Annotated in this window: 34 protein-coding genes and 2 tRNA genes; 32 read left to right on the top strand and 4 right to left on the bottom strand. The window is 46.8% G+C overall.

Going from position 1 to position 49,093, the window contains the following annotated elements; all coding sequences use genetic code 11:
• Window positions 1–88 precede the first annotated feature (88 nt).
• Window positions 89–274 carry a hypothetical protein gene (locus DWV53_RS15500; protein WP_147468721.1) on the bottom strand — a complete coding sequence of 62 codons (186 nt, stop codon included), beginning with the start codon at window positions 272–274 and terminating at the stop codon, window positions 89–91.
• Between the two features lie 143 nt (window positions 275–417).
• Here DWV53_RS15500 and DWV53_RS02005 point away from each other — a divergent pair, with 143 nt between their 5' ends.
• From DWV53_RS02005 to DWV53_RS02015, 4 genes are all read left to right on the top strand, one after another.
• Window positions 418–1,002, top strand: coding sequence for an HU family DNA-binding protein (locus DWV53_RS02005; protein ID WP_118151317.1), 585 nt, complete (start codon window positions 418–420; stop codon window positions 1,000–1,002).
• Between the two features lie 25 nt (window positions 1,003–1,027).
• On the top strand, window positions 1,028–1,132 hold the full coding sequence (locus tag DWV53_RS15595; protein ID WP_022120813.1) for a smalltalk protein: 105 nt from the start codon (window positions 1,028–1,030) through the stop codon (window positions 1,130–1,132).
• Window positions 1,133–1,142: 10 nt separating this feature from the next.
• Window positions 1,143–1,571: an N-acetylmuramoyl-L-alanine amidase gene (locus DWV53_RS02010; RefSeq protein ID WP_118151367.1), complete on the top strand. Its 429-nt coding sequence runs from the start codon at window positions 1,143–1,145 to the stop codon at window positions 1,569–1,571.
• A 237-nt stretch (window positions 1,572–1,808) separates the two neighbouring features.
• Window positions 1,809–2,723, top strand: a complete 915-nt coding sequence (locus DWV53_RS02015; protein ID WP_118151319.1) for an Rpn family recombination-promoting nuclease/putative transposase — start codon at window positions 1,809–1,811, stop codon at window positions 2,721–2,723.
• Between the two features lie 16 nt (window positions 2,724–2,739).
• Here DWV53_RS02015 and DWV53_RS02020 read toward each other — a convergent pair whose 3' ends face one another.
• Complete coding sequence (locus tag DWV53_RS02020) at window positions 2,740–3,804, bottom strand: M20 family metallo-hydrolase (protein ID WP_118151321.1); 1,065 nt, start codon at window positions 3,802–3,804, stop codon at window positions 2,740–2,742.
• A 129-nt stretch (window positions 3,805–3,933) separates the two neighbouring features.
• Here DWV53_RS02020 and DWV53_RS02025 point away from each other — a divergent pair, with 129 nt between their 5' ends.
• From DWV53_RS02025 to DWV53_RS02045, 6 genes are all read left to right on the top strand, one after another.
• Window positions 3,934–5,742: an AMP-dependent synthetase/ligase gene (locus DWV53_RS02025; RefSeq protein ID WP_118151323.1), complete on the top strand. Its 1,809-nt coding sequence runs from the start codon at window positions 3,934–3,936 to the stop codon at window positions 5,740–5,742.
• A 39-nt stretch (window positions 5,743–5,781) separates the two neighbouring features.
• Window positions 5,782–6,909, top strand: a complete 1,128-nt coding sequence (prfB, locus tag DWV53_RS02030) for a peptide chain release factor 2 (RefSeq protein ID WP_118151325.1) — start codon at window positions 5,782–5,784, stop codon at window positions 6,907–6,909.
• 21 nt (window positions 6,910–6,930) lie between these two features.
• Window positions 6,931–7,080, top strand: a complete 150-nt coding sequence (locus DWV53_RS15600; protein WP_181992385.1) for a hypothetical protein — start codon at window positions 6,931–6,933, stop codon at window positions 7,078–7,080.
• Between the two features lie 4 nt (window positions 7,081–7,084).
• Complete coding sequence (locus DWV53_RS02035) at window positions 7,085–7,585, top strand: CYTH domain-containing protein (protein WP_006847608.1); 501 nt, start codon at window positions 7,085–7,087, stop codon at window positions 7,583–7,585.
• A gap of 166 nt (window positions 7,586–7,751) precedes the next feature.
• Window positions 7,752–9,116, top strand: coding sequence for a sodium-dependent transporter (locus DWV53_RS02040; protein WP_022120223.1), 1,365 nt, complete (start codon window positions 7,752–7,754; stop codon window positions 9,114–9,116).
• A 94-nt stretch (window positions 9,117–9,210) separates the two neighbouring features.
• The gene (locus DWV53_RS02045; RefSeq protein ID WP_022120224.1) at window positions 9,211–10,566 is read left to right on the top strand and encodes a sodium-dependent transporter; all 1,356 of its coding nucleotides are present in this window, start codon (window positions 9,211–9,213) and stop codon (window positions 10,564–10,566) included.
• A gap of 36 nt (window positions 10,567–10,602) precedes the next feature.
• Here the strand turns inward: DWV53_RS02045 and DWV53_RS02050 are convergent, their stop codons facing one another.
• Both DWV53_RS02050 and DWV53_RS02055 read right to left on the bottom strand, forming a co-directional pair.
• Window positions 10,603–11,415 (bottom strand): helix-hairpin-helix domain-containing protein, encoded by an 813-nt coding sequence (locus DWV53_RS02050; protein ID WP_254987481.1) that lies wholly within the window; start codon window positions 11,413–11,415, stop codon window positions 10,603–10,605.
• Window positions 11,416–11,637: 222 nt separating this feature from the next.
• Window positions 11,638–11,713: transfer RNA gene (locus tag DWV53_RS02055), tRNA-Pro, on the bottom strand.
• A 155-nt stretch (window positions 11,714–11,868) separates the two neighbouring features.
• Between DWV53_RS02055 and DWV53_RS02060 the strand changes: the two genes are divergently transcribed.
• The 22 genes from DWV53_RS02060 to DWV53_RS02165 all read left to right on the top strand — a co-directional run bounded on the left by DWV53_RS02060 (window position 11,869) and on the right by DWV53_RS02165 (window position 48,977).
• Window positions 11,869–11,941: transfer RNA gene (locus tag DWV53_RS02060), tRNA-Phe, on the top strand.
• Between the two features lie 199 nt (window positions 11,942–12,140).
• Window positions 12,141–12,497 (top strand): subtilase, encoded by a 357-nt coding sequence (locus DWV53_RS16035; RefSeq protein ID WP_254972756.1) that lies wholly within the window; start codon window positions 12,141–12,143, stop codon window positions 12,495–12,497.
• 17 nt (window positions 12,498–12,514) lie between these two features.
• Window positions 12,515–14,476 carry a pectate lyase family protein gene (locus DWV53_RS02070; RefSeq protein WP_259318888.1) on the top strand — a complete coding sequence of 654 codons (1,962 nt, stop codon included), beginning with the start codon at window positions 12,515–12,517 and terminating at the stop codon, window positions 14,474–14,476.
• Between the two features lie 202 nt (window positions 14,477–14,678).
• Window positions 14,679–17,645: a SusC/RagA family TonB-linked outer membrane protein gene (locus DWV53_RS02075; protein WP_118151329.1), complete on the top strand. Its 2,967-nt coding sequence runs from the start codon at window positions 14,679–14,681 to the stop codon at window positions 17,643–17,645.
• 84 nt (window positions 17,646–17,729) lie between these two features.
• Entirely contained in the window at window positions 17,730–19,391 is a 1,662-nt protein-coding gene (locus DWV53_RS02080; protein WP_259318889.1) for a RagB/SusD family nutrient uptake outer membrane protein, read from the top strand.
• A gap of 12 nt (window positions 19,392–19,403) precedes the next feature.
• On the top strand, window positions 19,404–20,792 hold the full coding sequence (locus tag DWV53_RS02085; protein ID WP_118151333.1) for a DUF5114 domain-containing protein: 1,389 nt from the start codon (window positions 19,404–19,406) through the stop codon (window positions 20,790–20,792).
• 124 nt (window positions 20,793–20,916) lie between these two features.
• On the top strand, window positions 20,917–21,993 hold the full coding sequence (locus tag DWV53_RS02090; protein WP_118151335.1) for a glycoside hydrolase family 53 protein: 1,077 nt from the start codon (window positions 20,917–20,919) through the stop codon (window positions 21,991–21,993).
• A 90-nt stretch (window positions 21,994–22,083) separates the two neighbouring features.
• Window positions 22,084–24,534, top strand: a complete 2,451-nt coding sequence (locus DWV53_RS02095; protein WP_181992386.1) for a glycoside hydrolase family 2 TIM barrel-domain containing protein — start codon at window positions 22,084–22,086, stop codon at window positions 24,532–24,534.
• 155 nt (window positions 24,535–24,689) lie between these two features.
• A complete protein-coding gene (locus tag DWV53_RS02100) occupies window positions 24,690–27,569 on the top strand; it encodes a two-component regulator propeller domain-containing protein (protein WP_181992387.1) in 2,880 nt (959 codons plus the stop codon).
• Between the two features lie 632 nt (window positions 27,570–28,201).
• Window positions 28,202–31,138 carry a SusC/RagA family TonB-linked outer membrane protein gene (locus tag DWV53_RS02105; protein ID WP_118151339.1) on the top strand — a complete coding sequence of 979 codons (2,937 nt, stop codon included), beginning with the start codon at window positions 28,202–28,204 and terminating at the stop codon, window positions 31,136–31,138.
• 17 nt (window positions 31,139–31,155) lie between these two features.
• A complete protein-coding gene (locus DWV53_RS02110) occupies window positions 31,156–32,682 on the top strand; it encodes a RagB/SusD family nutrient uptake outer membrane protein (RefSeq protein WP_118151341.1) in 1,527 nt (508 codons plus the stop codon).
• Window positions 32,683–32,697: 15 nt separating this feature from the next.
• Window positions 32,698–33,600, top strand: coding sequence for a DUF4984 domain-containing protein (locus tag DWV53_RS02115; RefSeq protein ID WP_118151343.1), 903 nt, complete (start codon window positions 32,698–32,700; stop codon window positions 33,598–33,600).
• A gap of 18 nt (window positions 33,601–33,618) precedes the next feature.
• Complete coding sequence (locus DWV53_RS02120; RefSeq protein WP_118151345.1) at window positions 33,619–35,199, top strand: DUF5003 domain-containing protein; 1,581 nt, start codon at window positions 33,619–33,621, stop codon at window positions 35,197–35,199.
• Complete coding sequence (locus DWV53_RS02125; RefSeq protein ID WP_118151347.1) at window positions 35,199–37,883, top strand: DUF4458 domain-containing protein; 2,685 nt, start codon at window positions 35,199–35,201, stop codon at window positions 37,881–37,883. Before DWV53_RS02120 ends, DWV53_RS02125 begins: the two co-directional genes overlap by 1 nt.
• Before the next feature lie 21 nt (window positions 37,884–37,904).
• Entirely contained in the window at window positions 37,905–39,953 is a 2,049-nt protein-coding gene (locus tag DWV53_RS02130; protein WP_118151349.1) for a BACON domain-containing protein, read from the top strand.
• A gap of 31 nt (window positions 39,954–39,984) precedes the next feature.
• A complete protein-coding gene (locus DWV53_RS02135) occupies window positions 39,985–42,072 on the top strand; it encodes a subtilase family N-terminal domain-containing protein (RefSeq protein WP_118151351.1) in 2,088 nt (695 codons plus the stop codon).
• Window position 42,073: 1 nt separating this feature from the next.
• Window positions 42,074–42,811: a DUF1573 domain-containing protein gene (locus tag DWV53_RS02140; protein ID WP_118151353.1), complete on the top strand. Its 738-nt coding sequence runs from the start codon at window positions 42,074–42,076 to the stop codon at window positions 42,809–42,811.
• 46 nt (window positions 42,812–42,857) lie between these two features.
• Window positions 42,858–43,340: a lipocalin family protein gene (locus DWV53_RS02145; protein WP_181992389.1), complete on the top strand. Its 483-nt coding sequence runs from the start codon at window positions 42,858–42,860 to the stop codon at window positions 43,338–43,340.
• A 95-nt stretch (window positions 43,341–43,435) separates the two neighbouring features.
• Complete coding sequence (locus DWV53_RS02150; RefSeq protein WP_118151357.1) at window positions 43,436–44,398, top strand: hydroxymethylpyrimidine/phosphomethylpyrimidine kinase; 963 nt, start codon at window positions 43,436–43,438, stop codon at window positions 44,396–44,398.
• 142 nt (window positions 44,399–44,540) lie between these two features.
• A complete protein-coding gene (locus DWV53_RS02155) occupies window positions 44,541–45,812 on the top strand; it encodes an ATP-binding protein (RefSeq protein ID WP_118151359.1) in 1,272 nt (423 codons plus the stop codon).
• 303 nt (window positions 45,813–46,115) lie between these two features.
• Window positions 46,116–46,598, top strand: coding sequence for an SPASM domain-containing protein (locus DWV53_RS02160; protein ID WP_118151361.1), 483 nt, complete (start codon window positions 46,116–46,118; stop codon window positions 46,596–46,598).
• A 54-nt stretch (window positions 46,599–46,652) separates the two neighbouring features.
• Complete coding sequence (locus tag DWV53_RS02165) at window positions 46,653–48,977, top strand: TonB-dependent receptor domain-containing protein (RefSeq protein ID WP_118151363.1); 2,325 nt, start codon at window positions 46,653–46,655, stop codon at window positions 48,975–48,977.
• The last annotated feature ends 116 nt before the right edge of the window (window positions 48,978–49,093 follow it).

Here is a 49,093-nt window from a genome sequence, read left to right on the forward strand (position 1 = left end):
GGTTAATTCGCCCTGGTAGTTATTGAGCACTCAAATGAGGTAAACAAACGATGTTCTTCCGTTTACCAACTGATGTGGCTGAGCTGGGTTAAGGATATGGCTGCACTGGGTTACGCAGACGGCTGGACAAGGTTAAGGATTCGACAACGTAGGCTAACGGAGTCGTATCCGTCGATTTATCGAGACGTCTTGACTCGCTGACAGAACCATTTGGGGTAGCTGACTGAACCATATCAGTATTCTGCTGCATACGCTTGCGTGCAAAAGTATACATAATTGAGCCAAATAGTGCACAACTGGTACTTATCGTACCAAAGTGGACAACTAGGACTCCGCCGATGTTGTATCTTTGTATCAGCATTCGGGAAGAGACCGGTGCACAACATGATTATTCACAATTTTAAAATTTTATGTATTATGGCAATTAATTACAGTTTAGTAAAGCTTGCGTCAAAATTTGGTGACAAAGCAGGAGTTCCTAAGTTCTACGCCCGTGCTCAGATGAACGAGTCTATTTCGCTCAAGAAGTTTGCGAAGTTGATCGCTATGCAGACCACCGTATCCTATGCGGATGTAACAGCCGTTCTGGTCAGTATGCAGGAGAACATGATCATCGAGTTGCAGCGAGGCAACCAGATTGATTTCGGCGAGTTGGGCAAGTTCCGCCTCCAGCTTACCAGTGAGGGTGCGGCAACCGCAGCCGAATTTAAGAGCGACATCAACATCAAGGGTGTGAACATCCAGTTTATCCCAGGCAGCGATCTTGCCAACATCTTCGTAGGTATGGAGTTTGAGCAGGTTGCATCACGTGCCGTACAGAAGGCTGCCCTCAAGGCTGAGAAGGAGGGTGCCAAGACTCTCGACATCGAGGAGGCTAAGAAAAAGCCTGCCAAGGACAATGCTTCTTCAGGCGGCGATACCACGGGTGGCAACACCTCTGGCGAGCAGACCGGCGGAACTGGCAGCACTGGCAGTGGTGACACTGGAGACGGATTAGAATAATTAACCTCTTAAAACAGAATAGATTATGACAGAAAAGAACAAGCAGAAATGGAATGAGATTCTCAAGTTTGCAGTAACCGTACTGACAGCTCTCCTCGGGGCGTTGGGCGTTTCGGCAGGTGGACTTTAGAAGGATGCCTATGAGAGATATTGATATGATAGTGGTGCATTGCAGCGGTAGCCGCTGCGATCACCGTTATACGATGAAGATGCTGCGCTACGACCATGTTCATAACAACGGCTGGACTGACATCGGCTACCATTTCTACATCACGCTGGATGGAGTGGTTCATGCCTGTCGCCCGGTAGAGCGTATGGGCTCTCATGCCCTCGGTTACAATGCGCACAGCATAGGCATCTGTTACGAGGGTGGTCTTTCGCCATCGGGCTGCATCAGCGATACCCGCACTCCTGAGCAGAAGGAGGCGATGAAGCATCTTATCCTGGATCTTCACCACCGTTTTCCGGGCATCCGTACCATCCTGGGGCATCGCGATTTGCCTGGCGTTCAGAAAGCCTGTCCGTGTTTTGATGCCACGAAGCTCCAGTATCTCCTAGATGCTTCCTGATTCTCTTCCATTAAGAGGGTTTTTCAAGAGCAGAATCCCTCTGATTTTATTTAACAAGTTAGGGCGCATCCAATCCGGATGCGCCCTTTTTCTTTGTCGTCATATTTCTTTCATTCAACACTCAACATTCAACATTCAACACTCACCATTCTCTAACTTTTTCAGAAACTTTTCCTAGAAAACTCTTGCAGATATGAAAATAAAACCGTAACTTTGCGCTATAGAATTTTAAAACAGATGGTTATGAAGTATTTAGATCCTAAGGCAGACCTCACGTTCAAGAAGATATTCGGCAATCATCCTAAAAGACTGATCAGCCTTCTGAACGCCCTCCTGCCACTCAGCGAAGAAGAGCAGATACACGAGATAAAGTATCTGCCTACAGAACTTGTGCCTCAGCTCGAAGGGAGCAAGAACACCATAGTGGATGTACTCTGCACCGATGTCAGAGGCAGGAAGTTCTGCGTGGAAATGCAGATGGAATGGTCCGACGCTTTCCAGCAGCGAGTACTGTTCAATGCATCCAAGCTCTATGTGAGTCAGGCAAAAAAGGGAGGAAAATACAGCGAACTGCAACCAGTGTATTCTCTCAACCTGATAAATGATATCTTTGCGCATGATACTCCAGATTTCATCCACAACTACCGCATCGTGCACGATAAGGACAGCAATAAGATCATCGAAGGCTTGCATTTTACCTTCATTGAACTCCCTAAGTTCACTCCACATTCCATTGCCGATAAGCGCATGATGGTCTTGTGGCTCCGTTTCCTCACAGAAATAAATTCCAATACGAAGGATATTCCTGCCGACCTGCTCAATGACCCAGAGATTGGAAAAGCCGTAGAAGATCTTGAAGTTTCCGGTTTTACAGATGCCGAGCTCAGAGCCTATGATAAATTCTGGGATTCGGTAAGTGTTGAAAGAACCCTTCTGGATGACAGATACCAGAAAGGAATGGAAGAAGGTATGGAAAAAGGCATGGAGAAAGGCATGGAGAAAGGTAGAGCTGAAGGCATAGAAGAAGGCATGAACCAGCGAAGCCTTGAAATTGCCAGGAAGATGCTAGCAAAGGGTATGGATGAAGCGTCTATCATGGATATGACGGGGCTGACGGCAGAGGAGATAAAGCTGCTGAAAGTGGAGATGTAGATTACGAATATCTCTTTCAGATGCTGGCTCCATCCAAGAGTTTCCGGTATTTAGCTACTGCATCCGAAATCTCGCTTATTTTGATAAATTCATCGGCAGAATGGGAGCGGGAGGACTCGCCCGGACCCAGTTTGAACGAAGGGAAGTGCATCAGAGCCTGGTCGCTGAGGGTAGGACTGCCGAATGGCTTCATGCCCATGGCTACACATTTCCTGATAAGAGGATGCGCCGGGTCGATGCGGGATGACTTCAGACGGAAACTGTGGGCCTTCACTTCACTCTTCAGGTGCTGGCAGATAAACTTGTAAACCTCCTCGTTGTCATAGAACTCGTTGGTGCGGATATCCACAAGCATCGTACACTTATCCGGAATCACATTGTGCTGGGTTCCGGCATTCACTACGGTAAGCGTCATCTTGGTAGGTCCCAGGAACTCGCTTACCTTCTCAAACTTATAGTCACGAATCCATCGCATATCATCCAATGCCTCGTAGATAGCGTTTACTCCCTCGTTGCGGGCAGCATGACCGCTCTTTCCGTGAGCAATCACATCCAGCACCATCAGTCCCTTTTCGGCAACAGCCGGGTTCATGCCGGTAGGTTCACCTACGATGGCAAGGTCGATATGCGGAAGCAAAGGCAGGGCACGGGTAATGCCATCCTTTCCCGAAACCTCTTCTTCGGCAGATGCCAGATAGATGAGATTATACTGCTGAGGCTTTGCGGTCAGCATTCTGAATATCTGGAGGAGCGAACAGAGTCCACCGCCGCAATCGTTGCTGCCCAAGCCGTAAAGTACACCCTCTTCTACATCCGGTGAAAACGGGTTGCGTGTCCATGAAGCCACAGGCTTCACGGTATCGATGTGAGCGTTGAGCAGCAGGGTAGGTCGGCTCTCATCGTAATGAGGGTCGATAATCCAGATGTTGTTCGCCTCACGATGAGGTTCGAAACCATATTTGCGGATGGTCTGCTCCATGATGTCGGCAGCATCCTTCTCGTTTCTGCTTACAGATGGGGTGGTGATAAGCTTTTTCAGCAAATCCACGGCATCGCTTACATATTCTTCTTGTGTCATCATAATCTCCCTATTCTTTGATTTTTTTGCAAAGATACGAAAAAAAGAGCAGATAAAGTGGAAAAAATATCTTTTTATTTTGTGTTCTTAACAAATTCTATTATCTTTGCATCAGAATATAAATATAAGCTTATGCAGATTAATAGTCATCTTTCGGTACTGGTACATGATCTCGCCAAGAAATGGGGAGAGAAAACTGCTTTAACTTTCAGAAAGTTTGGCAGCGACCAGTGGCAATCGGTTTCATTCAGCCTCTTTTCCTTAAGAGTGAAACAAGTGAGCAATGCCCTCCTGAATCTTGGGGCTAAACCTCTTGACAAAATCGCTGTCTTCTCGCAGAACTGTGTGCATTATCTGTACACCGACTTCGGTGCGTATGGTATCAGGGTTACCTCTGTGCCTTTCTATGCCAACAGCAGCGAGCAGCAGATTCAATATATGATTAATGATGCGCAGATTCGCTTCCTCTTTGTTGGCGAACAGGAGCAGTATGACAAGGCTCACCGTATCTTTGCCCTCTGTCCATCTCTGGAACGTATCATCATCTTTGATTCCAGCGTGCGCATCAGTACACACGATCCTGCAGCCCTCTATTTCAAGGACTTCCTGAAGCTGGGAGAGAATCTTCCTCGTCAGACAGAGGTAGAGGAACTCTACAAGCAGGCAAGTATGGATGATTTGGCTAATATCCTCTATACCAGTGGAACAACCGGAGACAGTAAGGGCGTGATGCTTACCTATAGCCAGTATTATGCTGCTTTGAAGGCAAACAATGAGTGCATTCCTGTTACCGAAAAGGACCGTGTCATTGATTTCCTTCCATTCACCCATATCTTTGAGCGTGGATGGGCATATCTCTGCTTGAGCGAAGGTGCCGAACTCATTATCAATACTTATCCTCATGAAATTCAGGAGAGTATGAGAGAGATGCATCCTACCTGTATGTGTAGTGTGCCACGTTTCTGGGAGAAGGTGTATATCGCCGTAAAGGCAAAGATGGATGATGCAGGTCCTCTTCAGAAGAAACTCTTCTACCATGCCTTGGCAGTAGGAAAGAAGCGGAATATAGAATATCTGGCAAACTGCAAGCGCCCTCCTCTGACATTGGAGTTGGAATATAAGATTATCAACAAGACCATTTTGAGCATGGTTCGCAAGCAGTTGGGCTTGGAAAAACCTAATATCTTCCCTACAGCGGGTGCTTATGTAAGTCCGGAAGTAGAGGCATTTGTACATGCCATCGGTATCAATATGGTGGTGGGTTATGGTTTGACCGAGAGTCTTGCCACCGTATCTTGCGATCATTCTGACAAGAAACGCAGTCTGGGTTCTGTGGGGCGCCCTATCTCTTGCATTCAGGTAAAGATAGGTGAGGATAATGAGGTGCTCCTCAAGGGTCCTACCATCACTCCGGGATATTATCATCGTGATACCACCAATGCGAAGGCATTCGACAAGGATGGATTCTTCCATACCGGTGATGCCGGCTACATGAAGGATGGCGAGCTTTATCTCACCGAGCGTATCAAGGACCTGTTCAAGACATCGAATGGTAAGTATATCGCTCCGCAGCAGGTAGAATCGTTGCTCCTGGTAGATAAGTTTATCGATCAGGTGGCTGTTATTGCCGACCAGCGCAAGTTCGTATCAGCCCTCGTCGTTCCAGAGTTCCGTCTCGTGGAGGACTGGGCACGTGAGCATCATATCGCCTTCACCTGCCGTGAAGATTTGTGTGCTAACGAGAAGGTGCAGAAGATGCTGATGGACCGTATCCAGATTCTCCAGCAGCATCTGGCTTATTATGAGCAGATTAAGCGCATTACCCTCCTGGCTCACCACTTCTCTATGGAGTCGGGTGAGTTGACCAATACCTTGAAGATTCGCCGCCCTATCATCAACAAGAACTACAAGGCGGAGATTGACAAGATGTATGAGGAGTAATCATAAAGTTTAAAGTTAAAAGTTAATAGTTAAGAGTTAATGATTACAGCTGACCAGTTGAAGGATGTGATGGACAGAGCTGACGCTCTGCATCACTATCTCAATATAGACCAGAAGAAAGTAGAATTCGAAGAGGAGCAGCTCCGCACCCAGGCTCCTGACTTTTGGGAAGACCCGAAGTATGCTCAGGAGCAGATGAAGAAGGTGAAAGGTATCCAGAAATGGCTCGACGGTTATAAGGCTGTACGTCTTTATGCCGATGAACTGCAGCTTGCCTTCGATTTCTATAAAGACGAAATGGTGACTGAGGAAGAGGTGGATGCCGATTATGCCAAGGCGATAAAAGCCATAGAAGACCTGGAGTTGAAGAACATGCTTCGCCAGAAGGAAGACCCGATGGACTGCGTGCTCAAGATTAATTCCGGTGCCGGTGGTACAGAAAGCCAGGACTGGGCACAGATGCTGATGCGTATGTATATGCGCTGGGCTGAGGCTCATGGCTACAAGGTAACCATCACCGATATGCAGGAAGGCGATGAGGCTGGTATCAAGAGCGTGACCATGACCATCGAGGGCGGCGAGTACGCTTATGGCTATCTGAAGAGCGAGAACGGTGTGCACCGACTGGTGCGTGTTTCTCCTTTCAATGCCCAGGGCAAGCGAATGACCAGTTTCGCCAGTGTCTTCGTAACTCCGCTGGTAGATGATACCATCGAGGTATATGTTGATCCAGCCAAGCTCTCCTGGGATACCTTCCGTTCGAGTGGTGCCGGTGGTCAGAATGTGAATAAGGTTGAATCCGGTGTCCGTCTGCGTTATTGGTATACCGACCCTGATACCGGCGAGGAAGAAGAAATCCTCATCGAGAACACCGAGACCCGTGACCAGCCAAAGAACCGTGCCAAAGCCCTGTTGCTCTTGAAGAGCCAACTCTACGACCGCGCCATGAAGAAGCGCCTGGAGGCTAAGGCTAAGATTGAGGCTGGTAAGAAGAAGATAGAGTGGGGAAGCCAGATTAGAAGTTATGTCTTCGACGACCGTCGTGTGAAAGACCACCGTACCAACTATCAGACATCGGATGTAGATGGCGTGATGGACGGCAAGATAGATGATTTCATCAAGGCATACCTGATGGAGTTCCCTACGAATGATGACGAACAACAATAATAATCTAAAAAATATACGACTATGAGTGGAAATAAAGACTTAAGAAGAGCCAAACATGAGGCTTATCAGAAGAAACAGGCTGCAAAAGGCGAGAAAGTAATCAAGTGGATATTCGGTGGCTTGATAGTCCTCGGTATTCTTTTTGCCATCTATGCAACAAGATTAGTATAAAACAATGAGTGGATTAGAAATAGAAAGAAAATTCCTCGTTAAGAAGGGCGACGCTTATAAAAGCGCCGCCTTTTCTTCTAGTCATATTCAGCAGGGATATATTCCTGCCGAGGGGGCTACGGTGCGGGTTCGCACACGGGATGAGAAGGCTTACCTTACTATTAAGGGCAAGTCGGTAAATGGCGGCATGACCCGCTATGAGTTTGAAAAGGAGATAACGATGGACGAGGCGCAGCATCTTCTGCAACTTTGTCAGGGTGGCGTCATCGATAAGCGTCGCTATCTTGTGAAAAGTGGCAGTCATACCTTCGAGGTAGATGAGTTCTATGGCGATAACGAAGGTCTGGTCATGGCAGAGGTGGAGTTGGCTAGCGAGACCGAAGCCTATGAGAAACCTGATTTCATCGGCATGGAGGTAACAGGCGATAAGCGGTTCTACAATTCGCATCTCTTGGGCAATCCTTTCTCGAAGTGGCGTGATACCTTGCCGGCTGAATATCGTTAGAAAATGTATCGAAAAGGTCATTTCTTCGTCCTAAAACGGATTAAATTGCATAAATATTACTAAAATTGTATTTTTGCTTTCAAATAATTCATATATTTCAGAATTATTTTATAATTTTGCACGAAGAAAAATTAAAAAATAAGAAATTAGTAATAGAAAGATAGAAATGACTGATTCAAATAGAGGAAGTTTTGGTAGCAAGATTGGATTGATTCTTGCTACAGCAGGTGGCGCCGTAGGTTTGGGTAACGTATGGCGCTTCCCTTATATGGCTGGTCAGGAAGGTGGCGCAGCCTTTATTCTGGTATACATCGGAAGTGTGCTCCTGTTGGGCATTCCATGTATGATTTCTGAGTTTATCATCGGCCGTCATGGTGCCTCTAATACCGCACGTGCCTATACCAAACTCTCTAATGGTACTGCTTGGAAGTGGGTAGGCTATCTTGAAGTGCTTACCGGTTTCCTGATTACGGGCTATTATGCGGTGGTTTCGGGCTGGTGTCTGCAGTATGTCTATGCCAGCATCATGGGCGAACTGCATGGTGACCCAACCTTTGTGGCGAATTACTTCAAGGAGTTTTCTTCTGATCCTGTGCGTCCGGTTATGTGGACGGTAGCGATATTCCTGATTTGTCATTTCGTGATTATTCATGGTGTGCGCGGCGGTATAGAGAGGGCTTCTAAGGTGATGATGCCTCTCCTGTTCATCCTGCTTTTGATCATTGTGGTAGCAGCTTGTCTGTTGCCGGATGCAGGTAAGGGCGTGGAGTTCCTGTTGAAGCCTGATTTCGGAAAGGTAGACAGAAACGTGTTCCTGAATGCCTTGGGTCAGTCGTTCTATTCTATGAGTATCGGTATGGGCTGTATCTGTACCTATGCCTCTTACTTCAGCCGTCAGACCAATCTCTTTAAGAGTGCTTTGCAGATTTCCATCATCGATTTGCTGGTAGCAGTACTGGCTGGTCTGATGATATTCCCTGCAGCCTTCTCAGTAGGAGTATCACCGGATAGTGGTCCTTCGCTCATCTTTATCACTTTGCCGAATGTCTTTAATCAGGCGTTTGCATCGTTACCTGTACTGGGTTGGATTATCTCGCTGCTCTTCTACGTGTTGCTGTCGGTAGCAGCCTTGACCTCGTTGATGTCACTTCATGAGGTGAATACTTCTTTCTTCTATGAGGAGTTGAAGATAGACCGCAAGAAGGGTGCTACCATCGTTACGGTTTCCTGTGCCATCATCGGAGCCTTCTGTTCGCTCTCTTTGGGTGCAACAGATAAGCTTTCGTTCTTCGGAAAGGCGCTGTTCGATTGGTTCGACTTCGTTACGGGTCAGATATTCCTTCCTCTGGCAGGATTCCTTACCTGCCTGTTCCTGGGCTGGTATGTACCTAAGCAGATCGTACAGGATGAGTTTACTAACTGGGGAACCTTGAAGGGCCGTCTCTTCGGTATTTATCTTTTCCTGATTAAGTTCGTTTGTCCTGTCCTCATCTTCCTGGTATTCCTGAACCAGTTTGGTGTCTTCGGATAAAGTATTTGTAATCGGATATAACTATATATAATAAGGTGTAGCAGCTCCCGTTTCGTCGGAAAACAACAAACACTACATATTAAAGATTTAGATAATGGAAACAAGAGGAAATTTTGGTAGTAAGTTGGGCGTTATTCTTGCCACAGCCGGCTCGGCAGTCGGTTTGGGTAATGTGTGGCGTTTCCCTTATATGGCAGGTCAGAATGGTGGCGCCGCCTTCATTCTCATCTATTTGGTATGTATCATCCTACTCGGATTGCCTGGCATGATGAGCGAATTCATCATCGGCCGTCATTCCGCTTCTAATGCAGCCCGTGCTTATACCAATCTGGGTAAGCACAAGGCTTGGGGTGCTTTGGGCTTGATGGGTATCATCACCTCTATGATTATCCTGGGTTTCTATGCCGTAGTGGCTGGCTGGTGCCTGCAGTATCTCTATGCCAGTATCATGGGCGGTGTTCATGGCGATGCAGAGTATGTGAAGACCTATTTCCAGACCTTTTCTGCCGATCCTATCCGTCCTACCTTATGGGCAGTAGGTTTTATCCTGCTTACCCACATGGTGGTAGTACGCGGTGTGCGCAATGGTATAGAGAAAGCATCCAAGATACTGATGCCTATGCTCTTCTTCCTGTTGATTGTGATTGTGATAGCTTCCTGCTCTCTGCCGGGAGCGATGAAGGGAGTGGAGTTCCTGCTGAAGCCGGATTTCTCTAAGGTAGATGAAAACGTGTTGCTCGAAGCGCTGGGACAGGCGTTCTTCTCTTTGAGCATGGGTACGGCTTGTCTGTGTACTTATGCCTCTTACTTCAACAGACAGACCAATCTCTTGAAGTCGGCTACTCAGATTGTGACCATTGATACTGTAATCGCCGTATTGGCAGGTTTGATGATCTTCCCTGCAGCCTTCTCGGTAGGTGTGCAGCCAGACAGCGGTCCTTCGCTCATCTTCATTACCTTGCCAAACGTATTCCAGGAGGCTTTCGGTAACATGCCGGTTGTCGGTTATGTGATTTCGGTGTTGTTCTATGCTTTGCTTGTATTGGCAGCCCTGACTTCTACCATCTCGATGCACGAGATAGGTACCGCCTTTATTTATGAGGAGGGTAAGATAAGCCGTGCCAAGGGAGCCTGGTTCGAGACCGTCGTTTGCTGCATCATAGCTGTATTCTGTTCGCTCTCTCAGGGTGCCGTACCTGATTTGGGCTTCTTCGGCAAGGATTTCTTGAGCAATTGTGACAACTTTACTGCCCAGCTGCTCATGCCGTTGGGGTCGTTCATCACCTGTCTGTTCCTGGGATGGTATGTGCCAAAGAAGATTGTGCGTGATGAGTTTACCAACTGGGGAACCTTGAAGGGAACTCTCTTCCCTGTTTTCCTGTTCACCATCCGTTTTATCTGTCCAATCTGTATTTTCCTTATCTTCCTGCACCAGTTTGGTGTCATTTAGCAAAACCGGCAAACTTGCAGACAGGCTATCTTGCCCCTAGTAGGCAAGATACGGCTTGATTCTTTCTATTTCGGCAGGTGGAAAGTCTTTGAGGAGACGCAGCTCTTCAGCACTTTTCAGCGGACCATGGATTCTGCGGTAGTTTACGATTTCCTTTGCCTGGTAAAAGTTCAGGTAAGGATGTTTGCGCAATTCGGTTAAACTGAGCTGGTTGACATTCATTTTTCTGATATGTTTTGCATCAATATTCATATAGTGGAGGGCTGTCTCGGGCACGCCTTCCACTTCTTGTATCTGGCTCATGGAAACAAAACCGCCTAACCGCTCTCTGTAACGGATGATGCTTCTGGCATAGTAAGAGCCTATGCCGGGAATTTTCTGCAGTTCGGTCGTATCAGCAGAATTGATGTTGATATACTGACCTTCTTTCAGTTTTCGTGGATAACTGTATTGGATAGTGTCTTTCTTCCTTTCTTCTCTAGTTCTTATAGCCGTCTCTTGATAGCCGTAGTTGTATCTTTCTCTTGGGTAAAAGTTGGCAGCCGGCTGGTAGTCTTTACCAATTCTGATAAAGGGCAGCAGTTTTTCGAATTGCTTCTTGGTTAGTCCGTAAACCCGTGCAAAGTCTCTAGGTGTCCTGAAGATACCTCCTTTATTTCGATATTTGATGATGCTTCTGGCTTGCCATGATTCCAGTCCCAGCCGTTGGAAATCAGATTGGCTTGCCGTATTGGGGTCAAAGGCGAATACTTCGCTCGACTGAAGTCCGTCTTCATAATAGCCTGGATGTTGCCGCGTGGCATGCCTGATGATACTATCGTTATGGGCTTGTTGTTTTTCTGAGGGCATAGTTTCTTTAGAACCTACAATGAAAATCATTGTGGTACTGACAACGAGCAGGGTCAGGATTATGAGTAATGCTCGCCGTTCATGGTAATTGATATAAAAAAAATTCTTTAAAAACTTCATAGGCTTACGGATTTTTAAGCTCTTGTGAAACCGAAATTTCGCCGACCATTTTGGCTACGACCAAGGCAAATCCTCAGTGTTTACGGCACATCTGACGGCTTTTGGTCGGGATTACTGGACTCGAACCAGCGACCTCATCGTCCCGAACGACGTGCGCTACCAACTGCGCTAAATCCCGATATCTGCTGCAAAGGTACATTAAATAATGGATAATACCAACAAAAATAGACTTTTTTATCTTTTTTTGAAAGAAATTTCCCGAAAAATTTGCAGGAACCAGAAAAAAGTATTACCTTTGCACCCGCAAATGATAAATCGCGATTTGTGAAAGTTGGTGCCATAGCTCAGTTGGTAGAGCAAAGGACTGAAAATCCTTGTGTCCCCGGTTCGATTCCTGGTGGTACCACTTCTTTATGAGACTGAATCTTCGTAACAGGATTCAGTCTTTTTTTATGCCCTTTTTAAAAAGTTTATTTTATACTTGTGCAAACGTTTGCGTAAGAAAAATGCGCCAGGATTGTTTTATAATAGCTATTTTTTCACTACTTTTGCATTGTAAAATTCAAAAACAAACCAAAAAATTAATCTAACAAACATTCGTTAAAATGAAAAAAGCTTATTTGTTATTGTTGGCTGGAATGTTGTCTACGGCAGTATTTGCCGGCAGCAAACAGACGGTTAAGATTGATGGTCAGGTCATAGAAAAGACTGTCTCAGAGATTACCTTTGATGGAGACAATGTTGTTCTTCAGTATTCAGATAATACATCTGATCAGGCAGACATGTCGCTCGTAACCCTTTCTTTCACTTATCAAACTACCGGCATCAGCCAGATAGAAGATATTAAGAAAGCATTGCAAGGAAAGGTTTATAACCTTCTGGGCCAGTGTGTAGGTTCTTCCCTCCAGGGTTTGTCTAAGGGTGTTTATATTATTAATGGTAAGAAAGTAATTATCAAGTAAAACAGGAGGAACGCAAAATGAAGAAAAACGTATTTACTTTGGCACTCCTCCTGATGAGTTTGAGTGCAGCTTTGGCACAGACATGGACATTTAAGATTACCCATGCCGTGGCTCGTAACAGCAAGGTGAACCAGATGTATGTTACCACCAAGTCGGGTGATGTGAAGTATTATAATACTGCAGACTTGACAAGTGTGAAGTTCGAAGGTGATAAGGCAATCATCGCACCTAAATCAGGTTCAGAGAATGATGAGTACAATGCTTCAGTTCAGAAAATCAGTTTCGCAAAGAAAGTAGATCAGGGCGAAAGTGGTGATATTGACAATCCTGCAGGTGTGATTCAGATTACTGAGGCAAAGGGCTGGCAGGAGTCTGCCTACCTGAAGTGGGCTCCATTCGAGGGCGCTTCTTCTTATAATGTATATGTAGATGACAAGAAGATTGATGCTCAGCTGGTTCGTCAGTATAAATCTTACTATCGTGCTGATGTTCTCGGTTTGAAGGAAGGTACTTATTCTGTAAAGGTTGTTCCTGTAAATGCTGACGGTAAAGAGATTGCTGGTGCCAATACTGCTTCTAACTTGGTAGTAAAGAGCTACAACCGTGAGGGCTTTGCTCATTTCAAGTATGCTGGTGTAGGTGCTTATAATAATGATGGTACTTTGAAGGCTGGTGCTAAGGTTCTGTATATTACAGCCAAGACAGCTAAGACCGTTTCTACAACAGTTAATACTGGTAAGCAAGAGACGATTACAGGTCTTCAGTCTATTATTGATGCATATTCTAAGGGCAAGGATACTACTCCTATCGCATTCCGTATCATCGGTAAGGTAAATCTTTCTGATTTGGATCACATTTCAAGTTCTGCAGAAGGTTTGCAGGTTAAGGGTAAGGGTGCTCACTCTGTAATGAACATGACTTTCGAAGGAGTCGGTGATGATGCTACTGTATATGGATTTGGTTTCTTGCTTCGTAATACCAAGAGTGTAGAGTTCCGTAACTTTGCTATCATGCATTGCCTGGATGATGCCATGTCTCTTGATACCAATAACTCTCATGTATGGATTCACAACATGGATCTCTTCTATGGCAAGAAGGGTGGCGCTGCCGACCAGGCCAAGGGTGATGGTACTGTAGATATCAAGGGTAACTCCCAGTATATAACTGTAGCATACAACCGCTTCTGGGATAATGGTAAGGCTTCTATGTGCGGTATGAAGAGTGAAACTGGTCCTAACTATATTACTTATCATCATAACTGGTTCGACCATTCAGACTCTCGTATGGCTCGTATTCGTACTATGAGTGTTCACATGTACAACAACTACTATCAGCACAATGATGTTTATGGTATTGGTGCGACAATGGGCTCAAGTGTGTTCATGGAGTCTAACTACTTTGATGCAACCAAGCGTCCTATCATGAGTTCTGAGCAGGGTACTGATGCCAAGGGCGATGGTACTTTCTCTGGTGAGAATGGTGGTCTGATTAAGGCATACGGCAATGTATTTACCAACAAGCCAGATAACTTCAGCTATATCCCATACGCAGAAAACAATACAAGCTTTGATGCCTACGAGGTTTCTGATCCAAGTGAGCAGGTTCCTGCAAGCGTAAAGACTTTGGTTGGTGGTACTTCTTACAACAACTTCGATACGGACCCAAGCCTCATGTATGCATACGCTGCAGATAAGGCAGAAGATGTTCCTTCTATCGTAGAAGGCTTCTATGGTGCAGGTCGTTTGAATCATGGTGACATTGATTTCGTTATTCCTGATGAAACAGTCGTAACAAATGGTCACCAGCAGCCATGGCCTGCTTTGGCAAGCATTCTTGACGCTTATACTTCTGGTGTTGTTAAGGTGTTCGGTGAGAGCAATGCAACTGGCGAAGGTGCTTCTACCGGAGGTGGCGAGACTGGAGGTTCTACTGGTGGTACAGAAGGTGGCAGTACTAAACTTGTACCTGTTAAAGACTAAAGGTATAGAACTGATTTAAAGATTCCTGTCTCTTTAATGACAAAACGGACAAAAGCTAGATAAAGATTTGCTTTTGTCCGTTTTTTCTTTATTTTTGTCTTAAATCTATCTGCTGTTTTCTTCTTTTTTCTCTACTTTTGCAACTGAAAACAATTTTAAACGCAAACTCATTTAAACGTAAACGCAACCTAAAAGTAAAACAATGAAAGCAATCCAGAATTTAGCAAAGAGAAGTTTGCTTCTCGTGGCATTGTTCGTCATCGGATGTCTGCAACTCATGGCGCAGACAAGAACCATCAAAGGTGAGGTGACTGATGCGCAGAATGGTGAGGCTCTGATTGGCGCCACTGTCATGGTGGAAGGCGAAAAGGGCGGTACAGTTACTGATTTTGACGGTAACTTCAGTCTTCAGGTATCTTCTTCAGCCAAGAAGATCAAGGTATCTTATATCGGTTATATTGATAAGGTACTTTCTATCTCAGACAATATGAAGGTGAAACTCGAATCCGACAGCAAGGCGCTGGCTGATGTCGTGGTCATCGGATATGGTACGGCAAGAAAGAGTGACCTGACAGGTTCCGTAGCTACCGTGAAATCGAAGGACTTTAATAAAGGTCTCGTTTCTTCTCCAGAACAGTTGATCAACGGTAAGGTTTCGGGTGTACAGATTATGTCCAACAGTGGTTCTGCCTCTGCCGGTAGTACCATCCGTGTGCGTGGTGGTGCATCTCTTAATGCCAGCAACGACCCTCTTATCGTGCTCGATGGTGTGCCATTGGAGCAGGGGGGTATCTCGGGTAATAGCAGCAACTTCCTCAGCATGATCAACCCTTCTGATATCGAGAGCATGACTGTATTGAAGGATGCTTCTTCTACAGCCATCTATGGTTCCCGTGCATCTAACGGTGTCATCATCATTACCACCAAGAAGGGACAGCAGGGTGCTGTAAAGGTGAACTTCAATACCACCAACAGTTTGCAGACCCGTGCGCAGATGGTAGATATGCTGAGCCGTGATGAATTCGTGAATGTCATCAACCAGTTTGGTACAGATAACCAAAAGTCATTGCTCGGTACTGCTAATACCGACTGGAATGATGAGGTTTACCATACAGCCTTCGGTACAGACAATAACCTCAGCGTGAGCGGCAGCATCGACAAGTGGTTGCCATTCCGCGTGTCTGTAGGCTATTACAACCAGAGCGGTCTGGTTCGCAAGGACAATGTAGAGCGCTGGACAGGTAACGTGGTATTGACTCCTAGCTTCTTCCAGGATCACCTGAAGTTGACCATCAATGCCAAGGGAACCCTCAATAACAACTCATTCAATAATGGTGGTGCCGTATGGGCAGCTGCCACATTCAACCCAACCATCCCGGTTTATTCCGGTAACGACAAGTATGGTGGCTATAATGAGGCACTCGATGCTGATGGCTATCCAGTGAATGCCGGTGTAAGAAACCCTCGTGGTCTGGTTGATCTGTATGATTCAAAGAGTAAGGTAAGCCGCTTCATCGGTTCTATGGATGTAGATTACAAAGTTCATTTCCTGCCAGAACTCAAGCTCCATGCTACCGTGGGTGCTGACTATGCCAAGGGCGACGGAACCATTTATGTTCCTGCCTACGCAGCACAGAGCTACAACAAGGATGAGTCTTTGGGCGGTAGCGATTACAAGTATGGTCCTCAGAAAAACGAGAACCGCTTGCTTACCCTCTATGCCAACTATGCAAAGTATTTTGAAGATATCAAGAGTAATGTAGATCTCACAGCCGGTTACGACTACCAGTACTGGAAGAGTACTACACCTCTTTATTATACCAAAAGTGCGGCAGGCACAAACCTGTCAACCGTAAAGGCATCAGATTACCGTCATGTAATGTTGTCATATTACGGACGTATCAACTATTCATTCGATGGAAAGTATCTCCTGACGGCTACCGTTCGTCGTGATGCTTCATCCCGATTCTCTAAGGATACCCGTTGGGGTACTTTCCCATCTGTTGCTTTGGGCTGGACTTTGACTGAAGAGCCTTGGTTGAAGAACCAGAAGGTACTTTCTAACTTGAAACTCCGTGCCAGCTATGGCGTTACCGGTCAGCAGGAAGGCATCGGCAACTACAACTATCTGCCGGTTTATACCTACAGTGTGACAGGTGCCGAAGCATTCATCAACGGACAGTATATCAATACTTACCGTCCTGAGGCATACGTATCAGACTTGAAGTGGGAGACTACAACCTCCTGGAACTTCGGTCTTGATTTCGGATTCCTGAATGGCCGTATCGGTGGTGCCATCGATTTCTATACCCGTAAGACCAAGGACCTGTTGGCATCAGTACCAACAGCAGCAGGTACCAACTTCTCAAAGACTATCCTTACCAACGTAGGTAATGTAGATAGTAAGGGTATCGAGATTTCTCTGAATGCAACCCCTATCCAGAACAAGGACTGGGAGTGGAATCTGAGCTACAACTTTACCTGGCAGAACATGAAGGTGAAGAACCTTTCATTGACAAAGGGTGGAAGCCAGACCAACGTGAAGGTAGGTCCATCTATCGATGCTTACCAGTTCCAGGTACTCTCAGAGGGATATGAGCCATACATGTTCTATGTATACCATCAGCTCTACGACTCTAAGACAGGCAAGCCAATCGAGGGTGCTTATGCCGATCTCAACAACGATGGCGAAATCAATGATGCCGATCTCTACCGCTATCATTCTCCAGCCCCTAAGTATATCATGGGCTTGAGCACATCCTTGAGATACAAGCAGCTGACACTCGGTATGAGTTTCCGTGCCAACATCGACAACTATGTATACAACGGCATGGGTATGAGTACAGGTGCTTTCGAGACAGTAAGCTACAACAACTCACAGCTCAACAACCTCAACATCAGCTTCCTGAAGACAGGTTTCAAGACCCGCCAGTATCTCTCAGATTACTATGTAGAGAATGCTTCCTTCCTAAAACTCGACAACCTGAGTTTGAGTTACAATGTAGGCAAAATCAACAAGTGGGCTTCGCTTACCGTATCTGCAATGGTACAGAATGTATTCACCATCACCGGTTACTCTGGTACAGATCCTGAGGTGCCAAACGGAATGGACAATTCATTTTATCCGCGTCCTCGCACTTACTCAGTAAGCCTCGGACTTCAGTTTTAGTTAATAGTTGACAGTTAATAGTTAATAGATTGAGGCTTTCCTGATCATAAAGCTCAAAGTTCAACGTTCAAAGTAGAAATAACAATGAAACTAAAGAATATATTATATAGTATGATGATGGGAACAGCGGTGCTGACAGGCACAACCAGCTGTGTTTCCGATCTCGACCAATATCCTCATACAGAGACAACCTCTAAGGATGTTTATACCTCGCTTGCCAATTACGAGGCAGTGCTGGGCAAGATTTACGCTGCCATGGTGACTAGCGGTCAGGGCAAGGGCGGCGATAATAAGGATATGGAATCCGTATTGAACAATGGTAGTGGTTTCGATTACATGCGTATGTTTATCAATATGCAGGAGTGTGGTACCGATGAATTTGCCTCTACCTGGCTGACTGGTGAGCAGACTACGGGGCTTACCTATCTCTCTTGGGATGCCAACGATGCTTGGGTATCAGATATGTATTATCGCATCTACTACAACATCGCCCTCTGCAATGAGTTCCTCCGCAATGCCAATGGCGCTAGCTTCAGCGGCAATGACGAGGTAAAGATGAAGGAGTATAGGGCTGAAGTTCGCTTCATGCGCGCCTTGTTCTACTTCCATGCTCTCGATCTCTATCGCAACATTCCGATGGTAACAGAGAATGATCCTGTGGGCAGTTTTATCCCTCCACGTTATACTCCTCAGCAGACATTCGATTATATCGAGAGTGAATTGAAGGATTGTGTAGGTGATATGCTTCCTGCATCCACCTGTCCTTACGGTCAGGCTTCTCAGGGCGCTGCCTATACCTTGCTTGCCAAGCTTTATCTGAACAGCGAGGTTTATACCGGTGTTGCCAAGTATGCCGAGTGCAAGGAGGCTTGTAAGAAGGTGATGGATATGGGATATTCTCTGGAGTCTGATTACAGCAAGCTCTTCAATGCTGATAACGATAAGCGTACCAACGAGATTATCTTCGCCTTGCCGGTAAGTGCAGAGCATACCGTAAGCTGGGGCTCATCTACTTATCTGGTTTGTGGACAGGTAAGTATGTCGAATGCCAATCAGAATGTAGCCGATTATGGTGTTACTGCCGGCTGGAGTGAATTCCGTCTTCGTCCTGAGTTCGTGGATAAGTTTACCCAGACCGATATTGATGGCAGTGGCGACAAGCGTTGCAAGTTCTTCACCAATGGTCAGAGCAAGGATGTAACCAGCATGACAGATGAAGCCTCTGGTTATCTCTCAGAGAAGTGGAGCAACCTGAAGGATGATGGTACTACGGCATCCAATACTGCCGATGCAGGTGTAGAAACCGATTTCCCTCTCTTCCGTTTGGCTGATGTCTATCTGATGTATGCCGAGTGCGTGGTTCGTCTGCATAATGACTGGGATAACTGGGCTGGTGGTAGTGATGCTACAGATCCAACCGTGATTGCTTCCCGCAAGCAGGGCGCTATCTATTGGATTAACCAGCTTCGTGAACGCTCTAATGCTTCTGATGTATGGGCAAGCAACTTTGCTGATGATGATGAGTTCCTCCAATTCATTCTCGATGAGCGTGCCCGTGAACTCTATCATGAAGGTTATCGCCGTACCGACCTGATTCGCTTCGGCGAGTTTACCACTAGCAAGTATATCTGGCAGTGGAAGGGTGGTACCCACGATGGACAGGCTGTTGACAGCAAGTACAACATCTATCCAATCCCTAACACCGAGCTTACCGCAAATCCAAATCTTCATAACGACAACTATTAATAGGATAAAAGAATGAAAAAGATATTTAGAAACCTGATGATGCTTCTCTGCGCACTCACCGCTTTGGTGAGTTGCGACGAGAGTGGCGACAAGATATATCTGGATGGCTTCAAGGCATCCGGTCTGATGGCATCGGCCAGCGATGTGGTGCTGTCTGTTGATAATACGAAGGACATCGTGCTCTCGATGGCTTGGCAGAATCCTACCTTGCTTTCGAGCGACGAGACCAAGCCTGCGGGCAACGGCGTGTTGAAAACCTATCTGCAGGCATCGCTTTCTGAGAGCTTTGCTACGGTAAAGGAGTATTCCGTAACCGATCTCTCCAAGGCTTTCACCGGTGCTGATCTCAACAGTCTTGCCAAGGATCTGGGAACGACTCCGGGTCAAAGTGCGCCTCTCTATTTCCGCATCAAGAGTCAGTTGGGCAACAATCTCGATGCTGCTTACAGCAATGTGTGCCAGGTGAACGTTACACCTTATATTATACACATGGACAAGATGACCATCTGGAATAAGGATAAGGACAAGGTGCTGACCTATCTCTATTCTCCAAACGAGGATGGCATCTATGCAGGCTATATGAATGCTTCTTCCTGGCTCAACTTCTGGGGTAAGGAGAATGATGGAACCATTTGGGGTAACGTAGGCCAGGATGGTCATGTATATGAAATGGATAATACGGAGTCGGCATGGAGCTTCTGGCTCCCTGGTCAGTCTGGTATTTATTATACAGTGGTAGATACAAAGGCTAAGGAATTCAAGCCAACCTACATCAAGGCGATGCAGTTGAATGGTGAGGACATGACCTATGATGCTCCTAACTATGCATGGACCAAGGTGATTACAACCACAGCAGATAATACACCAATCAGTATTGTTGCTACTGGAGCAGAGTACAGCAAGGCAACAGCTACAGACGATGCAGCAGCCGTAGTCAAGACCATGAACTATACGCTGGCTGATGGCAAGATGACCGACTCAGAGAATGCTGGCAGCGTGAACATCGCCAAGGCAGGTACTTATACCATTACCGTAAAGGTGGGCGAGAACAGCGACCTGATTTACTCTATCGAATCTGGCAATCAGACAGCACCAGAGCCAGAGGCAAGCAATACCCTCTGTATCTTCAGCAAGGACGGTAACACCCTTCTTGCCGTGATGAGCAAGGTGAGCGATGGTGTTTATACCTGCAAGTACAAGCCAACTTCCTGGGAGAACTTCCGCTTCATCTACGTAGGCGAGAACAAGGATGACAAGAAGACCTGGTATGGTGCCGATGGCGAGCAGTTTAAATTGACTTCTGGTGATGGTGCTTGGGATATCTGGTTTGGCGATGAGAATGGCGAAACAGAGTTTACGGTTACAGCCGATCTCAACACCATGACATGGAAGTATGAATAGCTTAATGAATATTCTGTGCAACCGATTGCACAGAATATTCATCATGAGTAAGTTTCCTTATTGTAAACGAATCATTTATTTGATTATCTTTGCATTATAAAAATAACTTAAAGGCAGAATAACAATGAAGAATATTTTAGGAAAAGCCATATTGCTGGCTTCAGCACTCTTGTTTTCTATCACGGGCACGAGTTGCAGCAATGATGATAATACCACTCCCGAAAAGGAGAAAACATACGATATGAGTGGCTTTGCCAAGGGAGCCGATGTAAGTTGGATTACAGAGATGGAGAAGAGCGGAAAGAAGTTCTATGACGCCAACGGAAAGGCTACGGAGTGTATGGCACTTCTCCGCGACCTCGGCATGAACTCCATCCGCCTTCGTGTATGGGTAAACCCAGAGAATGGATGGAACGGAAAGAATGATGTGGTGGCAAAGGCATGGAGAGCTCAGCAGCTCGGTATGCGACTGATGATAGACTTCCACTACTCTGATACCTGGGCAGATCCAGGAAAGCAGGGCGTTCCTGCTGCCTGGAAGAACTATGACTTCGATCAGATGAAGCAGGCGGTTGCCGATCATACCAAGGATGTTCTCAATGCCTTGAAGGCAAGAGGCGTCAACGTAGAGTGGGTACAGGTAGGTAACGAGACCACCGACGGAATGCTCTGGAATGATGAGGATGGCGATGCTGCCCTGAAGGCAACAGGCCGTGCCTCTAAGAACATGGCTAACTTTGCTGCTTATATCAATGCCGGTTATGATGCCGTCAAGGCGGTTTATCCGGAGGCTAAGGTGATTGTGCATCTCGATAAGGGAAACAACCTCGGTCAATATACCTGGATGTTTGATGGCTTGAAGCAGAATGAAGCCAAGTGGGATGTCATAGGTATGTCGCTCTATCCTGATTGGATTACCGACCAGACCTGGGAGCAGGTTTCTGATGACTGTCTCAGCAATATCAAGACCCTTTCCGGCAAATACAACTGCGATGTCATCATCTCAGAGATTGGTATGGTGTGGAATTCTGAGAATGCCGCTCCATTCCTCAAGAAGATGGTGGATGGCTGCAAGGCAATCTCTACCTGCGAGGGTGTGTTCTACTGGGAGCCTGAGTGCAACAGTGGCTGGAACGGCTATGACAAGGGAGCCTTCGACAACAGCGGCAAGCCAACCGCTGCACTCGATGCCTTCAAGTAATCAGGTTAGTTAGCTTTCTTCGCTTCCTTTGGGAGCGATAGAAGCGAATCTGAAGATAGAATATAGAACAAACTAAAGAAAATAATATATATGATCAAGAGAAGCATAGCTTTCATGTCTCTCGCTCTGGCACTCTCCACCATGTGCCAGGCGCAGAGCCGAAAAATAATAAATTTGCCATCGTGGGATTTCTCCCGCGATGGCAAAGTGTGGTCTCAGGTAGCCGTGCCTCACGATTGGGCTATCTCGGGACCTTTCGATAAGAAATGGGACCTGCAGATGGTGGCCATCGAGCAGAATGGCGAAACCGAAAAGACCGAGAAGTCGGGACGTTCTGGTGCGCTGCCTTGGATTGGTGAGGGTATGTATAAGATGAACTGGACGGCTCCTAAGGGCTATAAGCGTGCCGTCCTCGTTTTTGATGGTGCGATGAGTCAGCCTGTCGTTAAGGTGAATGGCAAGGAGGCTGGCAGATGGGCTTACGGCTACAATGCCTTCCGCATCGACATCACACCTTTCATCCAGTTTGGTAAGAGTAATCTCATCGAGGTACATCTTAATAATGTAGAGGAGAGCAGCCGTTGGTATCCGGGAGGCGGTCTTTACCGTCCGGTTTCCGTAGAACTTTATGGTAACGAAAACTTCTCTACCTGGGATACCTTCGTCCGTACCCTGAAAGCAGACAAGCAGGAGGCTGATGTAGAAGTGAATGCTCTGCTGGAAGGAAAGCTAGGAAAATCGGGCAAGACTGTCATCGCCCTGTTTGATGAGGCAGGCAAGAAGGTTGCCGAGCAGACCGTACCGGGTGCTACCCCTGAAATCAAGACTACCTTGAAGGTGGCAAATCCTCAGCTCTGGTCTCCGGAATCTCCTTACCTCTATCAGGTAAAACTTACCCGATATGAAGGAAAGAAGGTGGCTGATGTGCAGACCCTGAAGACCGGTATCCGCACCATTGCCGTATCCAAGGATTATGGTTTCCAGCTCAATGGCGTTACCCGAAAGCTGAAGGGTGTCTGTCTGCACCACGACCTCGGTCCATTGGGTGCAGCAGAGAACAAGGCAGCTCTTATCCGTCAGATCAAGATGATGAAGCAGATGGGTTGCGACGCCATCCGTACTGCCCACAACATGCCTTCTACCATGCAGATGGAAATCTGCGATTCCCTCGGTATGATGGTGATGGCAGAGAGTTTCGATATGTGGATTTATCCTAAATGCAAGAACGGCTATGCCAAGTTCTTCAAGGAGTGGAGCGATAAGGATATCACCAATCTGGTAAAGCACCATCGCAACCATCCTAGCATCGTGATGTGGAGCATCGGTAACGAGATTCCTGAACAGTGGAGCAAGGAGGGTGTGCAGATTGCTAAGCGTCTGCAGGATATCTGTCATCAGTACGACCCATCCCGCCCTGTAACCCAGGGTATGGATAGGGCAGAAGATGCCTTGAAGAGCGGCTTTGCCCAGACCATGGATGTACCGGGCTTCAACTATCGCGTACATAAATATTATAAGAATATCGAGCAGTTGCCTCAGGGATTCCTCCTCGGTTCTGAAACCGCCTCTACGGTCAGTTCCCGTGGCGTATACAAGTTCCCGGTAGTGGTAAGTGATAAGGCTACCTATCCTGATGGTCAGTGCTCAAGCTATGATACCGAATACTGTTCATGGAGCAATCTTCCTGATGATGACTGGAAGATGCAGGATGACTACAGTTGGGTAATCGGTGAGTTTGTATGGACCGGTTACGACTATCTGGGCGAGCCGACTCCTTACGATACCTACTGGCCAAGCCGCAGCAGCTACTTCGGTATCTGCGACCTTGCCGGACTTCCAAAGGACCGCTACTATATGTATCGTGCCCGCTGGAACGAGCAGCAGCATACTACCCATCTTCTTCCTCACTGGAACTGGAAGGGCAGAGAGGGACAGGTTACCCCTGTATATTGCTATACCGATGGTGTGGAAGGCGAACTCTTCGTGAATGGCAAGAGTCAGGGCAGGGTTCGCAAGGACAAGTCAAGCCGCCTCGACCGCTACCGTCTGCGCTGGAACAATGTGAAGTATGAACCGGGTGAGATTCGCGTGGTTACTTACAACCAGTATGGCGATAAGGTTGGCGAGGACGTGAAGCGTACTGCCGGCGAGCCTGCACAGATGAAGTTCAGCGTAGAAACACCTGATCATGAGCCTATTGCCTGCATGGTAGAAGGCTGTACCGATGAGCACAATGTGCTGCTGAATGCCGATGGCAACGACCTTGCCTTCATCACCGTGAGTCTGCTGGATAAGGACGGCAATGAATGTCCGCTTGCCGATGACGAACTGACCTTCGAGGTGAGTGGTGCCGGCACTTTCAAGGCAGCCTGCAACGGCGATGCCACATCGCTCGAACCGTTCACCCAGCCACAGATGAAACTCTTCTCCGGCAAACTCGTAGTTATCGTACAGAGCAGCAAGCAGAAGGGTGACATCATCCTGAAGGTAAAAGACAGCAAGCGAAATATCGAAAAGTCGATTACGCTCCAGGCAATATAAGATAACAAAGACCGATTTCGGTTGGTTATAAAGTATATAGTTTATATCGGATCCTCTGGGAATAGCAGCGGCTATTTTTCCCAGGGGATTCTTTTTTAATGAATTTTCTCCGATATTTTTTGGCGTTATCATGAATAATGTGTAAATTTGCACACATGAAAAAGTCAACAGAACCTATATACCGCATCAGCATGGCAATTGCTATGCTCTTTATTTCGCTTGCCATCCATGCGCAGCGTTTCGTCAATACCTCCCTTGAAGGTGCTCAGGCAGTTTGTGCCATTACCCAGGACAGTGATGGTATGATATGGCTCGGAACCGACAATGGTCTTTACAGCTATGATGGTTATCATGGCTATCGCCATTTTCAGGAACATGCATTCAGCAATACGCGTGTCAATGCGCTCGGTTTCGAGGGCAGGATGCTCTATCTGGCTACTGGCAACGGCATCCTGAAATTCGATACGCAATCTTATCAATATGCCGAAACACCAGCCATGAAGGCTTTTGCCGATGAGGCGAAGCGCAAGCAGCTGAAGGAACTCCGTGTGCTCGATATCAAGGGTGGTAAGACTGACTTCGGTGGCGATGTCTATGCCTTGCTCTCTACTCCGCGAGGCTTGCTCGTAGGTTCGCTCGCAGGTCTGCATCTCGGCAGCAGACTGATTCCGCTCCGTGCCGGAGAACAGCCGTTGGTCAATGCGCTCGCCTATGATGCCAAGCGCCGATGCTACTGGATTGGTACCGAGGGCGCTCTCTATTGTGCCGACCTGCAGCTCAGGAACTTCTCACAGATTCCAGCTCTGAACGGCAATTCCATCAAATGTCTTTCTACAGATGCTGCCGGCAATCTCTATATCGGAACCGATAACGGACTCTATCAGATGGCACTCTCCAATGCCATCACCCATTATATCCACGATTCCCGCGATGATGCTTCTATTCCTAACAACATCGTCTGGGCTTGCTTTGTAGATAAATGGCAGAATGTATGGGTGGGTACTGACAATGGACTCTCCCGTCTCACTACCCATACCTATTACCGCTATGTATCGCTCGATAAGATTACGATGTCGGGTGAGGGCAACTGTCTGCATGCCATGCTCCAGACCCGTAACGGCGAATGGTGGATGGGCGGTACCAACGGTCTGATTCATTTCATCCGGAATGCTGAAGGCTATCAGAATGTGGCATGGTACAAGCAGAACTGCTCTGCCTTCCCGCTGAGTCATAACCGTGTACGCAAGATTTATGAAGACCATGACGGCGATGTATGGATCTGTACCGACCATGGCATCAACTTCTATGACCGCAGTTCCCGTCAGATGCGCAACTTCATCGTCTACGATAAGAGTGGCAAGTATTCTACTGCCTGGGCTTACGATATTCTCCAGGACAAGAAGGGCAGGATATGGATGGGTTCTTATCAGGGCGGTGTCTTCGTGATGGATAAGGCGGCTCTTCTGAGCGGCAAGACCATAGCCGACTGGCATTACTCGGACAAGGGAAAGAATGCGCTCTCTGGTCTGCATGTGGGTCAGATGGTGATGGATGGAAAGGGTAGAATTTGGGTTTCTACCTATACCCGTCTCGACTGCATCAATCCGAACGATATGGAGGTGGTGCAGGTAGCTAACTCAGATGTTATCAACTATCTGATGGCAGACAGCAAGGGCAATATCTGGATGGGTGATAACAGTTCGGTAACCTGTTATTATGCAGCCGGTTCTGTGCTGGGTAACAGTTTTTCTTCCAAGACATGGCAGATTGGTGGCAAGGTAAGTACCATGTGCGATGTGGAAGGCAAGATATGGGTGGTATCGGGCAATGAATGCTGCGTAATCAATCCACAGGGCGGGAGCCAGCGCTTCATGATTCCTTCTGTTGTGCCGCTCAACATCTGTTACAGCAGACAGACTCATGAGGTGATGATGGGCGGCAATGACGGCTATGTGGCAATCAGTTCCGATGTAGCACAGAAGCCTAAGCTGTTTACTCGTCTGATGCTGGCTGGAATCATCGTAAACGGACAGGCTTGTGAGGAGCGTGGAGAAATCTTGGAACTGAAGAGTGATGAGAACAACTTCACCCTGCAGCTCACCGACCTTCCTTTTGCTGATCGTCCTTCAACCGTTTATGCTTACAAACTCGAAGGCAGCGACCACGACTGGCATTATCTGAACTCCGGCAATATTGATATCACCTACAATGGTTTGTCTTATGGCGATTATCATCTTACGGTTCATGCCGTGGATGGTGAAGGCAAGATAGCTGCCGAGGTTTATTCGCTCGACATCTCCGTCCTGCCGCCTTGGTATCTCTCCTGGTGGTGCAAGCTCTTCTATATCACGGCACTCATCGTGTTTGTAGCATGGCTGGTAAGCTGGTATTTTCTGCGCAAGGAACTGGCTGATGCCCAGAAGCAGAAGGCTGAGGTGTTGGAGCAGGTACAGATGCGTATGGACTTCTTCAACCGTCTGGCGGAAGATTTGAAGGCTGCCGTAGCTCATCATTCATTTGATGAGGTGACAGCTCTGATGGGCCGCTACCTGAATGTGAAGATACCTGAGGTGTCATCTTCTGTTGCCACTGGGTTATCCGCTTCGCCTGTATCTGAGCCTGAGTCATCATCCTCAGAACCAGTTCCTGCACGCTCTGAATCTTCTGAAGGGGCAAAGAAGGAAGTAGATGTCAGCGAGTTGGATGTGGCAGACAAGCGTCTGCTCGAAGAGATTAATGAGGCGATAGAGAAGCACATGATTGATTCCGACTTCAACGTTTCGATGTTGCAGGATGTGATAGGCATAGGTGGCAAACAGCTGTATCGCAAGACGAAGGCGATAACGGGCCGTACGCCTGTAGAGTATATCCGTGAGATGCGTATGAGCCGTGCTGCCGAGCTCCTGAGCCAGGGCAAGTTCAGTGTTTCCGAGGTGATGTATACCGTTGGTTTTTCCAACAGCAGTTATTTCTCCAAATGCTTCTCCAAGGAGTATGGCATGACTCCTACGGAATACATGAAGGTGAAGAGGTAAATAAATGAAGTGCTTCCGTTTGCCTATAGATATGGCTGCGTGGGGTTAAGAATATGACAGCATTGGGTTACGGATATGACTCCGTCGGGTTACGGATACGACTCCGTAGGCTAATGGAGACGTATCCTTCGGCTTGTCGAGATATCTGCGTCAGCTGACTGAGCTACTTGAGTCAGCTGATTGAGCTACTTGAGTCAGCTGATAAAATACGTTCCGACGCAGCAAAAGATACGTCCCGACGTAGTACAAGCTACGTCGGGACGTAATTTCAGCTTTATGAAAACGGCAGCATAGAAACAAAAAAAAGTATGTATTGAACTTGTTTTAGCAAACTGTAATCGGATTTGACAAAAAATCGACAATTAACTAAATTTATGAGCATATATGCTAAAAAACATAGATATTTCATATCAAACATTTAAATTTTAAGCGATAATCTTGGGCAAATAAGAAAATATTCGTAATTTTGCACCGATTTAAGTTAAATAGGTATTTCCATGCGTGCATATTAGTGAAAGAATGTATAAATGGAGGGGCGAAGTGTCGCCCTGAGTGCTTTCGGCTTTTACCAAACGAGAAAAAAATGAGAAAAAAATTATAATTATTAATTAATAAACTTGAAACAAACAAGGATGAGAAGATTAACTCTTTTACTTGTCTCACTTGTATTGTTGTCTATCCAATCGGTCTTGGCGCAGAGTTTCAGCGTCAAGGGTACAGTCGTGTCTGCTGAAGACAACGAACCGATGATTGGTGTGACCATTATGCAAGAGGGAACATCAAATGGCGTAGTGACCGATATTGACGGTAACTATACCATCGAAATTAAGGGTGCTTCGAAGGCTACGCTTGTCTACTCTTATGTGGGTTGCGTTACGCAGAAGCACGTTGTGAAAGCGCAGACAAATACGCTCAACATCACCCTTGCTTCGGATTCCAAGATGATGGATGAAGTGGTTGTGGTGGCGTATGGCGTGAGAAAGAAGGGAACCATTGCGGGTTCCGTGTCTGCCGTAAAGTCTGAAAAGATAGAAAATGTGCCGGCGGCAAGCTTCGACCAAGCTTTGCAGGGACAGAGTACTGGTTTGCAGGTCATCTCTTCTTCGGGTGAACCTAGCAAGGCGGCTACCTTCCAAATCCGTGGTACCAACTCTATCAACTCCGGAAAGTCGCCACTCTTTATCCTCGACGGCGTGCCAATCTCAAGTTCTGATTTCAATACTTTGAGTCCTAACGACATCGAAAGTATCTCTGTATTGAAAGATGCCTCTTCTACCTCTATCTATGGTGCACGTGCTGCCAATGGTGTGGTTGTCATCACTTCCAAGCGAGGCTTGTCAATGGACAAGGCGAAGATTACGCTCCGTGCACAGTATGGTTTCTCTGAGTTGGCACAGACCAACTGGAAGATGATGAATACCGACGAGCGTATCCAGTTTGAGAAAGAAGTAGGTCTGGATACAGGTAAGGATTACAATCTCCTTTCAAGAGTAAACGTAAACTGGCTGGACGAGGTGTTCAACGACCGCGCTCCGCTGCAGAGCTACGAACTCTCTATCAACCGTGCTACCGACCGCTTGAACTACTATGTTTCTGGTGGTTTCTACGATCAGGACGGTATCGCACAGAATTCAACCTTCCGCCGTTACAACATCCGCACCAATGCTGATGTAAAGGCAGGCAAGTGGTTGAAGGTAGGTACCAACACCATGGCTGCCTATGAGGAGGCTCAGCAGGCTGACGACGGTAGCTATACTACCGTTACTCCTATCTCAGCATGCCGATTCATGCTGCCTTACTGGAATCCATACGCAAAGGATGGCAGTCTGGCTTCACTTTCAGCAGGCAACTGGGCTGGAACCAGCGAGAACCCTATCGTTTACATGGGCTTGAATCCTATCAAGAACAAGAAATATAAGGTGCTCTCTACCATGTATGCTGAAATCTATCCGATAGAGAATCTGACTATCCGTACTCAGTTTGGTGTCGATTTCACCCATTCTACAGCATTCCTCCAGTCGTTCCCAAGTCTCTCTTCAAATCACGGACAGGGTACTGCGGCACGCCAGAGCAGCGATGCCATCAACCTGACAGAGACTACTACGGCTAACTACCGTTTCACTCTGAACGATATCCATTCGTTCAACGTGATGCTGGGTCAGGAGGCTGTCAATTTCCACTCAGATGGTTTTCAGGTATATTCCAAGGGTCAGACCAGCGATCTCCTGACCAACGTATCATCAGGTACACGTGCCAGCCGCTGGGCAGATTCATCTTCTGATTATTCTTACCTGTCATTCTTCATGCGTGGCGAGTATAACTATAAGGAGCTCTACTATGCCGATTTCTCTCTGCGTACTGATGCTTCTTCACGTTTCGGTAAGGATCATCGCTGGGGTACATTCTGGTCGCTCGGTTTCATGTACAACGTGAAGTCGACCGACTGGCTGAAGGATATGAAGTGGCTCAGCACAGCCCAGATTGCCGTAAGTACCGGTACATCGGGTAACTCTGAGATTCCTAACTATTATCACCTGGCTTTGGTATCGGGTGGTGCCAACTACGATAATACTGCCGGTTTTTATCCATCACAGAGTGGTAACGAGGAATTGGGTTGGGAGTCAACATGGGCAAACAACTTCGCCCTCCGTTTGGGCTTCCTCGACAGAATCAACTTCAGCTTCGAGGCTTACTACAAGCGTACCTCTAATATGCTGATGCGCGTTCCTGAGTCTTATACCGTAACCGGCGAGGGCTATCGCTGGAAGAACGTAGGTGTGATGGCTAACAAGGGTATCGAGCTGAGTGCTGACGGTGATGTAATCCGCACACGCGACTTCACCTGGAATGTAAGTGCCAACGTATCTTACAACCAGAACCGATTGAAGGAACTCTATAACGGTGTAACCGAGTATGTAAACTCAACCACCGGTCTGAAGTATGTGGTAGGTCACTCAGTAAGCGAGTTCTTCCTGAACCGTTATGCCGGTGTGAACCCAGCGAATGGTGAGCAGCTCTGGTATGACAAGAACGGCAACGTGACCAACGAGTTCCGTGAGAGCGACAAGGTGATGACAGGCAAGACCTATGATGCACCTTGGATGGGCGGTTTCGGTACAAGCTTCCGTTGGAAGGGCTTGCAGCTTTCTGCCCAGTTCAGCTGGATTGGTACACGCTACGTGATCAACAACGACCGTTACTTCGAGGAGAGCGGTGTAACCTTCGGTACTGCTTACAACCAGTCAAACCGTCTGTTGTACGACCGCTGGAAGCAGCCAGGCGATATTACCGATATCCCACGTTGGGGCGAGGTAACCCAGCTCGACGATCGCTTCTTGGAGAATGCATCGTTCCTCCGTCTGAAGAATCTCAGTCTGTCCTATTCATTGCCACAGAGTCTGTTGCGCAAGACCAACTTCTTCTCTATGGTCAGAATCTATGGTCAGGCACAGAACCTCTTCACCGTAACCGGTTTCAACGGTCTGGATCCTGAGGTTTCATCCAATATTTACCAGGCACAGTATCCGGCATCACGCCAGTTTACTCTGGGTGTTGAATTGCAATTCTAACCAAGAAAGGAAAAAAAATGAATATCAAAAATATAAAGACATACATCCTGTCGGGAATCCTAGCCCTCTCTATGTCTTCCTGTCTTGATAAGTATCCTGAGGATTCTATCCGCATGGACCAGGCTATCAACACGGTGGACGACATGGACAAGCTGGTGTACGGTATCTACGACAGTTTCAAGAGCAGCGCCCTCTATTCGGGCAATCTGACAATCCTGCCAGATCTGCAGGCAGACTTCGTGTACTGCGTGAAGGGCTACTCTAATGCCTATGGCGATATCTACCGTTGGAAAGATATCAAGGCTACCAACACCGACATTGAGGCGGTATATGCCGACCTTTATGATGTGATCAACCGATGTAATTTCCTGCTCGATAATGTTGAAAAGGTAAAGGCTGCAACCAATGATGATAAGCAGCTTGATAAGTTGGAGCAGTATGAGGGCGAGGCTTACTTCGCCCGTGCCCTGGCTTACTCAGAACTGATCAAGTGTTTCTGCAAGGCTTACGATAGCGATGAGCAGGCTGCGAAGGAACTCGGTGTTGTACTCACAGAGCACTATTACGGCAATGAGCCACAGAAGAGAGCCACTCTGAAGGAATCATACGATTTCGTATTGAGAGACCTTGACAAGGCTGCTGAATATCTGAAAGTAGACGAAGACTTCACAGGAAGTCTCTACAACGAGATTTACTTCAACGAGTATACCTGTCATGCCTTGCGTGCGCGCGTATCCTTATATATGCACAAGTATGATGATGCCATCAAGTATGCATCTAAGGTAATCGGTAGTAAGTATTATACATTAGAGAAGGCTTCTTCCAACACCTATTCAAACCAGGTGAACGATTATAAGTATATCTGGACCTATGGTGATTCGCGTGAGGCTATCTGGAAGGTAGGTTTTACCGTGAACAGCTATGGCGGTGCTCTGGGTACCATCTTCGATAACTACAACTTCGTAACTTATCATCCAGACTATGTGCCTGAGACATGGGTCATCAACTCATTCGACAGCAAGGACCTCCGTGCTGCAGCCATCTTCACAACCCGTGTAACAGGTTATGAGCATGGTTTGCAGTGGCCTTTGCTGAGCAAGTATTTCGGCGATGCTGAATTCCTGAACATCAATATCCTGCATGTTCACCAGCCAATGGTATTCCGTCTCTCAGAGCAGTATCTGATTCGTGCTGAGGCTTACGCCATGAAGGAGGACTATGGTAAGGCTGGTAAGGACATCTCTACCTTGCGTACAGCCCGCTACTCTTCATATGGTGGTAACACCTCGATGAGCGAGAGCAACGCCATGAAGATAATCGAGGCAGAGCGCGTGAAGGAACTCTATATGGAAGGCTTCCGTCTGAACGACCTCAAGCGCTGGCACAAGGGATTTGAGCGTAAGGCTGCCGACCAGCCTGCTGCCAATTTCGTGCAGAGCAGTCTGAAGGTTGAAAAGGATGACCCTCTCTTTGTCTGGCCAATTCCTCAGCATGAGCTTGAGGCACCAGGTTCTGAGATTCAGCCTAATGAAAGTAACAAATAAAATAAGGAGACGATCATGAAGAAAATAATGATGGGATGTTTGGCAGCCGTAGCTGCACTCATCGCTCTTGTGAGTTGTTCACAGGATTATACCACTTATGCTGGTTCAAGTCATATCATGTTCTCTGATACGCTCTATCAGTATGCTGTACAGGAAAGCAATGAGGTTTTCAATGTGCCTGTATCTGCAACCGAAAAAGCTGACTACGACCGCACCTTTGGCGTGGAGGTAGTAGACAAGCAGAGCAATGCCATCGAGGGTAAGCATTACCGCATCCTCAACAACACCGTTACAATCAAGGCGGGCGAGATGGTAGGAAATGTGAAGGTTCAGGGTATCTATGATAACATCGGCAAGACCGACTCGCTCGGCTTCACCCTGAAACTGGTGATTCCGGAGAAGTATAACTGGACAGATCTCTATAAGGACTATGCCCACGTGGTAATGCAGAAGTCTTGTCCTTTCGATATCCACAACTTCTCAGGCTGGTGCATGGTAACATCTACCTTCTACAGCCAGTATCTGAACAACGTAACCAACCGTCTGATCAAGACAGAGGTAGTGGAAGGCGAGGAGAATACCGTTCTGCTGAAGGATGTTTACTATAAGGGCTACAACCTGAAGTTGAAGTTCAATACCAAGAACGTTCTTGAGCCAAAGATAGAGATGGACGACCAGATAGCTGGTGAAACCGGTGAGGCGTTCGGTACCATCTATGGAGACGGCAAGTTGCGCATCAGCCAGCCTTCTCTCTATACCTCTTATTATAACACCTGCCAGAACTATGTATTGCAGTATGTTGTTATGAGTGTAAACAACAAAGATGGTTCATTATTCGGCAACGTAGGAACCTTCATCACCATGTATGAATGGATCAGCGATGCAGAGGCAGAGAAATTGAAAGAACAAGGATATTAATCGTAGAATAAAAAGAAAATGAAAACATTGATTTCAAAATATTGGCTCGTATTGATGGCGCTGGTATCAGTGACTCTGTTCACCGCTTGTTCCAGCGATGACGATGCCGTAACTCCTGTGTTCCCACAGGTACAGACTATCGGCGGTGCAGCTGGTGCTGAGTTGGACTTCACCTTCGATGCCAACGAGAGCTGGAGCCTTTCTTCAGACAAAATCTGGTGTAAACTGGTGCAGGGCGAGAAAACAGACGCCTTCGTACTCAATGGTACTGCAGGCAAGCAGACCATCAAGGTTAAGATTACTGATGATGATGCCAGCAAGGATATGAGCGTGGCTCAGCTCTTCCTGAATATGGGTGGTCAGAAGGTTGCCATCGCTGAGGTTAAGCGTTCGGCTGCCGACCATAAGTTGCAGGTATTCGATGCGGCTGGCAATAATATCACCGAGACAGGTATCACTGTAGGCTACAATGTATACACCAAGTTTACCGTAAAGTCAAACTTCCGTTTTGCTGTTACCAATACTCCAGCTTGGGTAGACTTGGAAGGCGGCTTCCTGGTAGGTACACCTAACAAGGATGCTGTAGGCGGAGTTTCCTTCAAGGAGAATCAGGGCGTAAGTGCTAAGTATGCCATCGCTAAGGACCGCAACTACACCATAACCTTCACTTCTGAGGATGGCAAGGCTGCTGTAACCATACCTGTTATCTATAATGGTATGACCACCAGCACCATGGATGTTACTTATCCAACCTCTTCACAGTGGGCAGTATGGAATGTATCTCTCGATGGTAAGGTGTTCACTCAGAATGGTTCTAGCCTGAATGGCGGTGATACCAACGATTTCACCTTCTACAACTTCGTTCCTTTCACCCTCAAGACTTTGGGTGATGCTTACCAGCTGGTAGTCTTCGAGAAAAAGGAAGCTGGTTTGTTCGAGGATACATCTGGTGCTGTGAAACTGCAGGGTGAAAAGGGTGATGTGAAGCTCACAGTCGCTCCATTAGGCAGCGGAAGCCGTGAGTTCCTGGTCTATGCATTGCCACAGAGCGTATTCGAGAGTCTGGAGAATGGACTCGACGGAATGCTTGAGGAAGACTTCATGACAGTGAAGAGCGATTACGACCGTTACTTCCTGATGGATGTTGTACAGAAGGAGGCCAACTCTTCTGCTGATGATCAGTCTGCAGCGCCTACAATCTTGGAGATGAACTACTTGCCAGTAGAGTGCAAGAAGGATAAATCAACGTATGGTTCTATCATATCAGAAACATTTGGCTACAATGGTGACGAAATATATGTCGCTCAGTCAGGAGTAGGAAGCTCTCTTACAGTTAATCCTAATATCAAGGATTGGGACCCTTACACTATGATGGAGACAGGCTATCTTACAGTTAAGGATAACAACGGAGATGATGTTTATGCAGAGCTTAGTATGGATATGAATAATAACTGGATATTCTTCGTAAATGTTCCTGCTGCTACTCCGATGTTTATGGTATTCAAGGACAACGGAACTCCTGTAAAGGTTCTTGTTGTTGAATCTCCTGGTGAGGGAATGAGTAAGAAACATACTTCTATCAGAAAAATTAGAAAGTAATGAACAGAATGAAAATATTTTCAAAGGCACTCTTGTTGCTCTTGGTCTCTCTCCTGACCTTTGCAGCAACAAGTTGCTCGGATGATGAAACCGGAGGCTGGGACGGCACATACGGATATGTGCAGTTCAAGCTCAGCAAGAAGGTTTCTTCTAGAGCTACCCGTGCTGCTGCCCTTGACAAACTTGAGAAACTGGATGATGCCAAGAAAATCAAGGTGGTCATGGAGCACAACGGTACAACTGTCTCTCAGACACTGGTGCTCAATTCTTATAATTCAGAGAATGCAGAGTATGGTCTGAGAAGTGAAAAACTGCAACTCGCTTCGGGTACTTACACCGTTATCGGTTTCTATCTCTATGATGCGGTAGACGAGGAGTTGCTGGCTTCTTCTGCCGGCGAAACATTCACTGTAGTAGGTGGCGGTCTGGAAGTACAGAACCTTATGGTGGAGACTGTGGAGCGTGGTAAGGTGAAGTTCAATCTCGTGAAGGAGTGGGAGAAGACCCGTGCCGGTGGTACAGAGTATCTCTTCTCTAACATCCGTCTCGTTGACGTCAGCGTAACCAACCTCTTTACCCGTGAGACCTATACCTTTCCTGAACTGAAGGTGAAATATAAGGAGTCTAGCGAAGAGCATCAGAATCCTGACAATGAGAACGATAAGTATATGGATACAGGTACAGCTTACTGCGATTCTACCGTATGGTTGCCTGCCGGTACTTATCAGGTTACCTCTTATACCACCTACGGGAAGACAGGTGCGGTGAAGACCAAGTACGAAACCCAGCCTGTAAAGGGTGAGGCGTTTATCGTAGAGGATAATCAACTGAATGATACGGCTCAGGTGCCTATCCTCCTTTCCAAGACAAAGGAGTATATCAAGGACTATGAGGCTTTGAAGGCTATCTGGGAATCTCTCCATGGTAAGGAGTGGAGCTTCTATGGCGATGCTACCTTCAAGGGAGCTAACTGGAACTTCAACAAGGAACTCGATATGTGGGGCGAACAGCCGGGCGTAACGCTCAACAGCAACGGCCGTGTCATCGGTCTTGTTATCGCCGGTTTCGGTGCAAAGGGAATCGTACCTGATGCCATCGGACAGCTGACAGAACTCCAGGTGCTCAACCTCGGTTCTCACGATGAGAAGATTGGTGCCAACATCTTCAATAATTATGATGCAAACAGTCTGACTGCAGCAAAGAAGAGCAGCATGCGTCACGACTATGAGAACAAGTTCCTGAAGTATGACCCACGTGCCAACATGTCGGATATGATTGTAGAAAGCTACAACTCTGATCCTAAGGTGGCACCGAAGAACAGAATTAAGAAGGACAGCCGCATCAACCTGAAGGATGCGCAGATCGGTACATTGACCAACAAGATTACAGGTGTATCTAAGGCCATCTATCGCCTGACTAAGTTGCAGCAGTTCTATATCGGTAACTCTTCTATCACATCCGACTCGGTTTGTGCGAAGTTCTACAAACCTGACGATCCTGTTTATGGTAAGTTTGCACAGGAGTTTAAGGAAGAGGATTGGGACAAGATGGAAAACCTGACCGATATCGAGCTTTACAACTGTCCGAAGATCAGTCGCATTCCAGACTTCTACTATAAGCTCCCTAAATTGCAGGCGATGAACCTGGCACGATGCAAGGGAATCTCTGCTAATCAGTTGAGAAAAGATTGGACTCGCTTAGCTGAGGAGAAGACAGGTAAGACACTCCAGATTCTCTATATGAGTTACAATAACCTGGAGGAGTTCCCTGAGTCTTCTGCATTGAGAAAGATGGTAAATCTCGGTTTGCTCGACCTGGCTTACAATAATATCAAGAAGGTACATCCGTTTGGTTCTGAGGTAGCTCTCTCTTCTCTCTATCTGAACAACAACCAGATTGAAGAGATTCCTGCTAATCTCTGTGCCTTTACAGATGATGTGGAAAGTCTGACTTTCGCTCATAACAAACTGAAGAAGATTCCGAATATCTTCGATGCAAGTTCTGTTCGCGAGATGGGTTCTGTAGACTTCTCTTACAACGAGATTACAGGTGTAGATAATAGTCATGGTACCTACAAGGGTATTAATGCAGCTTCAGTCAGTCTGTCAAACAATAAGATAGAGAAGTTCCCTTCAGAGCTGTTTACTGCCGGTTCGCCAATCACAACCATCGATTTGAGCGGCAACCTGATGCGCACCATCCCTAAGGGTTCCATCAAGGGCAAGAAGGCTTATCTGCTGCAGGTTATCGACTTCCGATTCAACAAGTTGACATCCCTCTCTGATGACTTCCGCTCAACCACATTGCCATACATTACCAATATGGACTTGAGCTACAACTGCTTCACCGAGGTGCCAACCCAGCCATTGAACAGTGCCGTGCTCCGTGCCTTTGCCATCAACCACCAGCGTGATGAGAAGACCGACCAGCGTTGCCTGCGTACATGGCCTACAGGAATCACAACCTGTCCGAGCCTGATTCAGTTCCAGATTGGTTCCAACGATATCCGTAAGGTAGAAGAGACACTGACCTCTCACCTTTATATCCTGAATATCGCAGACAACCCTAACATCTCTATCGATGTAACGAGCGTCTGCGCATACATCAAGGCAGGTAGGTATATGCTGTTCTACAACAAGAATCAGGACATCCGCGGTTGCGATGCTTTGGATCTCGAAAATTAAACCCTATAAGAAAGTAGTAATATGAAATATATGAATAAACTGACATTAGGTATCGTTCTCGCTGCCGGGCTTTTCACAGCCTGCAGCGATAAGGATGATGTCGATATCCCAGGAGGACTGGCGCTCGATAAAAAGGAGATAGCCATAGGCCCTCAGGGTGGAACAGAGCAGATTGCCATCGCTGCCTCACAGGACTGGGTAGCTAATACCTCTGAGCCTTGGCTGACGCTTTCGCCTGCCAACGGCGTGGGTTCTGTTGAGGGTACCATCAAGGTGGATTCTACTCTTTCCAACACGCTCCGCAGCACAGAACTCAGTTTCCAGGGTGCCAACGGACAGAGTCGCAAGCTTACCATCACCCAGTTCGGTTATGGCAAGCAGATCTTCCTGAAGGATTCTGTTGTAGAAATCGAAAACTCCGATTCTTACGATAACCGTGCTTTCGAGAGTCTGATTTCTGCCAACGTGGAATGCAAGATTGGTAAGATAGAGTATTCTTTTGAGGGTGATCTGACCGATGCCGAGAAGGCAGAGAACGAGAGCGAGCGTGAGGGCTGGCTCCTGAACAGTAAGGACGAAGATAAGCTGACAGGTACTAACCTGGGTATCGTGCTGGACAGAAAGTACCGTCCTCGCACCGTGAACTTCAAGTTCCGCTGGGCGATGAACGTGGTTCCTGCCGTTCGTGTGGCTAAGGTTCATCTCGTGCCAATCAAGGCTGAAGACCAGCTGGTAGATGCAGATGGCAATCCTACAGATGATGTTATCCTGACCGTTCGTCAGAAGGCAGCACCAAAGATTGAGGACAACCGTGCCGGTGACTCTCTCTCTGTCATCATGATCAACCAGAAACTGGGTAGCATTGCTACCTTCGATTCCAGCGATAACATGCGCAACTGGAGCGGCGTAACGCTCTGGGAAGCTACTGATGATTTAGTGAAAAAACATCCTGAGGCTTTAGGACGTGTACGTTCTGTCAAGTTCAGCATGTTCAACCTCAAGAGTGGCGAAACTCTTCCTAAGGAAGTGGGCAACCTCAAGTTCCTGGAGTCATTCTCTGTTGCTTCCAACGAGAACAACCAGATTCGTGAGGTGAACCTCGGTGATGAAATCTGCTCGCTGAAGTATCTGAAGAATCTTACCGTTCAGGCTTACGGTCTGACTCAGTTGCCTGCTAACTTTATTAATCTGGGCAAGAGTCTTGAATCGCTCAACCTGGTAAGTAACAACTTCAACAAGTTGTCAGATATCACCGATATCGTCAACGAGAAGAACTTCCCTAAGTTGCGTAACCTCATTCTCTACGCACAGCGCCGTACGGATGTTCTCTTCGACATCGCTTCGCTGGGCGAAAAGAATGCATCAGGCGTCTATGTTTATAATAACTATCCTATCGGACTGTATGGTAAGGTAAATGCCGGAACCCCAGACCGCCAGGCGCTTCTCAAGCTCCTGACATGGGATAAGTTGAATACACTGGAGTTGTCTTACTGCTTCCTGGAGGGTGAACTTCCTACCGATGAAGAGATGACTGAGGCACTGGAGGCTGCCGGCAAGGCTACCCGATACACCAAGTCTGACTTCTCTACCAACAAGGAAGATTATCTCGACAAGCTGGTAGGCGATACCTGCAAGTGGTTGCTCTCAGGCTGGGATAATCCTGTAACCTGCAAACACAAGGATGGTTCTGTAGTTAGTGCGGATGTTTATCCTCTCCAGGTGCCACGTGTATTGCCAAACTGCCGTCAGTTGTCACTCAACCTGAACTTCTTTACAGGAAAGGTGCCAAACTGGATTCTCTTCCATCCACACCTGGTAGAATGGAATGCACCTACGATGGTGTTCAACCAGCAGCCTAAGGGTAAGAATAGCGATGGCGCTGCCGTTGGTTTCTCTAATATGACAGATGACAGCTACAGCTACGACTACTATTACGGAACCAGCGACCCAGGCAGCAACTGGAAGGTTCCGGGTGTAGCTTATCCGCTCTACTACCGCACATACGTGGCAGCAGGCGATATTGATGAAGCTGCGCTGATGGCTAAGTACAGGAGAACTAAGAAAAAGTAAGATAAACATAAAAACAATATAGAAGCAAACAATGAAGAAAAAGTTTTTCTATATAGCAATGGTCGCATTGGCATTGACGGGCTGTTCTGACAGCCTGTCAACCATCGGCTCTTCTGACGGCAATTCAGAAATCACCATTCCTGCAGATGCTGAGGCGGGTGAACTGCTGATTAAGTTCAGTCCGGAGATGAGCGATATCCTCGACCAGGCACAACTGAGCAAGACCCGCGCCGGAAAGGCTACCCGTTCGGGTATTCCTTCTACCGATGAGGTGCTCGACATCCTGGGAAGCTACAGCTTCGAGCGTGTGTTCCCGGTAGATGAAAATACTGAGGCAAGAACCCGCGAGGCGGGACTCCACCTCTGGTATACGGTGAAGTTTAATAAGGGAACCGACCTGAAGACGGCTGCCGAGCGCCTGAAGCAGTTGGGCGAAATCTCAAAGGTTCAGACCAACGGCCGCATCAAGCGTGCTTACAATACCGACAGCAAGCGCATCTATCTCAGCGATAAGGCACTTCAGCAGAAGTCTACCCGCTCAGCAGCCAATGGCGAGCCAAACGATCCGGGCTTTACCAGCCAGTGGCATTACCGTAACCTGGGCGAGGGCAACTATGATTTTGAGAACCTCAACAACAACAAGGTAGGCGCTAAGGCAGGATGTGATGTGAATGCACTTGAGGCATGGAAGACCTGTACAGGCGATCCTTCTATCATCGTGGCTATTCTTGATGAGGGCGTGATGTATACGCACCCTGATCTGGCAGCCAACATGTGGTGCAACCCGGGCGAAAGTGTTCAGGGTGCCCAGACTGACGGCGACGGAAACGGTTATGAGGGCGACCTTCATGGCTACAACTTCGTTACTGAGAGCGGCGATATTACCTGGACTGATGCCAATGACACCGGTCATGGTACTCACGTAGCTGGTACCATTGCAGCCGTAAATAATAATGATGAAGGTGTTTGCGGTGTAGCTGGTGGTGACGGAACTCCTAACTCTGGTGTTAAGATTATGTCTTGTCAGGTATTCTCCGGTCAGAACAGTGTAACCTTGGCAGGCGAGGCGAGAGCCATCAAGTATGCTGCCGATAATGGTGCAGTCATCCTGCAGTGCAGTTGGGGTTACAACTCTTCAGAGTCTAGTATCATCAACGGTTATACTCCGGGCCCTGCTACCGAGAAGGAATGGGCTGAGACCTATCCGCTGGAGAAGGAAGCTCTGGATTACTTCATCAACAATGCCGGTTCGCCTAATGGTGTCATCGACGGTGGTATTCCAGTCTTCGCAGCCGGTAACGAGTATGCTGGCAATCCTGCTTTCCCAGGTGCTTACTCTAAGTGCGTCTGCGTATCTTCATTAGCTGCCGACTTTACTCCAGCCTGCTACACCGATTTCGGTTCGCTCGTAACCCTGAGCGCTCCTGGTGGCGACTTGGAATATTACAGCAAGATTGGCGAGCAGGAAGATGAATACTGGGCAGAGACCACCGAGCAGAAAGGTGCTGTGCTCTCTACGATGATCAAGAACGGTCAGCCTGCTTACGGCTACATGGAGGGAACCTCTATGGCTTGTCCTCATGTTTCGGGTGTGGCTGCCTTGGGTCTCGCTTATGCTGCCAAGACGAACCGTCATTATCGTGCTGCCGACTTCGTAGCCCTGATGAAGAAATCTGTGAAGGATTTGGATAGTCATTATCAGAATGGTGCAACTAAGACCTACTATATGAACCATACTACCGTAGGTGCTTCGCCAGAGATTGTACAGCTCTCTAAGTACATCGGCAAGATGGGGGCTGGTCTGATTGATGCAGTTCAGCTCTTGAATAAAATCACGAACAAGGAATTCAGTTCTGATATGAAGTTGCCTAACGTGTATGTAGGCATCGAGAAGACAGTTTCTCTCAACCTCGCTGCATATTTCGCAGGTCAGACAGGGGGATTTTCTTGCTCTGTAGCGAAGAACGGCGTAGCTTCTGCTTCGGTAGATGGCAAGACGCTCATCGTGAAGGGACTCGCTGCCGGAAGTACATCGCTCACCGTAACAGCTGCCGATGGTACCAGCCAGACCGTAGTTGTGACCGTTAGAAAGAGTGCCGGTAACAATGGTTGGATGTAATATGAAGATATTTGCTTTCCTATCGCTTTTCTTCCTGGCTTTGCCTGTTACGGTGAATGCGCAGGAGGAACTGCTGAAGTTTGAGCATCCGCTTATCGATGCAGGTACGATGACCGAGGACGATGCGCCTCGCACCTTTACCTTCGTGGGTAAGAATGTAAGCAAGAAGATACTGCACATCACACAGGTGAGAACCACCTGTGGATGTACCAGTTCTTATGTTAAGGGCGATGTGATGAAGCCTGGCGATACCTGTCAGGTGCAGATCACCTTCACGCCTAACCGCTATCCGGGCACCATCAATACGGGTGCTTATCTCTATCTGAAAGAGGTAGAGGGACAGCCTGCCGTTAAGCTTGCCTTAACGGGCAAGGTGCTGCCGGGTGCTGACCAGTGGGCGCGCTATCCGCACAAGATGGGCGCACTCAGACTGAAACAGGCGAAGGCAAGTATCACAGAGGTAAAGCCGGGCACAGAGCCTGAGGCTCGCATCCTCTGCGGAAACAGCGGTGACAAGCCGCTCCGTATATCCAGTCTCCTTCTTCCTCCTTATGCCCGTCTTACGACAGAGCCTGAGGTGATAGAACCGGGTGATGAGGCTGACCTCGTCATCACCATCATAGCCGATAAGATTCCGGCTACGATGCCCGAATCCTTCACCTTCCCTGTTATTCTGGAGGGCTTGGATGCCCGTCCGTCTGACAGAACGATACAGGTCGTTGTAAAGTTAAAAAGGTAAAAGGGTAAAAAAGTAAAAAGAAAAAAATACCAAGACAATGAAATATTTGAAAAAACTCTTCACCCTCCTGGTGATTGCTTTGTTTGCCTGCGGCTTTGCAGCCTGCAGCAGCGATGATGAAGAACCGGAGGAGCCTTCTCTGGAAGTTACGCCTGCCAATCTTCATGGCACATGGAAGTTGGCTGAGTGGAACGGTGAACCTCTTGCTGAGGGCACATACTGCTACATCGTTTTCAATCGCAAGGACCAGACTTTCGAGATGTATCAGAAGTTTGACAGTATGTATGGTCGCCATATCACCGGTTCGTTCGCTATCAAGAACGATCCATACCAGGGCTACATCATCAGCGGAAGCTATGATAATGGTAAGGGCGACTGGAACCAGAGTTATCTCGTAACCCGTCTCCTGGCATCGGGTTCCATGATATGGACTGCCAAGGACGATGTTACCGACATCAGCCGCTACAAGCGTTGCGATGAGGTACCTGCCGAGATACTCAAGGAATGTAAAGATCTCACTGAAGAATAAAAAAAAGAGCGAATTATCTGCAAATTCTGCGGATTATTCGCTCTTTTTTTGTATCTTTGCCCTCAAACTTATCATCGGGTTCAAAGTTTAAGTATATGATATTAACGATTACAGGTTCAGACAGCACCGGAGGCTCTGGTGTACAGGCGGACATCAGGACGATTGCCGAGTTGGGCGGTTATGCTGTTTCGGCAATAACCAGCATCACTGTGCAGAATACGCTCGGTATTCAGGAGTTCTTCGATATTCCTGCCGAGATTGTTTCGGGGCAGATTGAGGCTATCATGAACGATGTGCAGCCTGATATAGTGAAGATAGGTATGATACGCAGGGTGGAGACGCTGAATGTGGTCATCGATGCCTTGACCAAGTACCGTCCTACCCATATCATCTATGCCCCTGCCATCTGGTCGAGCCAGGGCGATGCGCTGATGACGGAAGATGTGGTGAGCCAGATCAAATACCGTCTGCTGCCGCTCTGTTCTGTCGTCGTGTCACGCAAGAAGGAGAGCGACATCATTCTTCAGAATTCCAAACTGCTGAGCCTTGCCGAGAAGCAGGGACTCCGGATCTATCGCCTCGACAATGCCAATTCGCATGGTCTCATCAACCGTTTCTCTTCAGCTCTTGCCGTCTATCTGAATCAGGGCAAGAAGATGGAGGAGGCGTTGGCGATGGCGCAGGATTTCATCAATGTAGAACTCGTGCGCCAGAGCAATCTGCAGGGCAGAAGTTCCGAGCTTTACAACCAGTTTATCTCGCAGGTTAATAACTTCTGCCGCACTTACAGCGATGTTCATTTCTATGCCGACCAGTTGAATGTGAGTGGCCGTTATCTGGCTCAGGTTACCCGTCGCATCTCCGGCAAGACGCCGAAGGCAATCATCGATGAATACATCGTGAAGGAGATAGAGCGCGAGCTTTCTACCACCACGCATACGGTTCAGGAGATAGCCAATACCTTCGGTTTCTCATCCCAGGCTCATCTCACCAAGTTCTTCAAGAAGATGAGAGGGGTAACGCCTTCTGCTTTCAGGCAACCAAAACCTGTTGATTAAAATGAGTCCAGCCAATTAAGGCAATAAAATACGGCCAACTGAGGAAATGAAATCCAGCCAACTGAGGAAATGAAATTCAGCCAACTGAGGAAATATCAAAAAAAAGTAGTATCTTTGCACACGTAATCAAATATTTGAAAATATGGAATACAAATATAGAATCGCAGACCAAATGCTGGCAAAGAAACTGGCAAGCAAGGGGGCTATCTTGATAGAAGGTCCAAAATGGTGTGGGAAAACTACCACCGCCGAACAGCAGGCTAATAGTATCCTGTATATGGATAATCCTGCCTCATTGGAAACAAATCTACAGATGGCAGAGATTGATGCTTCTGTCTTGCTGGAGGGTGATACGCCAAGACTTATTGATGAATGGCAGTTGGCACCCAAACTTTGGGATGCCATCAGATTTGAGGTTGACCATCGGCATGATGTGGGACAGTTTGTCTTGACAGGCTCTGCTGTTCCTGCAGATGAAAAAGATATGCACCATTCTGGAACGGGACGGTTCAGTTGGCTAACGATGAGACCAATGAGTCTCTATGAATCAGGCGAATCAAACGGAAAGGTGAGTTTGGCACATTTATTTGAAACACCAGAAAAGATAGTTGCCATTAACAAACTGAAGATAGATGACCTGGCATATCTGATTTGCCGTGGTGGTTGGCCTTTTGCTTGTGGATTACAAGGCGAAGCAGCTTTGGAACAAGCATTCGACTATGTGGATGCTGTTATTAAGAAAGATGTTTCGCGGGTGGATGGAGTAAATCGCAACGCAACGACTACAAGATTGCTATTGCGTTCATACGCCCGGAATCAAGGTTCGCAAGCAACCATCGGAACGATAGTGGCTGATATGATGACAAATGATGAAAATGAAATTAGCGTGAAGACAGCAGGTAGCTATCTGGAAGCCTTGCGCAAGATTTTTGTCATAGAGGATTCCGAAGCCTGGAATCCTAACCTACGCTCCAAGACGGCTATCCGTACTGCAAATACCCGTTACTTTATAGACCCGTCTATCGGAACGGCAGTATTGGGACTGGGGCCTAAAGATCTTATCAACGACCTCAATACGATGGGGCTCTTTTTTGAACCCCTTTGTATTCGTGATTTGCGAGTCTTTGCAGATGCATTAGATGGAGAGGTGTATCATTATCGCGATAAAAATGGATTGGAATGTGATGCTGTTGTGCATCTGCGTAATGGTAAATATGGACTTGTTGAAGTAAAGTTAGGGGGCGACAAGCTCATTAACGAGGGTGCAGAAAACCTGCTAACTCTTGCTGGTAAAATAAATACAGAAAAAATGAATGATCCATCTTTCATGATGGTACTTACGGGAACAGGCGATTTCGCTTATCGAAGAAAAGATGGTGTTTATGTTGTTCCTATCGGGTGCTTGAAAGATTAAAATAGGGTTCATTTTACTTCTTGCCTGGTAACGGTACTAAGTTGCATCAGTGTAATTACGTATAACATAGTTTAAATATTCTTTGAAAATTACTTTGTTTCAAAAAGTCTTCATATCTTTGCGCTCGGAATACAAAATGAGGCAAATAATTGCAGTTTGTTTTCGTTTTGGTGCAATTGTTCCAATAACCTTTACGCAAGGTTGGTACAGCCCCGTCTGGGTAAAAAGGCGTATACTTTCCAAGAAACGTTAGATTCCAGGATTTAAAACATTAGTAGATTTTTTAAAGAAAGGAAACAGACTATGGAAAAGAAACTTCTTCCGGAAAGTTTTACAAGTATTCTATGGGCAATATTGTTCAAAAAGCCTCTTGTATCTTGCCAAATGTCTAGCAAGCAATTTGCTGTATCAACATTGGGGGAGATTTTTCCATGCCATATGGATGTAGGAAAAGAGTGCTTAAATTTAGGTAATATCGGAGGAAAGAACATATTTAATTCTTGTACTATCCAAAAATCATTTCCTTTGTTCGATTTGTTAGCCAACAAAAGAGGATTGTGTCCAAATTGTTGGGCTCACAATTTATGTGAGGGTTGTCCTAGGGAACTTTTTTATGATGAAAAGAACAAATGCTACCAGACAACTCCTAATGAGGATAAATGTAAATCACAAAGAGAACATATAGAAAAGATTCTTTTAAGCATATCACATTTAAGACAGGATAAAAACAAATGGCACGATTATGTACAAGGTATAAACGAGATGTGCAAAGAAAAGATTTGTTAGTATAAATGATTGCCCACATCTATGAAAAAGTATGTTTGATTAAAAAGTTGTATTATGAGAAAGTTTATCATGACAACAGCCGTGTGTTTCTGGGCAATGTCCCAGATGATGGCACAGAACATTTCGGGAAAGATTGTAGATGCCAAGGGCGAGCCTTTAGCATTTGCAAATGTAGTGCTCCTATACCGTCAAGATTCAGCATTCGTCAAGGGGACTGTGAGTGGAGAAGATGGGCGTTTTACCATCGACTCTCCTTGCAATGGCGGAATCATCAAGGTAACTTCCGTAGGATATAAGACAATATTCAAGGACTGCAAAGGTGAGAATGTGGGAGTTATTAAGATGGAAGAAGATAGTAAGATGCTCGGTGAAGTAGTGATAAAATCATCTTTGCCAAAGACCATCCTTAAGAATGGCGGAATGACAACAACCGTTGCCGGATCTGTACTTGAAAAGGCAGGAACTATGGAGCACCTGCTCGACCGCATACCTAACGTATCTGCACAGAATGGCAACATCAAGGTGTTTGGACGTGGCGAGCCTATCATCTATATCAACGGACGGCAGATGAGGGACAGAAGCGAACTCGACCGTTTGAGTTCGGACAACATAAGGTCGGTAGAGGTAATATCCAACCCTGGTGCTCGTTATGCTGCAAGCACTAAGGCTGTTATACGTATCACCACAAAGAAGATACAGGGCGACGGATTTGGATTTGACGCTACAACAGAAGGATCGTACGACGAGAAAAAGAACATTGGAGGATATGGTAGGCTGAATATGTATTACCGTAAGAACGGATTGGAGCTTGGCGCCTACGCCTATGGCTCAAAACAATCGTCGCCAGACGAGAAGGACTTGCATCAGATGACCTATCTTGACAAGACCTGGAACCAACAGGACAAAACACGTTGGAAGAACAAAACCGAAACTTTCAGTTCTCGCTTGAATGTCAGTTATCAGTTTGACGACAACAATTCGTTGGGAGCAAGCTTTAGTTTCTTGCGCAATCCAAAGCTGATAACAGACGGAAAGACGGAAGGCTCTGTGCTGAGAGATGAAGATCTGACTGAGACCAACACTTCTATCAGATCGGAGTTTGGGCAGAATAGCAACTTGTCAAGTAATATATATTATGTAGGTAAGGTAGGTAAATTGGGTATTGACTTCAATACCGATTGGTTTTGGTCGAAAGGAAACAATAAAAACAATATAGATGAGCATTATCAGGAAGTGAACTCGGATATGCAAAACCAACTTGTAAACAGTACCACTTCAAAGTACAACCGCTTGATAGCTTCCAAAACGGTGCTCTCTTATCCGCTTTTGGGTGGTGACTTGTCTGTAGGTGGCGAGTATTCGTTCACCAATCGTAACACCAACTACGCCATCATACCAAATACTCTTGCCGACAATGTAAGAGACCGCATTAAAGAGGACATGTCCTCTGCGTTCGTTACCTATAGTCGTGACTTTGGCAAGTTGAACATGGAAGCGGGATTGCGATACGAGAATGTTGATTTCAAATATTATGACGATGGTAAGTATATGTCGGAGCAAAGCAAGACTTACGGCAACTGGTTTCCGTCTCTCAGCCTTTCGATGCCGTTTGGCAATGTACAGATGCAGCTGAGCTATGCAGCCGACATCGATCGTCCTAACTACTGGGTATTAAGAAGCGGTGTGCAATATAGCAATCATTATACATATGAAACCGGTAATCCGTTTCTTGTCTCAGAGATTTCAAGAAATATAAGTTACGACCTCGCCTACAAATGGCTGACTTTCAACTTGACTTATGAACATGTATCCGATCCTATTTATCAGACGGTGGAGATGTATAAGGACAATACCACCATCGGATTGATGAGAATGATAAACGGCAAATCGTACAATAATGTGACTTCTACGCTCAACCTGCAGCCCACTTTCGGCATCTGGCATCCTATGTTGTCAGCAATGGTCGAGAAGCAATGGTTCGAGTTGGAGACAAGAGACGGACGCTATCTGAACAAGCCGGTGGCGATGTTCCGATTCAACAACACCTTTGATACGAAATGGGCGATGTTCTCCGTTATGATGACTTACATCACAAAGGGATACGAGGAAAACCATTACATCTACAAGCCGATGTTCAACACCGACCTGTCTATATACAAGGGCTTTCTGAAGGACTGCCTGACTTTCCAGCTTTATGTCAACGACGTGTTTGGCACGAACGACAGTCACATAATAGGCAAGTACGGCAAACTGAAAGAAACAATCTTTGATGAGTTCTCAACAAGTAAAATCTCATTGACAGTCCGCTATAAGTTCAATGTTACTCGAAGCAAGTATAAGGGTACAGGAGCAGGTCAAAGCCAGAAGGATAGAATGTAATTCTACGATGTTCTTTAAAATGAGAAAAATAACAATTATACATCAACATGACTCCATGCAATGCAGGTGTTTGTACCATATAAGTATTTGTACCTTTTCGATGAGCCAAGGACGGC

Source organism: Segatella copri (assembly GCF_003465495.1).
GTDB classification, from domain to species: domain Bacteria; phylum Bacteroidota; class Bacteroidia; order Bacteroidales; family Bacteroidaceae; genus Prevotella; species Prevotella copri_G.

Bases quoted from the DNA above. Each gene is read 5' to 3' on its own strand.
- DWV53_RS15500 (WP_147468721.1), bottom strand. From the start codon at position 274: ATGTATACTTTTGCACGCAAGCGTATGCAGCAGAATACTGATATGGTT.
- DWV53_RS02005 (WP_118151317.1), top strand. From the start codon at position 418: ATGGCAATTAATTACAGTTTAGTAAAGCTTGCGTCAAAATTTGGTGAC.
- DWV53_RS15595 (WP_022120813.1), top strand. From the start codon at position 1,028: ATGACAGAAAAGAACAAGCAGAAATGGAATGAGATTCTCAAGTTTGCA.
- DWV53_RS02010 (WP_118151367.1), top strand. From the start codon at position 1,143: ATGAGAGATATTGATATGATAGTGGTGCATTGCAGCGGTAGCCGCTGC.
- DWV53_RS02015 (WP_118151319.1), top strand. From the start codon at position 1,809: ATGGTTATGAAGTATTTAGATCCTAAGGCAGACCTCACGTTCAAGAAG.
- DWV53_RS02020 (WP_118151321.1), bottom strand. From the start codon at position 3,804: ATGATGACACAAGAAGAATATGTAAGCGATGCCGTGGATTTGCTGAAA.
- DWV53_RS02025 (WP_118151323.1), top strand. From the start codon at position 3,934: ATGCAGATTAATAGTCATCTTTCGGTACTGGTACATGATCTCGCCAAG.
- prfB (WP_118151325.1), top strand. From the start codon at position 5,782: ATGATTACAGCTGACCAGTTGAAGGATGTGATGGACAGAGCTGACGCT.
- DWV53_RS15600 (WP_181992385.1), top strand. From the start codon at position 6,931: ATGAGTGGAAATAAAGACTTAAGAAGAGCCAAACATGAGGCTTATCAG.
- DWV53_RS02035 (WP_006847608.1), top strand. From the start codon at position 7,085: ATGAGTGGATTAGAAATAGAAAGAAAATTCCTCGTTAAGAAGGGCGAC.
- DWV53_RS02040 (WP_022120223.1), top strand. From the start codon at position 7,752: ATGACTGATTCAAATAGAGGAAGTTTTGGTAGCAAGATTGGATTGATT.
- DWV53_RS02045 (WP_022120224.1), top strand. From the start codon at position 9,211: ATGGAAACAAGAGGAAATTTTGGTAGTAAGTTGGGCGTTATTCTTGCC.
- DWV53_RS02050 (WP_254987481.1), bottom strand. From the start codon at position 11,415: ATGCCCTCAGAAAAACAACAAGCCCATAACGATAGTATCATCAGGCAT.
- DWV53_RS16035 (WP_254972756.1), top strand. From the start codon at position 12,141: ATGAAAAAAGCTTATTTGTTATTGTTGGCTGGAATGTTGTCTACGGCA.
- DWV53_RS02070 (WP_259318888.1), top strand. From the start codon at position 12,515: ATGAAGAAAAACGTATTTACTTTGGCACTCCTCCTGATGAGTTTGAGT.
- DWV53_RS02075 (WP_118151329.1), top strand. From the start codon at position 14,679: ATGAAAGCAATCCAGAATTTAGCAAAGAGAAGTTTGCTTCTCGTGGCA.
- DWV53_RS02080 (WP_259318889.1), top strand. From the start codon at position 17,730: ATGAAACTAAAGAATATATTATATAGTATGATGATGGGAACAGCGGTG.
- DWV53_RS02085 (WP_118151333.1), top strand. From the start codon at position 19,404: ATGAAAAAGATATTTAGAAACCTGATGATGCTTCTCTGCGCACTCACC.
- DWV53_RS02090 (WP_118151335.1), top strand. From the start codon at position 20,917: ATGAAGAATATTTTAGGAAAAGCCATATTGCTGGCTTCAGCACTCTTG.
- DWV53_RS02095 (WP_181992386.1), top strand. From the start codon at position 22,084: ATGATCAAGAGAAGCATAGCTTTCATGTCTCTCGCTCTGGCACTCTCC.
- DWV53_RS02100 (WP_181992387.1), top strand. From the start codon at position 24,690: ATGAAAAAGTCAACAGAACCTATATACCGCATCAGCATGGCAATTGCT.
- DWV53_RS02105 (WP_118151339.1), top strand. From the start codon at position 28,202: ATGAGAAGATTAACTCTTTTACTTGTCTCACTTGTATTGTTGTCTATC.
- DWV53_RS02110 (WP_118151341.1), top strand. From the start codon at position 31,156: ATGAATATCAAAAATATAAAGACATACATCCTGTCGGGAATCCTAGCC.
- DWV53_RS02115 (WP_118151343.1), top strand. From the start codon at position 32,698: ATGAAGAAAATAATGATGGGATGTTTGGCAGCCGTAGCTGCACTCATC.
- DWV53_RS02120 (WP_118151345.1), top strand. From the start codon at position 33,619: ATGAAAACATTGATTTCAAAATATTGGCTCGTATTGATGGCGCTGGTA.
- DWV53_RS02125 (WP_118151347.1), top strand. From the start codon at position 35,199: ATGAACAGAATGAAAATATTTTCAAAGGCACTCTTGTTGCTCTTGGTC.
- DWV53_RS02130 (WP_118151349.1), top strand. From the start codon at position 37,905: ATGAAATATATGAATAAACTGACATTAGGTATCGTTCTCGCTGCCGGG.
- DWV53_RS02135 (WP_118151351.1), top strand. From the start codon at position 39,985: ATGAAGAAAAAGTTTTTCTATATAGCAATGGTCGCATTGGCATTGACG.
- DWV53_RS02140 (WP_118151353.1), top strand. From the start codon at position 42,074: ATGAAGATATTTGCTTTCCTATCGCTTTTCTTCCTGGCTTTGCCTGTT.
- DWV53_RS02150 (WP_118151357.1), top strand. From the start codon at position 43,436: ATGATATTAACGATTACAGGTTCAGACAGCACCGGAGGCTCTGGTGTA.
- DWV53_RS02155 (WP_118151359.1), top strand. From the start codon at position 44,541: ATGGAATACAAATATAGAATCGCAGACCAAATGCTGGCAAAGAAACTG.
- DWV53_RS02160 (WP_118151361.1), top strand. From the start codon at position 46,116: ATGGAAAAGAAACTTCTTCCGGAAAGTTTTACAAGTATTCTATGGGCA.
- DWV53_RS02165 (WP_118151363.1), top strand. From the start codon at position 46,653: ATGAGAAAGTTTATCATGACAACAGCCGTGTGTTTCTGGGCAATGTCC.